The sequence below is a fragment of the Marinobacter sp. MBR-105 genome (genome assembly GCF_053628895.1).
The window spans coordinates 56,302-112,408 of the sequence record NZ_JBRJHG010000011.1 but is presented as its reverse complement, the minus strand read 5'-3'; the positions used below and the strand labels follow the sequence as shown (position 1 = coordinate 112,408).

53 protein-coding genes and 1 pseudogene (1 of these 54 cut by a window edge) are annotated in these 56,107 nt (G+C 58.3%); 28 read left to right on the top strand and 26 right to left on the bottom strand.

Going from position 1 to position 56,107, the window contains the following annotated elements; translation table 11 throughout:
* Both ACSSVV_RS13830 and ACSSVV_RS13825 read left to right on the top strand, forming a co-directional pair.
* Positions 1–1,574 carry the 3' portion of an FtsX-like permease family protein gene (locus ACSSVV_RS13830; RefSeq protein ID WP_454106413.1) on the top strand. The gene continues 688 nt to the left of window position 1, outside the view, so only the last 1,574 of its 2,262 coding nucleotides appear in the window; its start codon lies beyond the left edge, outside the window; the stop codon is at positions 1,572–1,574.
* On the top strand, positions 1,571–2,653 hold the full coding sequence (locus ACSSVV_RS13825) for a lipocalin-like domain-containing protein (protein WP_022993372.1): 1,083 nt from the start codon (positions 1,571–1,573) through the stop codon (positions 2,651–2,653). Before ACSSVV_RS13830 ends, ACSSVV_RS13825 begins: the two co-directional genes overlap by 4 nt.
* An 11-nt stretch (positions 2,654–2,664) precedes the next feature.
* Here ACSSVV_RS13825 and ACSSVV_RS13820 read toward each other — a convergent pair whose 3' ends face one another.
* From ACSSVV_RS13820 to ACSSVV_RS13785, 8 genes are all read right to left on the bottom strand, one after another.
* Positions 2,665–3,873, bottom strand: coding sequence for an ammonium transporter (locus ACSSVV_RS13820; RefSeq protein WP_011783865.1), 1,209 nt, complete (start codon positions 3,871–3,873; stop codon positions 2,665–2,667).
* Between the two features lie 229 nt (positions 3,874–4,102).
* Positions 4,103–5,020, bottom strand: a complete 918-nt coding sequence (locus ACSSVV_RS13815) for a flagellar motor protein MotB (protein WP_023007771.1) — start codon at positions 5,018–5,020, stop codon at positions 4,103–4,105.
* Positions 5,021–5,022: 2 nt separating this feature from the next.
* A complete protein-coding gene (gene pomA, locus ACSSVV_RS13810) occupies positions 5,023–5,799 on the bottom strand; it encodes a flagellar motor protein PomA (protein ID WP_014420230.1) in 777 nt (258 codons plus the stop codon).
* A gap of 90 nt (positions 5,800–5,889) precedes the next feature.
* The gene (locus ACSSVV_RS13805) at positions 5,890–6,285 is read right to left on the bottom strand and encodes a YkvA family protein (RefSeq protein ID WP_141066799.1); all 396 of its coding nucleotides are present in this window, start codon (positions 6,283–6,285) and stop codon (positions 5,890–5,892) included.
* Positions 6,286–6,360: 75 nt separating this feature from the next.
* Positions 6,361–6,996, bottom strand: a complete 636-nt coding sequence (locus tag ACSSVV_RS13800) for a tRNA-uridine aminocarboxypropyltransferase (protein WP_141066800.1) — start codon at positions 6,994–6,996, stop codon at positions 6,361–6,363.
* Between the two features lie 2 nt (positions 6,997–6,998).
* On the bottom strand, positions 6,999–8,642 hold the full coding sequence (locus ACSSVV_RS13795; RefSeq protein ID WP_454106412.1) for a phytoene desaturase family protein: 1,644 nt from the start codon (positions 8,640–8,642) through the stop codon (positions 6,999–7,001).
* The gene (locus ACSSVV_RS13790) at positions 8,633–9,124 is read right to left on the bottom strand and encodes a DUF6231 family protein (RefSeq protein WP_121208163.1); all 492 of its coding nucleotides are present in this window, start codon (positions 9,122–9,124) and stop codon (positions 8,633–8,635) included. The genes ACSSVV_RS13795 and ACSSVV_RS13790 overlap by 10 nt, the downstream gene beginning before the upstream one ends.
* Positions 9,121–10,443 (bottom strand): DASH family cryptochrome, encoded by a 1,323-nt coding sequence (locus ACSSVV_RS13785; RefSeq protein WP_454106411.1) that lies wholly within the window; start codon positions 10,441–10,443, stop codon positions 9,121–9,123. The genes ACSSVV_RS13790 and ACSSVV_RS13785 overlap by 4 nt, the downstream gene beginning before the upstream one ends.
* A 196-nt stretch (positions 10,444–10,639) precedes the next feature.
* On the opposite strand from ACSSVV_RS13785, the pseudogene ACSSVV_RS13780 reads away from it, so the two are divergent.
* The 3 genes and pseudogenes from ACSSVV_RS13780 to ACSSVV_RS13770 all read left to right on the top strand — a co-directional run.
* Positions 10,640–11,401: pseudogene (locus ACSSVV_RS13780) on the top strand (PAS domain-containing protein); the annotation flags it as partial.
* On the top strand, positions 11,375–11,941 hold the full coding sequence (locus ACSSVV_RS13775) for a methyl-accepting chemotaxis protein (protein WP_374730300.1): 567 nt from the start codon (positions 11,375–11,377) through the stop codon (positions 11,939–11,941). The pseudogene ACSSVV_RS13780 and the gene ACSSVV_RS13775, both read left to right, overlap by 27 nt.
* A gap of 87 nt (positions 11,942–12,028) precedes the next feature.
* On the top strand, positions 12,029–13,141 hold the full coding sequence (locus tag ACSSVV_RS13770; RefSeq protein WP_041654464.1) for an S-(hydroxymethyl)glutathione dehydrogenase/class III alcohol dehydrogenase: 1,113 nt from the start codon (positions 12,029–12,031) through the stop codon (positions 13,139–13,141).
* A 45-nt stretch (positions 13,142–13,186) separates the two neighbouring features.
* On the opposite strand, the gene ACSSVV_RS13765 is transcribed toward ACSSVV_RS13770, so the two are convergent.
* The 3 genes from ACSSVV_RS13765 to ACSSVV_RS13755 all read right to left on the bottom strand — a co-directional run bounded on the left by ACSSVV_RS13765 (position 13,187) and on the right by ACSSVV_RS13755 (position 15,841).
* Positions 13,187–14,233 (bottom strand): peptidoglycan -binding protein, encoded by a 1,047-nt coding sequence (locus ACSSVV_RS13765; protein ID WP_023010710.1) that lies wholly within the window; start codon positions 14,231–14,233, stop codon positions 13,187–13,189.
* Complete coding sequence (locus tag ACSSVV_RS13760; RefSeq protein ID WP_023010711.1) at positions 14,230–14,958, bottom strand: MotA/TolQ/ExbB proton channel family protein; 729 nt, start codon at positions 14,956–14,958, stop codon at positions 14,230–14,232. The genes ACSSVV_RS13765 and ACSSVV_RS13760 overlap by 4 nt, the downstream gene beginning before the upstream one ends.
* 199 nt (positions 14,959–15,157) lie before the next feature.
* Positions 15,158–15,841, bottom strand: coding sequence for a type 1 glutamine amidotransferase domain-containing protein (locus ACSSVV_RS13755; RefSeq protein ID WP_011783877.1), 684 nt, complete (start codon positions 15,839–15,841; stop codon positions 15,158–15,160).
* Positions 15,842–16,022: 181 nt separating this feature from the next.
* Here ACSSVV_RS13755 and ACSSVV_RS13750 point away from each other — a divergent pair, with 181 nt between their 5' ends.
* Positions 16,023–16,793, top strand: a complete 771-nt coding sequence (locus ACSSVV_RS13750) for a substrate-binding periplasmic protein (protein ID WP_022993362.1) — start codon at positions 16,023–16,025, stop codon at positions 16,791–16,793.
* A gap of 100 nt (positions 16,794–16,893) precedes the next feature.
* Positions 16,894–17,577, top strand: a complete 684-nt coding sequence (locus ACSSVV_RS13745) for a cytochrome b/b6 domain-containing protein (protein ID WP_022993361.1) — start codon at positions 16,894–16,896, stop codon at positions 17,575–17,577.
* Between the two features lie 10 nt (positions 17,578–17,587).
* Here ACSSVV_RS13745 and ACSSVV_RS13740 read toward each other — a convergent pair whose 3' ends face one another.
* A complete protein-coding gene (locus ACSSVV_RS13740; RefSeq protein WP_022993360.1) occupies positions 17,588–18,049 on the bottom strand; it encodes a c-type cytochrome in 462 nt (153 codons plus the stop codon).
* 134 nt (positions 18,050–18,183) lie between these two features.
* Between ACSSVV_RS13740 and ACSSVV_RS13735 the strand changes: the two genes are divergently transcribed.
* Positions 18,184–18,609, top strand: a complete 426-nt coding sequence (locus ACSSVV_RS13735) for a hotdog fold thioesterase (protein ID WP_014420257.1) — start codon at positions 18,184–18,186, stop codon at positions 18,607–18,609.
* 283 nt (positions 18,610–18,892) lie between these two features.
* Complete coding sequence (locus ACSSVV_RS13730; RefSeq protein ID WP_223268748.1) at positions 18,893–19,621, top strand: substrate-binding periplasmic protein; 729 nt, start codon at positions 18,893–18,895, stop codon at positions 19,619–19,621.
* Positions 19,622–19,637: 16 nt separating this feature from the next.
* On the opposite strand, the gene ACSSVV_RS13725 is transcribed toward ACSSVV_RS13730, so the two are convergent.
* A complete protein-coding gene (locus ACSSVV_RS13725; protein ID WP_022993358.1) occupies positions 19,638–20,594 on the bottom strand; it encodes a GGDEF domain-containing protein in 957 nt (318 codons plus the stop codon).
* 139 nt (positions 20,595–20,733) lie between these two features.
* Here ACSSVV_RS13725 and ACSSVV_RS13720 point away from each other — a divergent pair, with 139 nt between their 5' ends.
* On the top strand, positions 20,734–21,204 hold the full coding sequence (locus ACSSVV_RS13720; RefSeq protein ID WP_223268749.1) for a YchJ family protein: 471 nt from the start codon (positions 20,734–20,736) through the stop codon (positions 21,202–21,204).
* 5 nt (positions 21,205–21,209) lie between these two features.
* Here the strand turns inward: ACSSVV_RS13720 and ACSSVV_RS13715 are convergent, their stop codons facing one another.
* On the bottom strand, positions 21,210–21,590 hold the full coding sequence (locus ACSSVV_RS13715; RefSeq protein WP_014420261.1) for a rhodanese-like domain-containing protein: 381 nt from the start codon (positions 21,588–21,590) through the stop codon (positions 21,210–21,212).
* Positions 21,591–21,734: 144 nt separating this feature from the next.
* On the opposite strand from ACSSVV_RS13715, the gene rarD reads away from it, so the two are divergent.
* Together rarD and ACSSVV_RS13705 are read left to right on the top strand one after the other, a co-directional pair.
* Positions 21,735–22,631 carry an EamA family transporter RarD gene (gene rarD / locus ACSSVV_RS13710; protein ID WP_011783887.1) on the top strand — a complete coding sequence of 299 codons (897 nt, stop codon included), beginning with the start codon at positions 21,735–21,737 and terminating at the stop codon, positions 22,629–22,631.
* The gene (locus tag ACSSVV_RS13705) at positions 22,628–22,870 is read left to right on the top strand and encodes a DUF3565 domain-containing protein (protein ID WP_031211085.1); all 243 of its coding nucleotides are present in this window, start codon (positions 22,628–22,630) and stop codon (positions 22,868–22,870) included. The genes rarD and ACSSVV_RS13705 overlap by 4 nt, the downstream gene beginning before the upstream one ends.
* Here ACSSVV_RS13705 and ACSSVV_RS13700 read toward each other — a convergent pair.
* The gene (locus ACSSVV_RS13700; protein ID WP_022993354.1) at positions 22,849–23,730 is read right to left on the bottom strand and encodes a LysR family transcriptional regulator; all 882 of its coding nucleotides are present in this window, start codon (positions 23,728–23,730) and stop codon (positions 22,849–22,851) included. The two genes, ACSSVV_RS13705 and ACSSVV_RS13700, sit on opposite strands and share 22 nt — an antisense overlap.
* 92 nt (positions 23,731–23,822) lie before the next feature.
* On the opposite strand from ACSSVV_RS13700, the gene ACSSVV_RS13695 reads away from it, so the two are divergent.
* Positions 23,823–24,656 (top strand): cation diffusion facilitator family transporter, encoded by an 834-nt coding sequence (locus tag ACSSVV_RS13695; RefSeq protein ID WP_022993353.1) that lies wholly within the window; start codon positions 23,823–23,825, stop codon positions 24,654–24,656.
* On the opposite strand, the gene ACSSVV_RS13690 is transcribed toward ACSSVV_RS13695, so the two are convergent.
* On the bottom strand, positions 24,579–25,916 hold the full coding sequence (locus tag ACSSVV_RS13690) for a CHAD domain-containing protein (RefSeq protein WP_022993352.1): 1,338 nt from the start codon (positions 25,914–25,916) through the stop codon (positions 24,579–24,581). The genes ACSSVV_RS13695 and ACSSVV_RS13690 overlap by 78 nt on opposite strands.
* 232 nt (positions 25,917–26,148) lie before the next feature.
* On the opposite strand from ACSSVV_RS13690, the gene ACSSVV_RS13685 reads away from it, so the two are divergent.
* From ACSSVV_RS13685 to ACSSVV_RS13635, 11 genes are all read left to right on the top strand, one after another.
* Positions 26,149–27,825, top strand: coding sequence for a methyl-accepting chemotaxis protein (locus tag ACSSVV_RS13685; protein WP_022993351.1), 1,677 nt, complete (start codon positions 26,149–26,151; stop codon positions 27,823–27,825).
* 112 nt (positions 27,826–27,937) lie between these two features.
* Positions 27,938–29,008, top strand: a complete 1,071-nt coding sequence (locus ACSSVV_RS13680) for a TRAP transporter substrate-binding protein (protein WP_454106410.1) — start codon at positions 27,938–27,940, stop codon at positions 29,006–29,008.
* A 131-nt stretch (positions 29,009–29,139) separates the two neighbouring features.
* Positions 29,140–30,261: a spermidine/putrescine ABC transporter ATP-binding protein PotA gene (potA, locus tag ACSSVV_RS13675; RefSeq protein WP_454106409.1), complete on the top strand. Its 1,122-nt coding sequence runs from the start codon at positions 29,140–29,142 to the stop codon at positions 30,259–30,261.
* Entirely contained in the window at positions 30,254–31,111 is an 858-nt protein-coding gene (potB, locus tag ACSSVV_RS13670) for a spermidine/putrescine ABC transporter permease PotB (RefSeq protein WP_113879541.1), read from the top strand. Before potA ends, potB begins: the two co-directional genes overlap by 8 nt.
* Complete coding sequence (gene potC, locus ACSSVV_RS13665) at positions 31,108–31,878, top strand: spermidine/putrescine ABC transporter permease PotC (protein ID WP_011783896.1); 771 nt, start codon at positions 31,108–31,110, stop codon at positions 31,876–31,878. Before potB ends, potC begins: the two co-directional genes overlap by 4 nt.
* The gene (locus ACSSVV_RS13660) at positions 31,875–32,915 is read left to right on the top strand and encodes an extracellular solute-binding protein (RefSeq protein WP_011783897.1); all 1,041 of its coding nucleotides are present in this window, start codon (positions 31,875–31,877) and stop codon (positions 32,913–32,915) included. Before potC ends, ACSSVV_RS13660 begins: the two co-directional genes overlap by 4 nt.
* A gap of 151 nt (positions 32,916–33,066) precedes the next feature.
* Positions 33,067–34,140 (top strand): extracellular solute-binding protein, encoded by a 1,074-nt coding sequence (locus ACSSVV_RS13655; protein ID WP_454106408.1) that lies wholly within the window; start codon positions 33,067–33,069, stop codon positions 34,138–34,140.
* Positions 34,141–34,145: 5 nt separating this feature from the next.
* Positions 34,146–35,240 (top strand): ABC transporter ATP-binding protein, encoded by a 1,095-nt coding sequence (locus ACSSVV_RS13650; protein WP_454106407.1) that lies wholly within the window; start codon positions 34,146–34,148, stop codon positions 35,238–35,240.
* Complete coding sequence (locus ACSSVV_RS13645; protein WP_454106406.1) at positions 35,237–36,097, top strand: ABC transporter permease; 861 nt, start codon at positions 35,237–35,239, stop codon at positions 36,095–36,097. The genes ACSSVV_RS13650 and ACSSVV_RS13645 overlap by 4 nt, the downstream gene beginning before the upstream one ends.
* A gap of 4 nt (positions 36,098–36,101) precedes the next feature.
* The gene (locus ACSSVV_RS13640) at positions 36,102–36,950 is read left to right on the top strand and encodes an ABC transporter permease (RefSeq protein WP_153739834.1); all 849 of its coding nucleotides are present in this window, start codon (positions 36,102–36,104) and stop codon (positions 36,948–36,950) included.
* Between the two features lie 65 nt (positions 36,951–37,015).
* On the top strand, positions 37,016–39,253 hold the full coding sequence (locus ACSSVV_RS13635; protein WP_036149967.1) for a GGDEF domain-containing protein: 2,238 nt from the start codon (positions 37,016–37,018) through the stop codon (positions 39,251–39,253).
* A 2-nt stretch (positions 39,254–39,255) separates the two neighbouring features.
* Here ACSSVV_RS13635 and ACSSVV_RS13630 read toward each other — a convergent pair whose 3' ends face one another.
* The 9 genes from ACSSVV_RS13630 to ACSSVV_RS13590 all read right to left on the bottom strand — a co-directional run bounded on the left by ACSSVV_RS13630 (position 39,256) and on the right by ACSSVV_RS13590 (position 50,509).
* The gene (locus ACSSVV_RS13630; protein WP_011783903.1) at positions 39,256–40,668 is read right to left on the bottom strand and encodes an alanine/glycine:cation symporter family protein; all 1,413 of its coding nucleotides are present in this window, start codon (positions 40,666–40,668) and stop codon (positions 39,256–39,258) included.
* A gap of 149 nt (positions 40,669–40,817) precedes the next feature.
* Positions 40,818–41,261: a universal stress protein gene (locus tag ACSSVV_RS13625; RefSeq protein WP_011783904.1), complete on the bottom strand. Its 444-nt coding sequence runs from the start codon at positions 41,259–41,261 to the stop codon at positions 40,818–40,820.
* 30 nt (positions 41,262–41,291) lie between these two features.
* Positions 41,292–42,578, bottom strand: coding sequence for a TRAP transporter large permease (locus ACSSVV_RS13620; protein WP_011783905.1), 1,287 nt, complete (start codon positions 42,576–42,578; stop codon positions 41,292–41,294).
* Positions 42,579–42,614: 36 nt separating this feature from the next.
* The gene (locus ACSSVV_RS13615) at positions 42,615–43,208 is read right to left on the bottom strand and encodes a TRAP transporter small permease (RefSeq protein WP_011783906.1); all 594 of its coding nucleotides are present in this window, start codon (positions 43,206–43,208) and stop codon (positions 42,615–42,617) included.
* 106 nt (positions 43,209–43,314) lie between these two features.
* A complete protein-coding gene (locus ACSSVV_RS13610) occupies positions 43,315–44,343 on the bottom strand; it encodes a TRAP transporter substrate-binding protein (protein WP_011783907.1) in 1,029 nt (342 codons plus the stop codon).
* 141 nt (positions 44,344–44,484) lie between these two features.
* Positions 44,485–45,024 (bottom strand): YqiA/YcfP family alpha/beta fold hydrolase, encoded by a 540-nt coding sequence (locus ACSSVV_RS13605; protein ID WP_011783908.1) that lies wholly within the window; start codon positions 45,022–45,024, stop codon positions 44,485–44,487.
* Between the two features lie 13 nt (positions 45,025–45,037).
* Complete coding sequence (locus ACSSVV_RS13600; protein WP_022993348.1) at positions 45,038–46,057, bottom strand: LLM class flavin-dependent oxidoreductase; 1,020 nt, start codon at positions 46,055–46,057, stop codon at positions 45,038–45,040.
* A gap of 131 nt (positions 46,058–46,188) precedes the next feature.
* Positions 46,189–48,012 carry an NAD nucleotidase gene (nadN, locus tag ACSSVV_RS13595; protein WP_022993347.1) on the bottom strand — a complete coding sequence of 608 codons (1,824 nt, stop codon included), beginning with the start codon at positions 48,010–48,012 and terminating at the stop codon, positions 46,189–46,191.
* A 22-nt stretch (positions 48,013–48,034) separates the two neighbouring features.
* Positions 48,035–50,509 carry an ExeM/NucH family extracellular endonuclease gene (locus ACSSVV_RS13590; protein ID WP_454106428.1) on the bottom strand — a complete coding sequence of 825 codons (2,475 nt, stop codon included), beginning with the start codon at positions 50,507–50,509 and terminating at the stop codon, positions 48,035–48,037.
* Between the two features lie 185 nt (positions 50,510–50,694).
* Here ACSSVV_RS13590 and ACSSVV_RS13585 point away from each other — a divergent pair, with 185 nt between their 5' ends.
* From ACSSVV_RS13585 to ACSSVV_RS13575, 3 genes are all read left to right on the top strand, one after another.
* Positions 50,695–51,243: a glutathione peroxidase gene (locus ACSSVV_RS13585; protein WP_454106405.1), complete on the top strand. Its 549-nt coding sequence runs from the start codon at positions 50,695–50,697 to the stop codon at positions 51,241–51,243.
* A gap of 93 nt (positions 51,244–51,336) precedes the next feature.
* The gene (locus ACSSVV_RS13580) at positions 51,337–52,518 is read left to right on the top strand and encodes a mechanosensitive ion channel family protein (RefSeq protein WP_454106404.1); all 1,182 of its coding nucleotides are present in this window, start codon (positions 51,337–51,339) and stop codon (positions 52,516–52,518) included.
* Entirely contained in the window at positions 52,511–53,269 is a 759-nt protein-coding gene (locus ACSSVV_RS13575) for a putative 4-mercaptohistidine N1-methyltransferase (RefSeq protein WP_022993343.1), read from the top strand. Before ACSSVV_RS13580 ends, ACSSVV_RS13575 begins: the two co-directional genes overlap by 8 nt.
* 115 nt (positions 53,270–53,384) lie before the next feature.
* On the opposite strand, the gene ACSSVV_RS13570 is transcribed toward ACSSVV_RS13575, so the two are convergent.
* On the bottom strand, positions 53,385–54,170 hold the full coding sequence (locus ACSSVV_RS13570; RefSeq protein WP_454106403.1) for an FCD domain-containing protein: 786 nt from the start codon (positions 54,168–54,170) through the stop codon (positions 53,385–53,387).
* Between the two features lie 221 nt (positions 54,171–54,391).
* Here ACSSVV_RS13570 and ACSSVV_RS13565 point away from each other — a divergent pair, with 221 nt between their 5' ends.
* Positions 54,392–56,083: an L-lactate permease gene (locus ACSSVV_RS13565; protein ID WP_041654479.1), complete on the top strand. Its 1,692-nt coding sequence runs from the start codon at positions 54,392–54,394 to the stop codon at positions 56,081–56,083.
* Positions 56,084–56,107 lie beyond the last annotated feature (24 nt).

Genomic DNA, 56,107 nt, shown 5'->3' with positions numbered 1-56,107 from the left:
TGGTGGAAAACCTGCTGCTGGCGTTGGTGTGCATACTGCCCGGGGTTTGGTTGGGGCGGGCGCTGTCACTGGTTTTGGCAGATGGCTTTGGGCAGGCCCTGGAAGGCCTGTTCGACCGTCCGCTCTATGCCGGTGGAGGGGAGGACTGGTGGCTGCCAACCCTGACCATGGTGGCGGTGATCGTGGCCGCTTGCCTGGCGGGCGTTCGGGACTCGTCGGGGTCGCTCCTGACTCGGGTGCAACCGGCATTTTTTGCGGTGCTACTGGCCCTGGGGCTGGCAGTATCTCTGTGGGCACCAACTCTGATCTGGCTGTTCCTGGCGGTGGCACTGGTTTTTCTCGCTGCCGGTTGGCTGGCCCCGCTGGCGATTGCCGGGGTTGTCCGCTGGCTGGCCCGTAACACCGGGGATCCGCTGATTCGCTGGCGTCTACAGGAAGTCGCAGTCCTGGTGCGTCGGCTGGCGTTACCGCTAGTGGCCCTGCAGTTTGCCTTGGCACTGGTGCTGGCGGTTCATGCCCTGGTAACCACGTTCGAGGACACCTTTGACCAGTGGCTGGGGCAACGGCTGGAAGCGGATTACTACATTGAAGTACCGCAAGGGGCGGATATCACCGCTGCCGTAAGCTGGCTGGCGGCAAAGCCGGAGCTGGTGAGCCCGGAATTGTGGCATCAGGTGATTCGTGGGCGGGCCAGCGTGCAGGCAGCATCAGGCAGGGAGCCGGTGCCTATCGATGTGTTTGCGCTCGGGCCGGTCAGTCACGTGGTGCAAAACTGGCGCCTGCTGGCGCAAACAGAAACGCCCTGGCAGGCGTTGGCGCGGGGTGAGGGGCTAATGGTCAATGAGCAGTTGGCCAGAAGGCAACAGCTTGCAGTAGGCGACCGTCTCATTGTCAGGCTTGGCGCCCGTCGGTTACAGGCTCCGGTGCTGGCCGTTTATCCGGATTACGGGCGGCCCTCCGGTGAGGTGCTGGTGCCGGCGAGTCTCTTGCCCGAGGACTTTGAAGCCCGCTTTCGAAGCCTGTCGATAAGCGCGGGCATCGAAGAGATCAAAGTGGTTGAGGCGCAACTGGCCCGGCTTTGGCATACCCCTCAGCTGACCGTGAGGGATAACCAGGCCATCCGGACCCTGGCCACTGATGTTTTTGATCAGACCTTCTTGCTGACCCGGGCCATGACTACCCTCACGCTGATTCTGGCCGCCGCCGCGTTGTTGCTGATGGTGTGGGTCTTTCTCTCTACCCGCGCCTGGTATTTTCGCCTGCTGATCGTCTGGGGTATGCCCCAACGCCAGGCCGCGACTCAGCTCACCCGGGTCTCCCTGGCTCTGATTTTTGCGGTATTGGTTTGTGCACTGCCACTTGGCGTGTGGCTCACCTGGATTCTGGTCCAGCGCATCAATCCGCTGGCTTTTGGCTGGTCACTGCCGATGGCGGTGTACCCGGGGTTCTGGATCGAGCTGGCCGTGTTGGCTCTGATCATCGGCCTCAGCATTGCCTTGCTGATGCGCCTGCAGCTGCGTCGCCCGGCCTCGGCGCCGGAGTCCGCACACGGGCTGCAGGGAGGGGAACGATGAATCGTTTCGTTATCGTACTTCTGGCGCTGCTACTCACCGCCTGTGATCGAGCAGAAGAGCCGAGCGGATTCGCAGGCCTTGCCGGTGTGGCGGAATCTGAGCATGAGATTCAGTTCCTGCAGCCCGGGCCCGGAGACCGGCTGTCCTTCCCCGCCGATTTCGGCCCTCATCCCCAGCACCGCATTGAATGGTGGTATCTCACCGCGAATCTGGAAACCGAAAACGGCGGGCCGCTGGGTCTGCAATGGACGCAGTTCCGGCAGGCCTTGACCCCGAGGTCCGTTGAATCCGAACCGCCGAAGCCGGCACTTTGGCCTCTGGAGGCTGCCTGGATGGCTCACGCAGCGGTGAGCTACAGCGGTCAGCACCGCTTTGCCGAAAAGCTGGCCAGGGGTGACGTCGGGCATGCCGGGGCCACCGCCCAACCCTTTTCAGTCTGGCTGGATCACTGGCGCCTGAGGCCAGCGAGCGGACACGTTGGCTGGCGGCTGTCGGTCGCTACAGAACACTGGTCCTACGATCTGTTGTTGCAGCCGCAAGGTGATCCTGTGGCTCATGGTGACGACGGTTTCAGCGCCAAATCCGCCAGTGGCGAAGGCTCCATGTACTTCAGCCTGGTAGATCTGAAAATTGAGGGAACGGTTACCCTTGAGGGTGACACGTTGAGGGTGGCGGGCACTGGGTGGTTCGACCGGGAGTGGAGCAGCCAGTTTCTCAAAGCCGGACAGCAGGGCTGGGACTGGTTTGCCCTGCATCTGGATTCGGGGGACAAGCTGATGCTGTTCCAGTTGCGGGAAACACAACAGGCATTCCGCTCGGGTACCTGGATTCCAGCCACGGGCGAGCCGGTGGCGCTGGGGCCGGAACAGATCGGGCTGACCTCTGTGGGCCAGCCAGCCGGTTATCCGCGCCGTTGGCAGATAACCCTTCCGGCTTTCGACGTGAACCTTGAGGTCTCCGCGCCGGCAGGGGATTACCGGAATTCCGGGCTCTATCCGTATTGGGAGAGCCCGGTTTCCGTCACCGGAAGCCATTCCGGCGTGGGTTACATGGAGCTTACCGGTTACCAGGCACAATAAGGCCCGGAAACTCACTCAACGGCATTGGCACCGATACGGTGAATGCTGAGGTCGGCACCGTTGAACTCTTCTTCCTCTGTCAGTCTCAGGCCGCTAATGGTTTTGATGGCACCGTAAACGATGAGCCCGCCGGCAAAGGCCACGATCACACCGGCCACCGAGCCAATAATCTGCGACATCAGGCTGACGCCACCCAGGCCCCCGAGCGCTTCCTGGCCGAAGATACCGCAGGCAATGGCGCCCCAGACACCGCATACGCCATGCAAGGGCCAAACACCCAGAACATCATCCAGCCGCTCGATTTTCGCCTGTGCCCACTCGAACAGGTAGACAAAGATGGCGCCGGCCACGCCCCCGGTAATCAGGGCGCCAACGGGGTGCATCAGGTCTGAGCCGGCGCACACCGCCACCAGTCCGGCCAGCGGACCGTTGTGAATGAAGCCAGGGTCTTTGCGGCCGAGCAGCATGGAAACCAGAATACCCCCCACCATGGCCATCAGGCTGTTGACCGCGACCAGGCCACTGATGCCGTCCAGAGTCTGGGCCGACATGACGTTAAAGCCGAACCAGCCCACGGTCAGAATCCAGGCGCCGAGGGCGAGAAACGGAATGTTGGAAGGGGCAAAGGCCACGACCCGACCGTTGCGATAGCGACCGGTGCGGGCGCCGAGCAGCAGCACCGCAGCGAGAGCAATCCAGCCACCGACAGCATGCACCACAACGGAGCCGGCGAAATCATGGAAGGACGCACCAAACTGGTTCTCCAGCCAGGCCTGGAAACCAAAGTTCCCGTTCCAGATCAGGCCCTCAAAGAAAGGATAGACGAAGGCCACGATCAGGCCCGAGGCAATCAGCATGGGGTAGAAGCGGGCACGCTCTGCGATACCGCCGGAAACGATCGCCGGAATGGCCGCGGCGAAGGTCATCAGGAAGAAAAATTTGACCAGTTCATAGCCGTTGGCGGAGGTGAGTTCGGCGGCGCCATTGAGAAAGTGCCCGCCATAGGCGATGTAGTAGCCGATGAAAAAATAGGCGACTGCGGATATGCCGAAGTCGGTCATGATTTTAACCAGGGCATTGACCTGATTTTTATGGCGAACAGTGCCCACTTCCAGGAACGCAAAGCCGGCGTGCATGGCCAGCACCATAATGGCGCCAATCAGAATGAAGAGCGTGTTGGCGCTCTCGGTCAGGGTGTGTACGGCACTCGTGATATCCACGGGTTTTTCTCCTGAGTGTTTTGATTACGCGGCTTCTGATGAGCCGTTGTGCATTGTTGGGGTGCGACTTAAGCAAGTGCTGTTCCAAAACAATGCATATCAAGTACTGCAGGGGGGTTGGAGAACCTGAGGGCGCCGAGGGAGGTATTTATCTGCGTCAAAGTGCACCAGAGGCGTGCGCATCAAGGGCTTGTGCACCAATCTGGATAGGGCGCGAGGCAAGGTTTTACTACCAGGTAATCTCGCTGGGCGTATCCCGACCGGGCTCAATGCCAATAATGGCTTCTTGCGACTCGCTTTCGGAACGAATCAGCTCGCGAAGGCGCAGTTCCTGCTCTTCCATGGGCTCTGACAGATCGATAACGATTTCAACCCGCCGGTTCTTGGCTCGGTTTTCCGGCGAGGTGTTGGGTACCCGTGGTTCGGTGTCGGCCAGACCGGTCACCCGGATGCGGTCCGGAGTCACCTGCTCCCGAGCCAGCAGAACATTAGCCACCGCGGCGGCACGGGCTGCGGACAGGTCCCAGTTACTGTAGAAACGTTCGGTGCGGATGGGCACGTTATCGGTATGGCCTTCAATGGCGAGGTCGCCGGGCATGTCGGCCAGAACCTCCGCCATATCCAGAAGCAGGCCTTCGAATTCCCAGGTCAGTTGGGCTGAACCTGAGGCAAACGAGCCCTTCTCCTCAATGCGAATGATGATGCGGCGCTGATCTTCCGAGACGTTGATCCGGCCATCCAGAATCGCCGGTTCCAGCACTTCAAGAATCCGGGCCATGTTGGCGTCCATCTGTTCCTGGATGGATTCCTCAATGGCTTTCTCTTCGGGGCTTTTCAGAGTCTGGATTTCGGGCTGTACGTCGGTGGTGGTCTGTTTGACTTCATTGACCACCGTGGGCTCTGGCGGCGCCGGCGAAAACTTGTCGAAGATCGGGCTGGTGCCCTGAGGGATCTCAAGCGCAGGCACTTCCCGCTGCACTCCGAAGGCCTTGGAGAGTTCACCGGCGATCTGTTTGAACTTCTGGGCGTCGATTTCCGAAAACGACAGGAGCAATACGAAAAAGCACATCAGCAGCGACATCAGGTCGGCAAATGTGACAACCCACGCAGGAATCCCGGGCTTTTCCTCTTCTGGCAAATCATCCATGTTTAACCGCCTGCCGTTTCCGCATCGCCGTTTCTGGCCCGCTCTTTGGGCGAAAGATAGCTGGACAGCATCTGCTCGATAATGCGCGGGTTGGTGCCTTCCTGGATGGCGACGAGGGCGTCAATATAGAGCGATTGCATGCGGGCCTCCTCCGTCATGCGCAGGGACAGCTTGTCGGCAATGGGGGTAGCGATCATGGTGGCGATCATGGCGCCGTAGAGCGTGGTCAGCAGGGCTACGGCCATGGCCGGCCCGATGGACTTGGGATCTTCCATATTGGACAGCATCTGCACCAGGCCAATCAGCGTGCCAATCATACCCATGGCCGGAGCCACATCTGCCATGGCGGTGAACACTTTTGCGCCCGACCGGTTGTGTTCCAGTGTCATCAGGCGTTCCTTGTTGAGGAGCTGCTTGATGGTGTTGCCGTCCTGTCCGTCCACCAGCATCTGAATACCCTGGCCCAGGAATGGACTACTGACCTCCCTCCCTTCGATACCAAGAACGCCCTCTTTTCGAGCGATGCTGGCAATCTCCACCAGTTCTTCGATGCTGGCCTGAGTTTCGGGCAGTTTGAATTTGAACGCTCGGGCTGCCACCTTGAAGGCATCAAAAAACTGGGCAAGACTGAACTTGGCCAGTACTACCAGCAAGGTACCGCCAATCACAATCAGCAGGGATGGCGGATTGATGAACATGCCTGGCGATGCGCCCAGGATAATGGCCGAAGAAATCAGAAGAATGGCGCCGACGAGGCCGATAAGGGTGGCGAAATCCACAGTAACTCCAGAACTGTGCAGGTGACGATTAAGGGGGCGGGAGAATACTCCCTGGTTGATTATTAATCAATGCCCGGTTGGTCCCTCATCCTATGATGAGTGAAGCTCCTTCCATGCAGCGTAGCGGTGCAGATCGGATTCGACCAGTTTAAGGCACAAGGCAACCACACCGGCATCATCAACCAGGCCGAAGCCGAAGATCAGATCCGGAATCAGGTCCAGCGGATTCAGCACGTACAGCAACGCTCCGGCTACCGCAGCGATGGACTTCCAGGGTATGGCCCGGTAGTGGCCGTACCAGTAATCGCGAATCAGCGAGAACATCAGCTTGATATCGGTAGAGAAACGATTCAGCCTGCCGCTGTTTTTGACTTTCTCTTCAACGGCTTTTTGTCGTTCAAGCAGGGCCTCAAGGTCGCCTCTGTGAACCTTGGCACTTTGCTCTCTCAACTCGTTTGCCGCTGTTTTATCTGAGATCCATGCCATACATTGTCACCACTTTGCTCAGCGATTGCCTCAACATAACGAAATCGTGCAGGTTCGTCACCTTCCCAGGCCATTTCAATAATTCGTGAGACTTCCTGGGAGTTCAGGATCGGGCGCTTCATGGTCTTTGGTTTTGTGGTGGTCCGGAACGAAGGCCAGCCGTTTTCGAATCAGTACGTCCTGAGCTCTGAGTAATGGCTCGGTATCTGTGGCCGGTTCGGTCAATGTAAAAAGGTAGGCGACGGCTTCTGCGGTTGAGAGTTGCCCGGCCTTTGGTGCCTTTCGGATACGGTAATGTGAAGCTGGTGGCTCAGCGAAATGAAAGCAGGGCAACTGCCGGAGCTGCTGGTTCAGGTGCAGGATTTTCGCGGCTTTACGCCAGGTGCCATCCAGAACCAGCCACTGGTCGATCTGGCCTGCCGCGTTGCTCTCCACGGGCTGACTGTCAGCACATGGAAACAACAGTCCGGTGCGGGTTCCGGTTAACAGGCGCTCCAAGCCTTGTTGGGAAAAGGAGGCAGGGCTCTCGCCAACCAGTACTTCCACCCGGGTCAGGCACTGCTGAAGTACTCGCACCGTACCCTTGCTGTGACCGACTTCTGACGGGTGTTGCAAAATGATGACGCGATGGCGGTTGTCGACCTGCTCGCAAACCTCGCATACGCAGGTGTTCGGGTGCAAGCCACAGCGGGTACACAGTGCTCTGGCCACGCTTAACCTACGAAAATGCGCTTGGCCAACCCCGCGCCTTTCAGGCCGCGAACGGCCAGGGTTGTGACCAGCCCGCCGATCATTGCCCCGACTACGCCACAGGTAAGAATATCCTGCCCGGTCAGGTACAGTCCGGGGATGTCGGTTTTCGGCCTCAGCCAGCGTTGCTCGAAACGTTCTGGCGTGTGGTCCAGGCCGTACAGCTCACCCTGCTCATAGCGGCAGAACCAGGCGGTCGACAGTGGTGTGGAGGTTTCCACATAGTCTACTTTGCCTCGAAGCTGGGGCAGTTTTTCGTACATGACTTCCAGAAGCTGATCGGTGATCCGAGCCTTCAGAGCCTCATAATCCTCGCCCCGTTTGGCCCAGGTGGAGCCCTGCCACGGCTCGAACATTTCCCAGGTGGTGGGCGCCACAATCTCGATGGTGGAGGTTCCGGGCCAGCGGTTCTGGTAGTCCGGGTCTTTGGCTGCCGGGAACGAGATGTAGACTACCGGGAAAGAGGTGTTCCGGGGATCTTTCAGGAATTGCTCCACGTTGCCATCGTGGTCGGCGCTCGGATAAATCCAGAAGTTGGTGCGCGGCAAGCCGAGCTGGTCGGGCGTGCCTTTCAGGCCTATATACAGGCCGATATGGGGCATTGAGGGTTTGATGTGTTCCCGGCTGCCAGGATAGCCAATGCTGTCTGCGACAGACTCGGGTAAAAGCCGTTCGAAAGTATTGATCACACCGGCGTTGCTGATCACCAGCGGCGACCGGATATCATGGCCATCGGCCATGCGCACACCCACGGCTTTGCCCTTTTCGACCAGGACCTCTCTCACGTCGGCGTAGGTGAGCACGTCACCACCGCCGGACTGAATCACCGGGATGATGGTTTTGGCAATTTCCGAGGCACCGCCCACCGGGTAGAAACCACCGTACAGGTAATGTTTGGCAATGAGCGCGTGCACCATGAAGCTCGACTGTTTCGGGGTCACCCCGCAATCGCCCCACTGACCGGTAATGGCGCCAATCAGCTCTTCGTTGGCGGTGAGTTCCCGCAATACGTCATAGGTGGCGCGGTTGAAACAGTCCGGCAGTACCGTTTTCAACCCTCTGGAAACCAGTGGCGCAGCCAGCGCGGGCGAGAGTTTGGACAGGGTATACCATTGCATGCCATCGGCCACTTTTCCGAGCAGAGCCAGGTAACGGTCGATGGCCTCTTCTTCGTCCGGGAAGGACGCCAGTAGCGAGTGCCTCAGGCCTTCCTTGCCGGCCCTGAGGTTGACCACTTTGTCGCCCAGAAAGAACCGGTCGTAGTTCTCATCCATCGGCGCCCACTCGAGCTTGCCGTCGGTGATGTAATCGAACAGCCGGCGGCCGAGGGTGTGGCGCGCGCCCATGTCGCCGATGTAGTGCACGCCCACATCCCACTCGTAGCCATTACGGGCGTAGCTGTGGGTGTAGCCACCGGCGGTGTAATGCTGTTCCAACACCAGTACTTTGTAGCCGGCTTTGGACAGGCAGGCGGCAGTGGTCAGACCGCCGATACCGGAGCCGATCACTATCGCATCATAGGGCCCATCGAGCCGGCTCGCGCGGTAACGGGTACCGATTCGGATTGTACTGGGCTTCAAGGATTTCGAATTTGTATCTACCACCACGCTTTTCCCCACATTTCCGGATTGGCCCAGTTATCGGGATTGTTCCAGGCCCGTTTATGATTGTAAGTATCCAGATTGTAGGTATAGAGCGTGAGTGCGCCGTTCTCGCTTTCGATATCGGCGTGACGCTGAAAGCCCAGGGCGATGAAGTCGGTAAAACCCCAGTCTGTGGTTTGGGGCACCAGTACCGCAATCTGGTGGGTGCCATAGTTGCGTAACTGGCCCAGTAAAAGCGCCCCTTCTTCGTAGGGGAGGTGTTCCAGAGTGTCTGTGATGATGGCCAGGTCGGGCACGGAATCCAGTGGCAGTCGGGCGTTCGGGTCCGCGGTGTCCAGCGCCAGCAAGCGAACGGCTTTCCGTTGCCCGTGCCACACCTCGCTGACCCGGCTGGCGGTGTCGCCGCAATACAGAAGGGTGTCTGGCTGGCTGGTATCCAGAATCCGGGCCAGTACTCTCTCTGGTTGGCTAACAGGTATTGTCATGATATTGGCCAGTCTGCTGCGTCTACGGTATGCAGGCCCACTGGTTGTTGAGCCTCTCCCTGCCAACGATGTACGAAGGCTCCCTCAGGATCGTACTGTTGCGCCTGCTTGTCCAGATTGAACTGCCGAAGCCCGCGGGGATCGGCGCCGACGCCGGCCAGATACTGCCAGTTTCCGTAGTTACTGGCCACGTCGTAATCCACCAGTTGCTGTTCGAACCAGGCAGCACCGTAACGCCAGTCCAGTTCCAGTTCATTGATCAGGCAGCTGGCCACCAGTTGGCGTGCGCGATTACTGATGTAGCCGGTTTCCCGTAACTGATTCATGGCCGCGTTGACTATCGAATACTGGGTATTGCCCTCGCACCAGGCCTTGAATCGATGGCCATAGAAGGTCACCGGGCGGCGTTTACGTTGCACGCCATCGCGGCTAAACAACCGCCCCCCGTGTTTAAGGGCATACCAGAAGAAATACTCGCGCCAGAGCAGCTCAAACCAGAGCCAGTAGGTCGAATCGTTACGGGTGTGCTGACGTTCGTATTGTTCGATGGCGGCAACCACCTCCCGCACTGACAGGCAGCCGTTCGCCAGCCAGGGGGAGAACTTGGAGGATGAGCCCCAGTCGTCCAGCGCATTGCGGGTTTCCTTGTAGTTGGCAATGCGATGTTGTCCGAATACGAAGGCTTGCAGCTGTGCCAGGCCGGCTTCCTCACCGCCGGTGAATGGTGACCGATGTATCGGTTCCGGTATCGGCGGGCACTGGCCCCGGTTATCTTCGGGGAATCCCGGGGGTGGTGGCAGTGCGCTGACGGTTCGAATCCTGAGGGTGTGGTCCGGTTGCTCAGCTTTCTCCACCTGCTTGCGGAATTGCGAGAAGGTATCGGGCAGCTCTGCCAGTTCCATGGGAAGCTGGCCTTCCGCAAACATGCCCAGGGTTTCGAACTGCTGAAACGTCACTTCCGGCAGGCGGGTTTTGAGGGCCTGCCACTGCGCGGCTTCTTCGGTGCCGGGTAGGCGTGAACGGATCAAACGCTGCACGCCGTGCTCCCGGGCCAGCTCTGGCAGAACGATTTCCGGTTCGCCCCAGGAGATATGAAGTCGTTGCCCCAGGGGCCGCAGGCTCCGTTCCAGTGCCATCAGACTTTGCCACAGGAAGCGCCAACGATGATCACCCAGTGCACGGCACTGAAACCGGTCACCGGTAAACCAGCGCGGGTCTACGACAAAGACACACAACAGCATGTCTGAACGGGCCGCGGCCAGCAAGGCCGGGTTGTCGTGCAAACGAAGGTCGCGGGTAAACCAGTAAAGTGTATGCAACGTAAATGCCCCTCTGAATACGACTGACTGTACGGATTTTTACGTCTGCGTGCGGATTTGGTTTCCCTGAATAATGCACGCATTCATATGCGTGTCGGTGCGAGAACGATTCTCCGGAACGTGCCGCCCAAAACGAGCTTCTAACCCACAGAACAGGATGTCCGTGGCTTTTTGACCTGTGCAAGAGTAAACGACGATGTTCCTGACCCGAAAGAAAAAGCAAGACATGGCCGATTGCCAGGCCCGTGCCAGCCAATGCCAGGCTGTGTACAGCGCTATCCGCCACGCGGTGGCGACGATTGAATTTACCACGGACGGGTTGATCGTCGATGTAAACGACCGTTTCCTTGAGGTGGTGGGCTACCGCCGGGATGAGGTGGTGGGAAAACACCACAGCCTGTTCTGTGATCGTGAAGTGGCAAACTCGGCGGAATACCGGAAGTTCTGGGATTCGCTCCGGGCCGGCCAGGCGCAGACGGATACCTTCCTGCGCCGGCGAAAGGATGGCCGTCAACTCTGGCTGGAGGCAACCTATTTTCCGGTGCACGGGGATGATGGCCGGGTTCAGCGGGTAATGAAAATTGCCTCGGATGTCACTGAGAAACAGGAGCACTTGCGGGACCAGCAGGCGGTCTTTGAGTCCGTCGACCGCTCAATGGCGATCATCGAGTTCGAGCCGGACGGTACCATCATCACCGCCAATGCCAATTTCCTTGCCGCGACCGGTTACCGTCTGAGCCAGGTTGAGGGCAAGCACCACCGGATGTTCTGTGATCCCGGTTTTTACCGGGACAATCCCGATTTCTGGAAGGGGCTTGCCGGTGGCCAGTTCCGCAGTGGTCGTTTTCACCGCCTGTGCTCAGATGGCAGTGATCTGTGGCTGGAAGCCAGCTACAACCCGATACTGGATGAGCGTGGACGTGTCATCAAAGTGATCAAGTTTGCCAGTGACATCACCGAGCGGGTGGAAAAGGCACTACAGACCCAGGATGCGGCAGCGGTGGCGTCATCCACTGCCACCCAGACCGCCAACATCATCGGCAGGGCGGATGAGGCGCTTCGACAGTCGAAAACCACCGCCGAACGCATTGAAGCGGGCGTGGATAAAGCCCGGGCCCTGATTGCCGACCTGAATGAGCGGTCGCAATGCATCGAGAAAATGGTCGATACCATTGCCGGCGTCGCGGATCAGACCAACCTGTTGGCCTTGAATGCGGCCATTGAGGCCGCCCGGGCCGGAGAGCATGGCCGCGGCTTTGCCGTGGTGGCCGACGAAGTGCGAAAGCTGGCGGCCAGAACAGGCACCGCCACCGATGAAATTGCCGATGTGATTCATACCATTCTGGAGCTGTCTGGTGGCGTGGAAACCCAGATTGCAGAGGTTCTGGATGTGGCGGTGGAAGGTCGCCGGCAATCCGGGGATGCCGAGGCGGTGATCGCCGAAATCCGCGATGGCGCCAGAGCGGTACTGGCCGCTATTGATGACATAGGACACTAAAGCCCGGACGGCTCTGAGCCGTGCTAGAGTTGTGAACAGTATCAATGTCGGCGCTGGCCGACCGAACCGGACAACAGGAGAGTGAACGTGATCAAGTCCCGCGCAGCTGTGGCGTTTGAGGCCAACAAACCGCTGGAAATTGTGGAAGTGGATGTGGCGCCGCCCAAAGAAGGCGAAGTACTGGTGAAGATCGTGGCCACAGGCGTGTGCCATACCGATGCCTACACTCTGTCCGGCGCCGACCCCGAAGGCCTGTTTCCGACCATTCTCGGCCACGAGGGCGGCGGCATTGTTGAAGCCGTAGGGCCGGGTGTGACCGGCCTGGAAGTGGGTGACCACGTGATCCCGCTGTACACCGCAGAATGCGGTAAATGCAAGTTCTGCACCTCCGGCAAGACCAACCTGTGTGGCGCGGTGCGCGAAACCCAGGGCAAGGGTGTGATGCCAGACGGCACCTCCCGGTTCTCCTACAAGGGCCAGCCGCTGTATCACTACATGGGCTGTTCCACGTTTTCAGAGTACACCGTACTGCCGGAAATCTCCCTGGCCAAAATCCCTAAGGAAGCCCCGCTCGACAAGGTGTGCCTGCTGGGCTGTGGTGTAACCACCGGGATTGGCGCGGTGCTTAACACTGCCAAGGTTGAAGAAGGCGCCACGGTCGCCATCTTTGGCCTGGGCGGCATCGGCCTGGCGGCCATCATCGGCGCGACCATGGCCAAGGCCGGGCGCATCATTGCGATCGATATCAACCCCGGCAAGTTCGACATTGCCAAGCAGTTGGGTGCTACCGATGTGGTTAACCCCAATGACTACGACAAACCGCTCCAGGAAGTCATCATCGAGATGACCGACGGCGGTGCCGACTATACCTTCGAGTGTGTGGGCAACGTGAAGCTGATGCGTGCGGCGCTGGAAGCCTGTCACAAGGGATGGGGTGAAAGCACCATCATCGGTGTGGCCGGTGCTGGTGAAGAAATCAGTACCCGCCCGTTCCAGTTGGTAACCGGCCGGGTCTGGCGCGGTTCCGCCTTTGGTGGCGTGAAAGGCCGTACCGAGCTGCCATCCTATGTGGAAAAAGCCGAGAAAGGTGAGATCCCGCTGGATGTGTTTATCACCCACGAAATGAAGCTGGAAGACATCAACAAGGCGTTTGACCTGATGCACGAGGGCAAGAGCATCCGGTCGGTGATTCATTTTTGACCGTAATTCTCTTAAGGGGTGGCAGGCCGGCTGCTACCCCTCCTATCAGCGATCTGTGAGCTTTAATTCAATGCGCCGGTTTCTCTGCAACGCTTTCGGTGAGGTGCCATCTGCTACCGGGAAGAACTCGCCAAATCCGGCAGCCGCCATGCGACGTTCCGGCACTCCCTGGGTGGCAAGATAGCGAACCACGGCCACGGCACGGGCGGTTGAAAGCTCCCAGTTGGAGGGGAACCGTTGGGTATTGATGGGCAGCATGTCGGTGTGGCCATCAATCCTCAGGATCCAGTCCACGTCGTCCGGAATCCTGGATGAGATATCCAGGAGCAAATCCGCAAGTTTGTCCAGCTCCTGCCGGCCTTCTTCGCCCAGCTCCGCTGAGGCCGAAGCAAAAAGGAGTTCCGAGGGCAGCAGAAAGCGGTCGCCGACAATCCGGACGTTCTCATTACCTGCGAGAATATCCCGCAGCCGAGCAAAAAACTCAGACTGATACTGCTGCAATTGGTTGACCCTTTCCGCCAGCAGGGTGTTCAGCCGCCGGCTGACTTGTTCCAGTTCCTGTTCCTTTTCATCGGTCATCTGCTGCTGTAGCTCAAGGGCGGAGGCAATCTGACGGAGCTGCTCCCGCAGTGAAACAATCTGGTTGGACAGCTGCAGGATCATTGCCTGCTGACTGGCTGATATCTGGTCCTTTTCCCCCACGGCTTCTTCCATGCGGGCAAGTTGCTCGGCCTGGGCTTCGACGCTTGCTGTTTGGCGCATCAATTGTTCGCGGTTGGATTCAAGCTGTTCAATCAATTGATCATTCCGTTTCAGGCTGGTGCTGTAATCATCCTGAAGACGAACTATCTGGTTTTCCAGGGCCTCGGTTTTACTTTGTTCCAGCCCCAGCAACTCCGATAGTTCGTTAAGCTGGGCGCTAAGGCGCGCCAACTGGTTATCACGGTCAGATAATGTTTGGGACAGGTAAAGCTGACTGACCACGTACACCAGCAACATGAAAATCACCAGCATCAACAGGGCGGACAGTGCATCTACATACCCGGGCCAGACGTTGGTGGTGCTCCGGCTGCGGCGCCTGGATCCGATCATGACAGGTCTTTCTCGGCATCGACACGGTCAACCAGGTTGGTGACCCCGGTCAGCCATTCCTCCAGGCCGTCGTAGAAGCGGTTCTGGGCATGCCCCGCCTGGATATCAAGGAATCCCAGAATCAGTGAACCCCCGAGCCCCAGCAAAGATGAACTGAATGCGGTTCCCATACCCTCGAGTGGCGCAAGGAGCCCTTGCTGTAGTTCCGCAAAGACCTTACCAAAATCCTCCTGTCCCATGTCCAGGCCGGTGATTACCTGGCCTACGGAATTGATGGTACCGAGCAAGCCCCAGAAAGTGCCCAGAAGGCCGAGGAATACAAGCAGGCTAATGAAATACCGGGTAATTTCCCTTTGCTCGTCCATTCGGGTGTGAATGCCGTCCAGCACGGTGCGCAGGGACAGTGTAGAAAGCGTGAAGCGGTCCCGTTTGGCGTCTTCGCCCAACTGTCTGGCCAGTGGTTTGAGCAGGCGGGGTTCCCGTACCACGGAAAGGCCGGCATGGCCAGTGCGGAATTGGGCAATCCATTTTAGCTCGGGGAACAGGACAAATACCTGCCGGTAGGTGAGTGCAATGCCGACGATGAGAACCCCGACAATCAGGAGATTAAACACCCAGTTGGCCATGAACGCCGACATCAAGGGCTTGTGGATCAGGGCGCCGACGATGACGACAACGCCCAGGAACAGTGTCATCCAGAAGAGGGTATGCTTGGGATTGCTCATAGCGATGGCCAGCTTTTGAGAGAGTTCTCAAAGCGTTAGCACAGATATGAGAAGCTGTTGGCGACGGTAACTGAACTTTAATCGAAGCCCTTGGTGGCTGGTCAGTTGGTCGGTTTGGGCAGGGGAGCCTTCAAAGAGTGGGAGTGAGGTCAGATGATAATTCATCTGACCTCAGATTCATGGTCCGGTCTCTGCCTGATCAGCCTTGCTGAAGGGCCTGCAGCACAGCCTTGGCAGCGCCTTCGGAAGACGCCGGGTTCTGGCCGGTAATCAGCTTGCCGTCCACCACAATGTGCGGTGCCCAGTCATCGCCCCGGCTGTAACGGGCGTTGTTCTGCTTGAGCATGTCTTCCAGCAGGAAGGGCACAATATTGGTGAGCTGCACAGCGTCTTCTTCGGTATTGCTGAAACCGGTGACTTCACGGCCGCCCACGATGTTCTGGTCCGGTTTTATGAACACATTCTTGAACACGGCAGGAGCATGGCATACGGCGCCGATCACCTTGTCTTGCTCGTAAGCGGTTTTGATCAGGGCTATCGACTTGTCGTCCTCGGCCAGATCCCACAGCGGGCCATGGCCACCGGGGTAGAAGATGGCGTCGTACTGATTCATGTCCACGTCGGCCAGTTTTCTGGTGCTGGCCAGCATTTCCCGGGCATGGGTGTCTTCACTGAACCGCCGGGTGGACTCGGTCAGTGCATCTTCAGCCTCGCTGTTCGGGTCAACCGGTGGCTGGCCGCCTTTAGGGGATGCGAGGGTGATGTCGGCGCCTGCGTCTTTGAATACGTAGAACGGCGCAGTGAATTCTTCCAGCCAGAAACCGGTTTTGTGGCCGGTGTCGCCCATCTGGTCGTGGGAGGTTAGTACCATCAGAATCTTCATGCCAGTCGACCCTCCTGTCGGGAGTCCGGGTGTATTTCGTTCGTCTCACTACATCAAATTGTGATGATCGCTCGGTTTTCAACCGTCAGTACGTTAGCACTGGCATATTGGATGCTCATTAACGGCTATACTGCGAGGGTAGTTATCGCACATGTAACGTCATGGACCAGGACGGATTTATATGAGGTGGATTGCCTTGAAAGGCGTGCTTGCCGGCATTCTGATGCTGCTTTGGGCGCCTGGTGTTCTTTCACAACAGGGCACTGAAACAGTAGAGCCACTGACGGTGACCGTTGGCGTTGACCACTCGCCGCCCTACCGTATTCTCGAGCCGTCGCAAAAATCCGGTCTTTATCTTGAGCTATTCGAGGAAATTGCCGACCGGCTAGGCTGGCGTGTGCAGTACCGGGAGGCGCCATTCCGGCGCATCCTGCTGCTGATGCGCAGGGGTGAGGTGGATGTCATGCTGGGGCCGCTGCGTACCGAAGAACGGGAAGAATTCATGACCTTCGTGGCTCCGGCTTTTCCGCCGGAGCGGCGTCTGTTTTTCTACGTGAGCGAGAGTAACCGTATTGAGCGATACAGCGATCTGCCGGGAAAAGTCATCGGTATTCTGGAGGGCGCCCGTTACTTTACCCGGTTTGACAACGATCAGGCTCTGCATAAAGAGTCTGCGGCCCACTACGAAAACCTGATGATGATGCTTCAAAGAGGGCGGGTTGATGTCGTGGTGGCCCCCGAGCTGGTTGGTTTGTATACGCTGAGAGCCCAGGGGATAGACGCGAACATTTCACCGTTATTCGTGCCGGGTGACCGCTCCTGGATTGCGGTTTCGAACCAGTCTCCTGCCCGCCGGTATGCAGAAGATATAAGGGCAGCCCTGAAATTGATTGAACGCGAGGGGATTCGAGAAGACCTGGTGCTTAAGTACCAGGAACAAAAAGCCTATTGATCGATTTCCATGTTCTATACCGATACGCGCCTGCTAAAAGGAACTTAGGGTGCTTACCTTTGTCTGTGATCGTTTGACAAGTTTTGGCAAAGGGACTGGTATGAAGACGATTCGATTGTGGGATCTCCCCACCCGGCTGTTCCACTGGTTACTGGTAATTGCTGTGGTTGGCGCAGTGGCGACGGTCAAACTGGGCGCTGGCTGGATGGCCTGGCATGAGCGTTTTGGACTGGCGGTTGTAGGCTTGCTGGCGTTCCGGGTGGTCTGGGGGCTGGTGGGCTCCACATACGCGCGCTTTAGTCAGTTTATATCGGGGCCAGGGGCGATGATCCGTTATCTTAGGGGTCAGTGGCAGGGCGCAGGCCACAATCCCCTTGGTGCCTGGTCGGTGCTGTTGTTACTGGGACTGTTCGGTTTTCAGGCGGTTACCGGTTTATTTGCCAATGATGAAATTGCCTTTAACGGCCCACTCTATCGGCTGGTGTCGTCGGGCTGGAGCGATACCCTGAGCAGCTGGCACCGTCTCATGGAATGGGGGCTGTACGCCGTGGTTGCCCTTCATGTCCTGGCGGTGCTGTTTTACACCCACGTGCGTAAGGATAATCTGATAAAGCCGATGGTGACTGGCCGAAAGCAGGTTAAGAGCTCAGAGCTGAAAGACGCCAGCGGCGGTGGCTGGCTGGCAATGATCATTGCACTGGCGATTGCCGTTGCTGTGGTCTGGGCGGCGAGTGGCGGACTGATTCCGCCACCGCCGCCACCGCCCCAGAATCTGGGTTGGTAAGCCCCTTGGCCTACTTGGCGCGGAAGTTGTCGTGGCAAGCCTTGCAGGTTTCACCGACTTTGGCGAACTGGCGTGCAATCGCGGCCTGGTCGCCGGCTGAAGCCAGTTCCTGCAGTGCGTTGGCTTCACGGACGAAGCTGACCGCAATTTCCTGAACCTTCATCGGCTCCTCAAAGAAGTTGGGCTTGAGGCGGGTGTTCTCGGCCCGGTCATTGGCGCTGTCACGGCTGTAAAGCACGCTCATGCCGGAGTTGGCCACGGCTGCAATGGCTTTGGCGGCTGCGGCAACCTGGTTCTGGTCAAACGCTACGGAGCCATCCACGGTCTGGGCCTTGATTTTGCCCATGTTCCAGGACGCAAACTGGTAGGCGGCCTGGCGGGTTTCGATCTGGTCTTCCACGCTCATCTGGGCCACGGTCGGGGTTGAGATCGCGGCCGCAAGCACCGCAACGGAAACAAAACGTTTATTCATTCCAGGTCCCTCTCTTGGTGTGATTGGTGATAATGCAAAAATGCTCTATAAAGGCGTGGTTATAAGCATGCTACCTGTATAGACTCATTCCTGACAGCTATAAGAAACGAAAGTTCAATCTGAGGAGTTGCACGATGTCGATCTGGACGGTTACCCCTAATCTTGAGCAAATGACAGAGGCCAGCAAAAACACCGCGGTCAGTCATATGGGCATTGAATACCTCGAAATCGGTGACGATTATGTGAAAGGCCGGATGCCGGTGGATGAGCGCACCGTCCAGCCATTCGGGATCCTGCATGGTGGTTCCTCCGTTGTGTTGGCGGAAACGCTGGGCAGCATGGCTGCCAACTGTTGCCTGAAAGATAAAAATACGGTCGCTGTGGGGCTGGATATTAATGCCAATCATATTCGGCCTGTTACCGGGGGATGGGTCTATGGCACGGCGAAGGCCATACACATCGGCAGTGCAACGCAAGTATGGGAAATCCGCCTGGAAAACGATCAAGGCAAGGTGACCTGCATTTCCAGGTTGACCATGGCGGTAACCCGCCGCTCGTAAGAAAACAGGGAGCGATGGCTCCCTGATTCCGACCTTGCGCGTCGATTTGCGAAATAAGCTCGCCATCCTTGATTAATATCAAAAGAAAATCGTTTGCCGGGACTGTCGCCCTGCTATACTTAAAATAGTTGAGGATGTTAACTAAATGCCATGAGGTTATTCCTCACGGGAAGGTTTCACTGTGCTGAAAATTCGTTGTAACAGGGTGTCTTCGAAAGCGCACAAGTCCTGGTATGCGTTGCTCTTTTTGCTATGCGCATCCTTTGGTCTGCGAGCTGCCCCTTTGTCTGAGTGCTCAACGCTGAGAGTGAGTGGTAATCCGGAGTATCCGCCTCTCCTATGGCCGAGCGTGGCGTCGCCGGATCTTTTAGATGGCGCGGTTCCTCAGTTCCTGCGGGAATTGGCTGAGCCCCTGGGTATCAAGGTCAGTGTCCGCAACATTGGGTCCTGGGCGCGGGTGCAGCGGTTGGCAGAGTTGGGGGAGATCGATCTGGTGGCCGGGGCCTTTATCACGGCAGAAAGATTGGGCTACCTGGATTATATTCTGCCGCCCATGATGCACCTCGATACCAATGTCTGGGTGCCGCGGCGAAGGATGTTTGAGTATCGGCACTGGCCGGACCTGGAGGGGAAACAAGGCAGCACCCTGATCGACAACAGTTTCGGTGAGCGGTTCGACAGCTTTGCCGCCGATCACCTGGATATCCTCGGCGTCCGCTCCATTCACCAGTCCTACCTGATGGCCGATATCGGTCGTATCGATTATGTACTGTACGAGTTGTTGCAGGGGCGGGCGAAGCTGGCCCGGTATGGCATGTCGAATGACTTTGTGGCGCTGGAGCCCCCTGTGAGTAGAGAAGGCCTGTTCTTCGCGTTTCCGAAACTTTCCCGCTGCAATAGCAAAGCCTTGCGAGAGGCTTTTGCAGCCAGGTTGCTGGAGTTGACGGAGCAGGGCAGGCTGGAAGAGTTGATTGAAGAGTATCTCATCCGGTATACCGAGGAGGGCCGTTAGCGAGGCCTTCTTGGGTTTAGGTGGCCAGTGTCACTCTGCTTCTTCCTTTGGCCTTGGACTGGTACATGGCCTCGTCTGCGCGACACATCAGATCTTCCAGTCTGCGGTCGCCGTTTCCCAGGCTACTGATTCCGATACTTGCCGACGGCGAGATTCTGCTTTTCTCGTACGACACCACCAGATTACAAAGCAAGGCCAGCAAGCGGCTCGCCAACACGTGTGCCATCGTCATGTCGGTGTCCGGTAGCAGAATGGCGAATTCCTCTCCGCCCATTCTGGCCACAATATCGCAATCCCGAATCCGGGCTTTCAGTAGCCCGCTGACCTGCTTCAACACTTCATCGCCCGCCTGGTGACCGTAGGTATCGTTGATGATCTTGAAGTGATCCAGATCCATCATGACCAGAGTCAGTGGTGTCTGATGCCTGGCAGACTGGTTCAGCAGTTGCTCTCCGAACTCGAAGAACGCGCGTCGGTTATGCAGCCCGGTAAGTTCATCCTCCAGCGCTGCTGCCCTGGCTTTTTCGTGGGCTGCCCGCAGCTCCAGCTCCATCTGTTTACGTTCGGTAATATCAGTGGCAATCTCCAACCTTACCAGGCGGCCATCGGTCCAGCGGATCGCCTGGTCACGGCACTGGTACCATCGTTGGTCCAGTTGATTCTGGAACTCCCAGACATGGGGTTTGTTGGGCTCGCCCTGATCATTGATCAGCAGGTGATTGGTGCAGAAGCTGCATGGGCCGTCACCGTTCTGAAGCACCTGCCAGCATTTTCGGTTGCCAACGTCACCCCAGATCTGCCGGCCGTAAGCGTTCATGTACAGCAGATCGTGTGTTGTAAAATCGGAGACGTACACCAGGGCATCCAGATTATCGAGTACGGCCTGAAGACCTTCCGGGGGTGTTTCCTCGGTGGCTGGCGGTGTCTGATCCCGGTGAACGGGCAGATTCAGTGACGGAATGCCGGATTTCATGGGGTGTGCGCTGTCTGTTTTTTATTCAGTTTAATTTCCAGTATGGCTTTTGTCATACGACGCTGTCTGCAAAAGCGTGTAAGGTTTGCGGACATTACCTACGTTGGCCGGACAGCCGGGCCAACGAAATTCTGGCTTCATGAGGGTTTGGAAAGGGATGAAGGTGTCCGGGGAAAACTGCCCCTGCGGTAGCGGGAAAGCCTACCTGCTGTGTTGTCAGCCCTGCCATGCAGGCGCGCCTGCCACCACACCGGAGGCGTTGATGCGTTCCCGGTTCAGTGCCTTTGTGGTGAAGGATGCCGATTATCTGCTCGAGACCTGGCATCCGGAGACCCGGCCGGCGGAACTGGACCTTTCCGGCTCACCGGAATGGGTTTCGCTGCAGATACTCTCCTCCAGTGCCGGTGTCGACACGGGCCGGGTTCACTTCCGGGCGGTCTATCGTGCCGGTGGTGGTTGGGGTTATCTGGAAGAGCGATCAGACTTCAGCAAAGAGAATGGCCGCTGGTTCTACCGGGAGGGCGAAACCCGCGAGGGAATGCTGAAGCCCGGTCGAAACGACCCCTGCCCCTGTGGCAGTGGTCGCAAGTTCAAGGCCTGTTGTCTTTAAACGTTCTATTCGAATTTCGGCAGATCCGGCTGAGCGACCTCTTTACCCGCTTCCAGCCAGGCGTCAAAGCCGCCTTCAATGGATTGTACGTTCATATAGCCCATCTCTTTCAGCGCTTTGGCGCTGAGTGCTGCACGGCCGGAGGTTTTGCAGTAGAGCACAATTTTCATCTGCCGGTTCTCCAGCGCGGGGTCGTTGGTGAACTTGAATTCGAGCATGCCCCGGGAAATATTCACGGCGCCCGGAATATGGCTGGAGCGGTATTCATCGGCGTCCCGCACATCCAGCAGCAAATCGGCATTTTTAATGGCCGCCTCGGCGTTGGCCAGCGGCACCTCCTGAATCTCTTTTTTGGCTTCGGCAACAAGGTCGTGGGCAGTCTTCATGGCAGTTCCCTTTGAGCGTGGGTGTGTCTTTTCAGGTTACGGCATTTACCACGGGCGAGTCACCTATAGGTTGTCTGTGACTAAGGCATGAGCCTTTGCCCAGCGGGTTTGTGCTAGATTGACGGGCCTGACAATGAGGAAGCTATGAAACCGCTGAATGACACCACCAAAGGCGTGGTTTACGGGTTAGGCGCCTACACCCTTTGGGGAAGCTTTCCCCTGTATTTTGCCCTGTTCAAGGGGATCCCTTCCTGGGAGGTGCTGATCCATCGGGTGATCTGGTCCTGCCTGTTTCTGGCCGTGGTCATCTCGATACTCAAGCGCTGGCCGCCGGTGGTGGCGGCACTGCGACAGCCGCGCCGGCTGGGGTATGTGCTGGGTTGTGCCGTGTTTATTGCCCTGAACTGGGGTATCTATATTTATGCCGTGGAAACACGCCATGTGTTGCAGGCCAGTCTGGGCTATTTCCTGACGCCGTTGGTAAATGTGGCCATGGGGCTGCTGATCCTGGGTGAGCGTATTTCCCGGCTGCAGGCCGCGGCGGTGGGGCTGGCGGCGGTTGCGATTCTCTATCAGCTGTTGCTGCTGGGCGAGTTGCCGTGGATTACGCTGGTACTGGCGTTCAGCTTCGGCACCTATGGCCTGATGCGCAAGAAAGTCGAACTTGATGGCCTTTCCGGTCTGTTTGTTGAAACGCTGTTATTGCTGCCGTTGGGCTTGCTGACCCTGGCCTGGCTGTCGTCGCAGGGGCTGTCGCACTTTTCGGACAGCACCTACAGCGCATTGTTACTGGCCTCCAGTGGCGCGGTGACCGCCATCCCGCTGCTGGCTTTTGCCGGGGCTGCGCGCCGTTTGAAGCTGTCTACCGTGGGCTTTCTTATGTACATCAACCCCACGATCCAGTTTCTGATCGCGCTGTATATCTTCCATGAGCCGCTTAGCACCGCCAAACTGGTGAGCTTTGTGATGATCTGGGTGGCGTTGGCAATATACTCGTGGTCGGCCTGGGTGGGCCGATCGAACAGAGAGGCTTCGGCATGAAACAACCCATCAGCGGCTATCACAAAGACGGGGAAAACCACTGGGTAGCGCAGCTGGCGTGTGGCCATAACCAGCACGTGCGCCATGATCCGCCCTGGGTTGTCACGGTGGAAGGCCGGCAATCCATGTTGGGGGTTAAGCTGGATTGCCGGAAATGTGATGACCATGCGCCTGCGGATGTCCGTCCGGAGAGTCCGGAAGGACCTCAGTCTCCCGGTCAGGCCAGGGTTTCCAGATAGGCTTCCAGTTCGTTGGCGAGCCAGCCCACCACGGCGCCTCCTTGCGCCTGCTCTGACTCCAGCGCACTGAACACTTTCCACCAGCGGGCGCTGCGGTGGTGGATGGTTTTCAGCTGTTCCTTGCGCAATGCCTCAGCAATCAGGGGTAAGGGTAAATCCGCCCAGCCAGCGCCATCGATCACCGCATCCCGCATCAGTTCGTATTGGGTAAAGGCGAGGTAGTTGGCGGTTTCCGGGGATTCGGCCACCAGTTGGGCGTCGAGCATGTAGGCCAGGGTGATTTCCGTGTGGCTGACCAGGTCGTCCTGAGTGACCCGTTTCAGCTGACTCAGGGGGTGATCCGGCGCTGCCACGGTGAGCATGCGCACATCAGCCAGTTCCCGAAACCATTGATAACCTTCGTTCAGCAATTCCGGCATCAGGCCATAGGCCACATCCACGGACTGGTTGCGAACCAGCGGCGCCAGTTCCCGGGGCGAGGCAAGGTAAACCGACAGGCTGGTCTGGGGGAAGCGTTGTTTCAGCCGGCGCAGAATGTCCCGCCAGATATCTTCCGGAATGGCATCGTCCCGGGCAATGCGCAGGACCGATTCGGCACCACTCAGGTGGTGCTGGCAGCGAGCCCTGATCTGGCTGGCAACCTGGTCGAATCGCCGGCAGTCGGTCAGGATGGACTGGCCGATGGCCGTCAGGTGCAGTTGATTGCCGCTGCGTTCAAACAGCTCCACCCCCAGTTCATCCTCCAGGGACGCCAGCACGGTACTGACGGTGGTGCGGCTGCGGTTCAGTTCCCGGGCCGCCGCGGCCACGCTGCCGTTGCGCACAACCGAGAGGAAGGTCTTGATCTGTGACGTTTTCATGGTTTGCTCTTTGCGACGGATTTTCCGTCGCTCAGCGACTCACACCTGTTGAATGATGCCGCTAATATGGCAGCAATTCTCAGGAGGTCAAAATGTTTACTTCTCTGGCGCGGGAAAACCTGGCGCTGACATTATCAGCGGTGGGCGCGGGCCTGTTTGCGCTCGCCGGTATTACCTGGGGTCTTTGGGTCGATTCCCTGGTTATTATCTTCGATGGTGCCTATTCCCTGATCAGCCTCGGGTTGTCGCTCCTGTCACTCTATGCCGCCCGCCTGGTTCGCCGGCCGGCCAATGACGATTACCCATTCGGGATGGGGGCCGTGGAGCCGCTAGTGATCGCCGTGAAAGGTCTGGTGATTGCAGTGGTGTGTATCTTGTCGCTGGTATCGGCGGTGGTGTCGCTGCTTCAGGGCGGCCGTGCCGTGGCGGCGGACATGGCAATGATCTTTGGTGCGGTGAACGTGGTGGGGTGTCTGGCGGTCTGGGCGTATCTACGGTGGTCAAGTCTGCGCAATGGTTCGGGGCTGGTGCAGGCGGAACAGCGCCAGTGGCTGATGGACAGTGCCCTAAGCGCTGCCGTAATGATTGGTTTTGGCGCGGCCTGGCTGCTGGAACGCAGTCATTGGGCGGAGCTGGCCGTGTATGCCGACCCGGTAATGATGCTGGTGATTTCGGTCTACTTTATGACGGTGCCGGTGAAGATGGTTCTGGAGTCAGTTCGGGAGCTGTTGCTGGCGGCACCGAAAGACGATGCACTGGACGACATCCATGAGACCCTGGAAGACCTGGGCCTGAATCCGGAACAGGTCCGGGTGGCCAAGCTCGGCCCGAACCTTCTTCTTGAGGCCTCAGACGTTCAGTCCACCCATAGCCAGTATTTGCCTGCGGGTATTGGCTTTCTCTTGCTCAAGTTTGCCAGTCAGTGACACCCCGTCGCACTCCGGATGGTCGGCGAGGAATCGTCGGGTCAGCTCGATCTGGACATGCAGATCCTGGAAACGGCCGTACAGATCCTGTCGCTGGCGTAGCTCTTTCCGGAATGGCTTGCTGTACCGGGCATCCAGTTCCAGAAGATAGCGGATACGCTTGAGGTTCTTGCGCAGCTGGTGCAGGGCTTCATCCGGAGCGGTGTGCAGCAGTTCTGCGGTTTTTCGGTTGAACTGCTTCAGGCGGCGGTTTGTCGCGGCCTGGATGTCTTTTTTCCGCAGGTTTGCAGCCAGCTTATGAAAAGATTTGGACTCAATATAGTCTTGCCAGCGCGACAGGCTTTGCTGGTAGCGTTTCTGGCCAAGGCGTTTGGCCAGTTTGCGCTGTGCTTTAGATGCCCTGAGCCGCGCCCAGTCGGTCAGCGTGGTGCAGAGTTGTGGGTTGTCGTGGCACAGCTCGGGGATATCCTGAAGAAATACGTGCAGATCCCGCAGGGCGCTGGTGGCCCGGGCATGTCGCTTCAGTTCTCGGATATGCTCCTGTAGTTGGCGATCGCCGGTAATCTCGGCCAGGGGTTCGGCAATGGCCCGACTGCGGCGAAGGGCAATGCGGTATTGGTGCAGGAATTCGTCATCCAGCCCCAGCATCACCCCAGGGGTCAGAAGTTCCAACTGGTTGTTCAGCTGCTGTAAAACCTCCGGGAGCGTGTTCTGGTCCAGATCAGTGGCGTCGGGACTGGCTTTTCGGTTCTTGCGCCGGAATTCGTTGTAACTGAAATCACGAGGCGTCAGGAAGGTTTCCAGTGCACCCTTGTTTTTGTCCACTTTCTTCCAGTGCCTTACCGGCAGCCGGATCTCCAGGATACTGGCGGTTGGCAATTCGAACGGAGCCTGGGGTACCAGAAAGGCGGCCAGTTCGAGTAATGCCGGGTTGTGGCCGATGAGGGTGATGCGGTTCTGAGCGTTATCCAGATTCTGCAGCCAGCGTAATAGACGCCGGAAGTCGAAGGTGTAAAGCTCGTTTTCGGTGCGGACATGGGCCGGCTGGTCGTTGACGCTGAGTGCACCTGCCAGCGTTTGCTGGGCTCGCACAGCGGGGCTTGCATAAATGGCACCGGACAGCGCGCCCAGGCATTTCATTGCCCGCGCGAGCGGCGCAAGCTGGCTTTGGCCTCTGTCATTCAGTGGGCGTTCCTGGTCGCAGAGGCTGTCGTCGTTCCAGCTCGATTTGGCGTGGCGGATAAGAAAAAGCCGTTTCATGCATGCTTGCTCATGAGCTGAATGTTCAGACCTTAGTCTGACACAGCCTCAAGTCGTTTACATGACGGCCGATACGTATTTAGACGTATGACACTGATATGACGGGCTTGTTTACATAAAAACCTGTTCCTGACCTGCGTTTGGTATACAGCTTTTAACAAACTGCAACGGAGTGCGGGTTGCGTTTGTGCATAATCAAAGGATTACAAGAAATGACCCCGGAGCGAAGACCATGACCTTCATGAGCAACCTGACCATCAGAACACGGCTTCTGATTGGTGTATTGGTGCCTGTACTGATTACGGCTGGAACAGTTGCATGGATTACGGCGAACCAGATCCGGGCCAATGGAGAGGCAGAGTTGCAACGCCTCGAGCAGGAACTGTTGGAAGCGCGCAAGGAAGGTTTGAAAAATCTGGTTGAAACCGCGAAATCCGTGGTGCTTGAGGCCAAGTCCACTCCCGGTTTTTCGGAGCAGGAGGCGCAGGAAGAGGCGCGAGAGCGGTTGCGGTCAATCAAGTTCGGTCAGAACAACTATGTCTTCGCCTACGATCGCAGTCTGTTCAATCTCGCCTATGCACCGGACCCCTCCAAGGAAGGCCCGACTACCAATCCGAACACCCAAAAGCTGGTTCGCGGGTTGTTTGACGCGACAGGTGACGATGGCTTCATGCCTTATGAGTGGACCAACCCTGCTACCGGCCAGGTGGAACCGAAAGTCTCCTACTCCACTATCATTCCGGGCTGGGACTGGATGATAGGTTCCGGCGTGTATGTAACCGATGTTCAGAGAGCGGTGGCCGCTGCCCGGCAAGAAATCGATGCAACCATGACGTCTGCTATGGGCTTCATTTTACTGCTGACCATTGTGGTGGTGGTGATTTCGTTGGTAATCGGGTTGGTCATTGGCCGCACCGTGACTGCGCCGCTGAACAAGGTCAGCGACATGATGCGGGAGATTGCCGACGGTGAGGGCGACCTGCGCCAGCGCCTGCCGGAAGATGGTAAAGATGAGCTGGCCGTTCTGGGCCGCCGCTTCAACCACTTCGTCATCAAGATTCAGGACACCATCCGTGAGGTCGGCTCTACCACCGACCAGGTGGCTTCGGCGGCTGAAGAACTCAGCCGGGTGGCGAATGAAACCCGCCAGTCGGTTCAGGAGCAGGGTTCGGAAACCGACCAGATTGCTTCGGCCATCAACGAAATGGCGGCAACGATTCAGCAAATCTCCGGCAATGCCAATGAGGTGGAAGGCGCAGCTTCCGATGCGGACCGCATGGCCAAAGAGGGTGGCGAGACCATTAATAGCGCTCAGGGGGCGGTCAATCAGCTGTCCCAGGAAATGGAAGACACCGCTCGCAGCATCAATGCCCTGGCCGAGAAGTCGAACGATATTCAGCAGGTGCTGGATGTGATTCACGCGGTTACTGAGCAGACCAACCTGCTGGCCCTGAACGCTGCCATTGAGGCAGCCCGGGCCGGCGAGCACGGTCGCGGTTTCTCGGTGGTTGCCGACGAAGTGCGCCAGCTGGCCAAGCGGTCAGCGGAATCGGCTGATCAGATCCGGGAAATGATTGATGGCTTTGTGGCGGAGTCCAAGGCTTCGGTGGAACGTATGAACAACTCCCGCAAGAGCTCGGAGGCGACGGTTGAACGCATCAATCATGCCACCAGTGCACTGAACACCATCGTGACGTCAGTGACCCAGATCCACGATCAGGTGACTCAGATTGCGACGGCCGCTGAACAGCAGAGCCAGGTGGCAGAAGAGATCAATCAGAACGTGGTGCGGATTGTCGACGCGGCCCAGCGCAGTGACACCGGCGTGACCCAGACTAATGAGGCCAGCCACGAACTGGCCCGGCTGGGGGAGAATCTGCGCGAGCTGGTTGGCCAGTTCAAGGTCTGATTACCCTCATAAGAAAGCCGGCCCGCCACATTGGCGCGGTCGGCTTTCGTCGTTATGATGGTTCATTCCGGCATGTTTGAATCAAAAATCGATAACAATGGAAGCCAACACTATGTCCCTGCGTAAAACCCTGCTGGCGGCGGTCAGCACTCTTGGCCTGCTGGCCAGTCCTTTCGCGGTCTCTGAAGAAACCTATACCCTGCGTCTCGCGGAAACCTGGGGTCCCAATTCTGGCCTGCTGGGAGATGCGCCCCGCAACATGGCGGCCATGGCCGAGGAAATGTCGGGCGGCCGCCTGAAGATCCGGATTGATTCCTCCAACAAGCACAAGGCCCCTTTCGGTATTTTCGATCTGGTCCGTAACGGCCAGTACGACATGGGCCACACCGCCTCTTATTACTACAAGGGCACCATTCCCAACGCCATGTACTTCACCACCATACCCTTCGGCATGATTGCACCGGAGATGTATGCCTGGTTCTACCACGATGACGGCATGGAGCTGATGCAGAAGGTATATGAACCCTTCGGGCTGCTGTCCTTCCCGGGTGGCAACACGGCCAATCAGATGGGCGGCTGGTTCCGGAAAGAGATCAAGTCTCTGGAGGACCTGAAAGGCCTGAAAATGCGCACCCCCGGTTTTGCCGGCGAGGTTATGTCGGAAGTGGGCGTGGCGGTCACCAACCTGCCGCCGGGCGAGCTGTATACCGCGCTGGAGCGCAACACCATCGATGCCGTTGAATGGGTTGGCCCGGCGCTGGATCTGCAGATGGGCTTTCACCAGATTGCCAAGTATTACTACTCCGGCTGGCAGGAGCCCAATGCCGAAGTGCAGTTCCTGATCAACAAGAAAACCTGGGACAAGCTGCCGGCTGATCTGCAGGCCATCCTGCGGGTCTCCATGCGTACCGCAGCGTATGACATGTATATCCAGAGCACCCACGAAAGCGGTGTGGCCTGGGAGAAGATGAAGCAGGAATACCCGGATGTGACCCACAAGGTGTTTCCACCGGAAGTTATTACTGCCCTGCGAGAAACCACTAATCGCCTGTTGGATGAATTTGCCGAGAAAGACGGACTGGCGAACGAAATCATCACCTCACAGCGTGAATACCTTAAGCAGGTGCGCCCCTGGACCAATATTTCGGACAAGGCGTATCTGAACAGTGTCGCGGAGCAGTAAAAACGCTGCGTGACAATCGGGCCTGATAAGGCTGGAAAACAGGAGGGGCGTGGTCAGGGAATATCCGCACGCCCCTTTTTGTTTGCGTCTGTTTCTGGAAAAATACGCCGCTCAAACTTTGGGCAGGGCCGATGAAACAGACACTGCTATCTCTGAGCAATCTCACCAAACAGTTCGACGGCAAAAAAGTGCTGGATTCACTGGATCTGGACATTTTTGACGGCGAGTTCATTACCCTCCTGGGCCCCTCCGGTTGCGGCAAGACCACCTTGTTGCGGATGATGGCGGGTTTCGAGCATCCGGATGACGGCACCATCGCGCTGGGCGATCAGGACCTGACTCACACCCCGCCGGAACACCGTCCGCTGAACACGGTATTCCAGAACTACGCCCTGTTTCCTCATATGTCGGTCTTCGACAACGTGGCCTATGGCCTGAAAATGGAGAAGCGGCCGAAGCAGGAAATCCGGGAGCGGGTCGAGGATGCCCTGGCCATGGTCCAGCTCGAGGATTTCGCCCAGCGCAAGCCGCATCAGTTGTCCGGCGGTCAGCAGCAACGGGTGGCCATTGCCCGTGCGGTGGTCAAGCGCCCGAAGGTACTGTTGCTGGATGAGCCGTTGTCGGCGCTGGATTATAAATTGCGCCGCACCATGCAGGTTGAGCTCAAGCGCCTGCAACGGGAGCTGGGCATCACCTTTGTGTTTGTCACTCACGATCAGGAAGAAGCCCTGTCCATGTCTGACCGGGTGGTGGTGCTGAAAGATGGCCTGATCCAGCAACTGGGGACGCCGCGGGAAGTCTACGAGCGACCGGCTAATCTGTTTACTGCCCGCTTTGTCGGTGAAACCAACTTCTTCCCGGGCCGGGTGGACAAAGCCAACGGCGACGACACGATCACCGTGGATGTGTTCGGCCTGAAGCGTACCTTCCGCAAGCCGGATTTCCCGGTCTCCGGTGGCCAGTCCCTGCATGTGCTGTTGCGCCCCGAGGATATCCGGGTACTGGCGCCGGACGATGAGGATGGTGTGGCTGGCAAGATTGTAGAGCGTAACTACAAGGGCAGTACCCTGGATTCGGTGATTCATCTTGAGGATGGCACCGAGGTGCTGGCGTCGGAATTCTTCGACGAAGACGACCCTACCTTCGACTATCGCCTTGGCGAGCCGGTCAAAGTGAGCTGGGTTGATGGCTGGGAATGGCTGTTACCCACAGAGCCGGAAGCTCTGCCAGAGGAAGAAGGCACCGATGCGTAGCCTGACACAGCAGCCGTTCCGTACGGCGGTGCTGGTGCTGGTCTGGGGCTGGTTGCTGTTTCTGGTGCTGACCCCCAACCTGCTGGTGGTCGGTGCCAGTGTAATGACCCGGGACCCGGGCTCCTTCATTTCGCTGCCGCTGACCCTGGATGCCTACCGGCAACTGCTCAATCCGCTGTACCTGGAAGTGTTCCTGCACTCCCTGTATATGGCGGCCATGACGACGCTGGTGTGTCTGCTGATCGGCTACCCGTTTGCGTGGGCGTTGTCCAAGGTCGGCAAACGCAATCAGGTGCTGCTGATCTTCCTGCTTATCGTGCCGTTCTGGACCAATTCCCTGGTGCGAACCTACGCCCTGAAGTTGATCCTGGCCACCAATGGCCTGCTCAACAACGCGCTGATGTCGCTCGGGGTGATCGAGGAGCCCATGCAGCTGCTGTATACCGAAGGAGCCGTGATTATCGGGCTGGTGTATCTGTTGTTGCCGTTCATGATCCTGCCGCTCTACTCCGTGTTTGAAGACCTGCGGGAAGACTACCTGAGGGCGTCGCACGACCTGGGCGCGGGGCGCCTGTCCACGTTTATCCATGTGATCGTGCCGCTGACCCTGCCGGGGGTGCTGGCGGGCATCATGCTGGTGCTGTTGCCGGCCATGGGGTTGTTCTTTGTGCCTGATATTCTGGGCGGTTCCCGCAACCTGCTGGTGGGTAACGTCATCAAGAACCAGTTTCTGGATGCCCGCAACTGGCCCTTTGGTGCCGCTGCCAGCATCCTGCTGACCCTGGCCATGGCGTTCCTGATGTTCGCCCACCGCCTGAGTAAACGGCGGATCGGGGAGGACGGTGTATGAATCGCTGGCTGCCCCGCACCTACCTGACGCTGGTGTATCTGCTGCTGTACGTGCCTATCGTGGTACTGGTGGTATTCTCCTTCAACGATTCCCGCACCGGTTACGAATGGGGTGGCCTGAGCCTGCGCTGGTACGAAGCCCTGTTGAACAACCGGGCCATGGTGCAGGCCATGTGGAATTCCCTTTGGCTGGCGCTCTCCGCGGCCACTGTGTCCACGTTGATCGGCGCGCTCACCGCACTGGCACTGCACCGATACCGGTTCCGGGGCAAGAAAGTGCTCAATGGCATGCTGTTTGTGGTGATGATGTCGCCGGAAATTGTCCTGGCGATTTCGCTGCTGGCGCTGTTTCTGCTGGTGGGGCTGCAGCTGGGGTATGTATCCCTGTTGCTGGCTCACGTTACCTTCTGCCTGCCGTTTGTGGTCATCACCGTGATGGCTCGGCTCAGCGGGTTTGACGAACGCCTGCCGGAGGCGGCCCGGGATCTGGGCGCCAACGATTTCACCATGACCCGCACGGTCCTGATTCCGGTGATCATGCCGGCCCTGCTGGCGGGCTGGCTGCTGGGGTTTACACTGTCACTGGACGACGTGGTGGTCAGTACGTTTGTCAGTGGCCCGAGTTATGAAATTCTGCCACTGCGCATCTATTCCATGGTGCGGGTGGGCCTGAAGCCCGAAGTGAATGCCCTTGGCACCCTGCTACTGGTATTCTCACTGGTCATGTTGATCTTGTCTCAATGGATACTGTTAAGGAGCAAACGATGAAGAAACTGGCACTGGCCGGCCTGCTGGCGGTGGGCCTGACTGGCTGCAGTGGTTCTGAGGAGCCCAAGGTTCTGAACCTGTACAACTGGTCTGAGTACATGCCCCAGGAAGTTCTGGATCGCTTTACTGAGGAAACCGGTATCCAGGTGGTCTACACCACCTACGACAGCAACGAAGCCATGTATGCCCGGCTGAAACTGCTGGATGAGAGCGCCGCCTACGACCTGGCCGTGCCCTCCACCTACTACGTGAGCAAGATGCGGCAGGAAGACCTGCTGATGCCCATCGATCGCAGCAAGATTGAAGGTTTCGATAACCTGGATCCGGAACTGGTGAACCTGGATATCGATCCGGAAAACCAGTACAGCGTGCCCTACCTGTGGGGCACCACCGGCCTGGCCGTGGATACCGCGGATGTGGAAGGCGAGGTTACCGCCTGGGCCGATCTGTGGGATGAGCGTTTCGAAGGCCGGGTCATGCTGACCAACGACATGCGTGAAGTCTTCCACGTGGGCCTGCGGGTACTGGGTTACTCCGGTAACAGTACTGACCCTCAGGAAATCGAGGAAGCCTACGAGAAGCTGACCGAGCTGATGCCGTCGGTGCGTACCTTTAACTCGGATGCCCCTCGCATGCCGTACCTGGAAGGTGAAACCGACGTGGGTATGATCTGGAACGGCGAAGCCGTCATGGGCCGCGATACCCTGGATTCCCTGGAATACGTGTATCCGGAAGAAGGCATCATCGCCTGGCTGGACAGCTTCGTGATTCCCAAGAACGCCAAGAACCCGGAAGCCGCTCACCAGTTCATCAGCTTTGTGCTGCAGCCGGAAATCTCGGCCCTGATCAGCGAAGAGATCGGCTACGCCACGCCCAACCTGGCGGCCCGGGATCTGCTGGATGACGCCGTTGCGAACGACCGGGCCAGCTACCCCAACGCCACCGACATGATCAATGCCGAGTTCCAGACCGACATTGGCGACGAGGCGCTGCAGGTGTATGCCAAATACTGGGAAATGTTGAAGTCCGGTCAGTAACCGGAAGAGCATCATGAACCTGGAAAACGGAGGCTTCGGCCTCCGTTTTTTATTGTCCAGGTTTCACAAAACTGAAATACATGGTCTATAACTTCCTGATAACAAAACCTTAGCGAGTTCGCATAACACCGTTTCAGGGGAATGAACGACCATGGCACTGCGCAAGACACGGATATCAGCACTGGCCACCCTGCTGGCCGCAACCACAGCTTCCGGCAACCTGCTGGCGGAAGAACTTCGCCTGATTACCTGGGGAGGCTACGCCCCGGATGAGGTGGTCGCCCAGTTCGAGGAAGAAACCGGAATTGATGTAAAGATCACCTTGTCCAACAACGAGGACATGATCTCCAAGCTTCGGGCCACCGGCGGCGCCGGTTTTGATCTGGCCCAGCCGAGCCAGGATCGTATCGTGGGCGTACAGCGCCAGTTCAACATCTACAAGCCCATTGATTATAGCCGCATCAATACCGACCAGTTGCAGGCGTCGATGGTGAAGGCGACCCGGGAGTCGACGGCTCTGGATGGTCAATCTTACGGTGTGCCCTCGGTCTGGGGGACCAGTGGCCTGATTGTGCACAGTTCCGTCGCGGACACCGTTACCGATTACACCGACCTGTGTGACCCGGCAGTGGCTGGCAAAGTGAGTTACCGCCTGAAGCGGCCGACGCTGATCGGCTTTGCTTTCGCCATGGGCATGGATCCATTTGCGGCCTATGAAGACCGGGACGAATACCAGTCTATTATGGCGAAAGTGGAAGACAAACTGATCGACTGCAAAGCCAACGTGAAAACCTACTGGACGGGCGGCGACCAGTTGTTGTCGCTGCTGCGCACCGGTGAAGTGACGGCGGCCATGGCCTGGGATGCCGGCGGATGGAAACTGAATGCGGAGAACCCGGACATCCGCTTTGTGGCGCCGGAATCCGGAGCCCTGGGCTGGATTGATACCTTTGCTATCCCGCGCCGCAGCGAAAACGAAGAAGCCGCTTACAAGTGGATCAACTTCGTGATGCAGCCGGAAATTGCGGCCAAAATCACCAATGCCTCCGGCAACTTCACGGCCTCCAAAGGCGCCGATGAGTTTGTGAACGCTGAGCTGCGGGACGCCTATCGCCTGAGCTTCGATGAAGAAGCCATCAACAACATCAAATGGTATCCGCCGGTACCACCGGGGCTGGAAGCCATGGAAGGACAGGTGCTGGATCGCGTCCAGGCGGCGAACTGATCCTTATGGCAACAGAGTCTGACCTGTCCTGCAGCGGGCTGGTCCGCCGCTTTGGAAACAACACGGCGGTGGACCATGTGTCGCTGGATGTTCCTGCGGGTACCTTCTTCTCCATTCTGGGGCCGTCGGGGTGTGGCAAGACCACCCTGCTGCGGCTGCTGGCAGGCTTCGACAAGCCGGATGAAGGGGATATCTTCATTCGCGGCCAGCGCATGAATGAGGTGCCGCCTAACAAGCGCCCGGTGAATATGGTGTTTCAGCACCTGGCGCTGTTCCCCACCATGTCCGTCGGTGACAACATTGGCTATGGCCTGAAACGCAAGAAGGTGCCGGCGGCCGAGCGCCGCAAGCGGATTGCACGGGTGCTGGAACAGGTGGGGCTGCCGGAACTGGAGAATCGCAATCCCCAGGAATTGTCGGGTGGCCAGCGCCAGCGCGTGGCCCTGGCCCGCTGCCTGGTGCTCGAACCCACCTTGTTGTTGCTGGATGAGCCTCTCGGTGCCCTGGATCTGAAACTTCGGGAGCAGATGAAGATCGAGCTCAAGCACCTGCAAAAGCAATTTGGTACCACCTTCGTGTACATCACCCATGACCAGTCCGAAGCCATGGTGATGTCAGATCAGGTGGCGGTGATGAAAAATGGCCGCTTCGAGCAGGTGGCGCCGCCGGAGGAGCTTTACCGACATCCGGCAACGCCGTTCGTCGCGGGGTTTGTCGGCGACAACAATCGCCTGGTGGGGACGGTGGTGTCCGTGGCCGATGATGTGGCGGCTGTTCGTCTGAGCGATGGGGCGGTGGTACGCGGGCGGGTTGCGTCGGCGGGCCTGGCGCCCGGTGCCCAGGCAGAACTGTATATTCGGCCGGAATCACTGTCGTTTTCGCAAACGGCTGCGGGCGCGGGTTCCTCCTCACTGCAGACCCGAGTCCGGACCACGCTGTTTGATGGTGCCAACAGCCGGGTAGAAGCCGAAAGCAATGGCCAGGCACTATTCGCACGACTCCCCCAGGACGGCACGGCGCCGGCGCTGACGCCGGACGGCCATCTTGAGCTGTCGTGGGATCCGGGCCTGGCCCGGGTATTTGGAGCTTCGTCCCAGTGAATAGCTCGATTAGCCGTTTCTCGCTGTGGCTGTTGCTGGCGCCTTTCCTGCTTTGGATAGTGCTATTGGTGCTGGTGCCCCATCTGCAGATGTTGCTGGTGTCGTTCCAGGTGCGGGAGAGCTGGGATACCCTGGCCTGGGGGCTGGAGCAGTACCAGAATTTCTTCAATGAATCCTACTACTGGCGTACCTTCGTGCGTACCGGGGTCATGTCCCTGTTCACCACCTTCCTTACCCTGCTGATTGCCTTTCCCATTGCCTGGTACATTGCCCGCCTGGCCCATGGGAGGAGCAAGGGTATTCTGTTCCTGGCTTGCCTGATCCCGTTCTGGGCCAGCGAGTTGGTGCGTACCTACGGCTGGATGATCCTGTTGCGGGAGAGCGGCCTGTTCAGTTCCTGGCTGCAGGCGCTGGGCTGGGTGGATGGCCCGGTGGAGATGCTCTACAACGATGTCGCGGTGATCATCGGCCTGGTCTACAACGGACTGCTGTTTATGGTGGTTCCGCTGGTGACCACGCTCGACGGCATGGACGAGAATCTGGTCGAGGCTGGCTACGATCTGGGCGGTGGCCACGGTACCGTGCTGCGGGAGGTGGTGATTCCCTGGGCCATGCCCGGCATTGTCTCCGGCTGTATTGTGGTGTTCATGCTCACCCTGGGCAGTTACCTCACGCCGATTCTGATGGGGGGCAAAGACAGTGCCTGGTTTACCCAGCAGATTTTCACCCAGTTTATCACCCGGTTTAACTGGGAGCAGGGGGCGGCTTTGGGGGTCTTGCTACTGGTATTGTCGTCGCTGCTGGTCTGGCTGGGCCTGAAGCTGACCGGGCAATCCCTGCGCAAGGTTATGGGGTGATGTCATGATCCGCTCTGTACCCCGGTCCCGGTTGTTTGATGCCCTCTACCTGAGCTATCTGTTGGCCTTTTTCCTGTACCTGGCGTTGCCTTTGCTGGTGACGGCCGTGTTCGCATTCAACGACTCGCCGTTCCCGTCATTACCCTGGCAGGGTTTTACCCTGGACTGGTATCTGGCCGATGGCACCGACGGGCGTACCGGGCTGTTTCACGACGATGGCTTGCTCAGTGCGCTCTGGGTCAGTACCAAGATTGCGTTCTGGGTGACGCTGGTCAGTGTGGGGCTTGGCTGTGTGAATGCGGTATTGTTCGAGCGCGTGGAGTTTCGCGGCAAGGAGCTGCTGTATCTGTTGATGCTGCTGCCGCTGGTGATTCCGGGCGTGATTCTCGGGGTGTCCATTCTGGTGTTCTACAGTGGCATGGCCAACGATGTCTCCCGCTTGTGGGGTATCGAGCTGGACTTGTTCCGGCCGGGGCTGACATTGGTGGTGATGGGGCAGGTCACCTTCATTACCACCCTGGCTACTCTGGTGATTGCGGCCAGGCTGCGCAAATTCGACCGACAGCTGGAAGAGGCTGCCCTCAATCTGGGTGCCACGCCGGTTGTGGCGTGGTTCACGGTTACCCTGCCGTGGCTGCTTCCCTCCATCCTCGGGGCCGCGGCAATGGCGTTTTTGATGTCCTTCGAAAACTTCAATACCACGGTCATGCTCACCGGTAGTGATACCCCGCTCACCGTGGCCCTGTTCAATCGTCTGCGGGAAGGCTCAACGCCGGTGTTGAACGCGGTGGCGCTGTTTCTGATGCTGGTGTCTGCGTTGCTTGCGCTGTTTACCCTCCGACAAAAAAGTTGAGAAAGTTCTGTATCTGGCGTTTACGGTTTATACTGGAACGATCACTCCTGAAAGCGGGTTCTGCTTTGCACGCGTCCACTTGTCGCATCAGATTTCTGCTGGTGATCATCGCCCTCGGGGTCTGTCTGTCCCAGCCTGGATTTGCCGCTATCCAGCCGGTGGATGAGGGATGGCAGTATCGCTGGGGTGATTCCCCGTTTTTGACTGATGGCACGCCATTGTGGATCCTTGAAGACTCTCCACAACACTGGCACGACATTGGTTTTCCATCGAACCCTCCTGGCCGCGATGGTCGTGAGCATGCCTGGTTCAGGGTGCAATTGCCGGAAGGTAGCTGGTACCAGCCTGTCCTTTATGTTTATAGCGTCGACATCATTGTGCAGGCCTGGTTTCGGGGTGAATTGCTCTATCAATATGGCACCTTTGACCAAGAGGGAAGGGGCCGTTTTGAGGGATGGCCCTGGCATGAAATACGGCTACCCGAGGATTATCAGGGAGAGACGCTCTATTTCCGGATATTCTCGAATTACACCGACATAGGGTTATGGGGGGAGGTCGGGATTACCGATCATGCCGATCTGACGGTATACCTCCTCGGGGGAGCTGCTGAGGAACTGGTAGTCTCGGCATTGTCGGCTCTGATAGCTTTTCTGGCTCTGGTGTTCGCCGTAATCCAAAGGGGCCAGCGCAGTTTCGCCAGCATTGCTCTGTTTTCATTCCTGACCTCGGTGATGCTGTTGGCTGAGAGCCAGGCGAGCTTGTTGATTGCTTACAAACCTTTGTTGTGGGACTACCTCGCGGCCGGCTCTTACTACCTGATTCCTATGGCGTTGGCCTTGTTGTTGCGGCAATGGCTAGGCGCTGCACGTCCGGTGCTGATCAGCTGGCTGGTGTGGATTCATCTTGGATTGGCGGTGAGCGCCCTGGCCCTGGCGTTGGTCGGCGCGGTCGACCTTTCTTCGACCTTCCCGGTGTTTGATGTGTTGCTTCTGGTCTCGCTGGTGGTGATGGCTGGCGCTGTGTTGCCACGCTTTCGTGTGCTGTTCGGGGAGCAGCAGGTGCTGGTGGTGGCTTGTGGTGGGCTGGCGGTGCTGCTGATTGTTGATATGGCCGTTGCTCACGGGTTCCTGCCCTGGGGCCGGGTGCCGGTGAGCTGGGGAGCGCTGGGTTTCTCGCTGGCGGTGGTCAGTATTTCGGTCTGGCACTACGGCAAGACCCAGAAAGAGCTCCAGCAACTGAACGTCCGGCTGGAACAGAAGGTTCGGGAGCGCACCGCCCGCGCTGAGTCGCTGGCAGAAAGAGAAGTCGCCAGGGCCCGCTTGTTGGCACTGGAAAGCAAGAAAAGCCAGAAACTGGCGGATGTGATTGCGGCTCTGCAGGATTGCGCCGGCATTGAGGAAGCGTTCGAGCCCCTGTTAAGAGCCATGCCGGAGCTCTACCTGCCCATGACCGGTTGTTTCTATCGAAGAGGCATCGATGGGCAGTACGACCGAGTGGTTCACTGGGGCGGTACCCCGGAGGATGTGTTCCCGGCGTCACTGGGGGCGAACCTGTCCGTCCTGACCGAAACCGTACTCCCGGTACGCAGTTACGATTTACCGGCTCAGATGTGCTTTTTCCTGCGGATAGAGTCTGCCCGCTCCGGCAATCGGCCTGAAGGGGTGTTGATGCTGGAGCGCCCGGACCTGCCGCCAGTGGTGAAAGACTATGGCATCGCAAGGGTGATTTCCTGGGTATACCAGTCGGTTGAGAAAATTGGCATTACCCTGTCTGGGCTGGCCTTGAGGGCTGAATTGCAACGATTCTCCTATGAGGACAGCCTGACCGGACTGAAAAATCGTCGCTACTTTGATGAGCTCTTTCGCCATGAGCGGGAAGTCTCGGCTCGTTCTGATCGGCCGCTATGCCTGCTGATTTTCGATATTGATCACTTCAAACTTTTCAACGACTGTCATGGCCACGAGGCCGGTGATCAGGCGCTGAGAATGGTCGGTGACGTGCTCGCTACCTGTTTTCGCGGCAGTGATACCGTTTGCCGTTATGGTGGTGAGGAGTTTTCGGTGCTGATGCCCGGGGCGTCCCTTGATGAGGCCCGGCAAAGGGCCGAGCAACTGCGGGCGGCCATCTCAGCCGAGCCAGTGGAACATCGGGGTGAAAACCTGGGGAGCCTGACCATTTCAGCAGGCATTGCTTGCTGGCGGGAGAATTGTCCGGAGTTCGACGAGCTGTTCCGGGCCGCCGACCAGGCTCTGTACCAGGCCAAGGAAACGGGCCGCAACCGAGTAGTTGCGGCCTCGCTCTGACATCAATGCCAGATATTGCTGTCGATTTTTTCGTGCAGCTCAGGATAGTCCTTGGACTTGAAGTGCGGCACCAGGCCTTCCTTGCGCTGAGCCAGGTAATCTTTGGTCAGCTTCACAACCGTGCCGGACAACAGAACGATAGCAATCAGGTTGATGGTGGCCATCAGCCCCATGGATGCGTCCGCCGCATTGAATACCGTGACCACCGCTTCGTAGCCACCCCAGATCACCATGCCCAGCGCAGCGAGCCGCAACAGGGTCAAGCCCAGAGTGTTGCCGCCGCGCAGGTAGATCAAAGCGTTCTCGGCGTAGGTGTAATTGGCGACAATGGAGGTGAAGGCGAAGAACAGAATCGCGATGGCGATAAAGTAGCCCCCGAACTCACCCAGGTGTACTTCCATGGCCTGTTGGGTCAACTGGGTGCCGGTCACGCCGGAACCCGGCTCCAGAACGCCAGCCAACAGGATCATCACGGCCGTCGCCGTACAGACAATGATGGTATCGATAAAGACACCGAATGCCTGAACCAGACCCTGTGAAGAGGGATGATGCGGAGCCGGGGTTGCGGTCGCGGCAATGTTGGGTGCCGAGCCCATACCGGCTTCGTTGGAGAACAGGCCGCGTTTGATGCCATTCAGCATGGCAGCGGTAATGGAGCCTGCCGCGCCGCCGGCGGCCTCTTCCAGGCCAAAGGCACTTTTTACGATCAGCGCCAGAATGCCCGGGACTTCGGTAATGTTCATGGCCATCACGCCCAGCGCCAGGAGTACGTAGGCGCCGGCCATGAACGGCACGACAAACTCAGCGAAGCGAACGATCTTGCGCAGACCGCCAAAGATGACAATGCCGGCAAAAGCCGCGATGACCACGCCGACACCCAGCTTGGGCACACCAAAGGCGCCCTGCATGGCATCGGCAATGGAGTTGGCCTGTACGGCGTTGAAAACCAGGCCGAAGGAGATAATCAGGCAGACCGCGAAAATGGCCGCAGCCCAGGGCGCTTTCAGGCCTTTGGCAATGTACACCGCCGGGCCTCCCCGGTACTGGCCCTTGCCGTCGCGAACCTTGTACAGCTGGGCCAGAGTGCTTTCAGCGTAACCGGTGGCCATACCGACGAGGGCTACCATCCACATCCAGAAAATGGCACCGGCACCGCCCAGGTACAGGGCAACCGCAACCCCGGCAAGGTTACCGGTACCCACCCGGGAAGCCAGGCTGGTGCACAGGGCCTGGAACGGAGAAATCCCGTGTACGTCGCTTTCCCGGGAACCACGGATGGCGCGGACCATTTCGCCGAAATTGACGAACTGAAGGAAGCCCAGACGGATGGTAAAGAAGACACCTACGGCAAGCAGGCCATAGACGAGGACATAGCCCCAGAGGATCGAGTTGAGAAAATCAACAATTGCAGTCATGGCTAGACGCCTTGTGATTTGTGAATGAGAAGTAATCCGAGGCGAGGCAGTCTAGCACGGTGAAAAATCAAGCAGACTGCGGAAATCCGTGATTGCCGGACAGCAAGGAATATGCTGTCCGGCGGCACTGCGTGGAGGGGTTCGCCGGTTCAGACCACCAGCACCGGGCACTTGGCCTGGGAGGCAACCCGGTGCGAGACGCTGCCCAGAAAGGTGCCGTCCTTGTCGCTGTTGGTGCCCTTGGTGCCCACTACAATCAGGTCGGCCTCCTTGTCCTGGGCAAATTTCACAATCACCTTCGAGGGCCGGCCGGCCTTGACGAAACCGCGTACCTTGGTGGCGCCATGCTCCTTGGCCAGCTCCTTGGCGTGATTCACTACGCCTTTGGCATACTCAGACAGCACCTTGTCCGGGATGTCCATGTCGTCGGGCCGTCCGATAGACAACGACGCCTCAAACAGGCTGTGATGCTTGTAAACACAGAGGATGTAGATCTCGGCGTCCGGGATCAGTTTCTGCAGTTCAATGGCTTTATCCAGAGCCTTGAGTGAGGTTTTGGAACCATCCACAGCGGCCAGAATCCGTTTAAACATGTTGTTCTCCTTTCATCAGTGGCTGTGGATCTAGTCCCTGAACGCGATGTCACGCAGGAACAGGGCAATATCCGGGAAGGCGATGATCAGGCCGGCAGCCGCCACCAGCATGAAAATGAACGGAGGCGTACCCCGGATAACTTCCATGTAGGGCCGTTTGAAGATGGCAATGGCGGTGAAAATGTCGCAGCCAAAGGGTGGCGTGGCAGAACCGATGGCCACCTGCAGGGTAATCAGCACACCGACAAGCACCGGATCCAGCCCGGTGGCCTGAATGGCCGGCGCAAAGATCGGTGTCAGCACCAGGATAACCACGATGGGATCGACGAACATACAGGCGATGAAGAAAGCCACACAGATGGCAATCAGCACGCCCACAGGCCCGGCCTCGTTGACGCCCACCGCTTCCAGGATGGCCTGGGGAATCTGGGCAAAGGAAATGATCCAGGAGAAGCCATTACCCACGGCCACCAGAATGAACACCACAGCCGTGATCAGCCCGGTGGATTTGGCAATCTTGTAAATGTCGTTCAGTTTCAGTGACCGGAAGACCACAAACTCCAGCAGGAAGGCGTAGAGCACGCAGACTGCTGCTGCTTCTGTGGGGCTGAAAATGCCGCCGTAGATACCGCCGACAATGATCACCGGGAACATCAGGGGCCAGGAGGCATCCCTGACTGACATCGCCCGTTCTTTCCAGCTGGCCTTGGCTTCCGTCGGAACATCGTTCTTGTAGGCGTAGATCAGGCAGTAGATCGAGAACATGAACAAAATCAGGATGCCCGGGCCGATACCCGCAATGAACAGCTCGGCAATGGAGGTTTCCGAGATGACCCCGTAGATGATCATGCCGATGCTGGGAGGGATCAGGAAGGCGATATCACTGGCGTTGATAATCAGAGCCAGCGTGAACGGATCGGAGTAGCCAGCTTTGAGCATTTTCGGGCGCAGCGGTGAGCCTACGGCAACCACGGTGGCCTGGGTTGAGCCAGACACCGCCCCGAACAGGGTGCACGAGGTGGCGGTACTGATGGCGAGGCCACCTTTGATGTGGCCGATAAAGGCCATGACCATATTGATCAGGCGGTCCGCAGACTGGCCCCGGGTCATGATATCGGCCGCCAGAATGAACATGGGTACCGCAATCAACGACGCTGGCCGGATGCCACCCATCATCTGCTGGATGAATGTGCCCATCTGCCCGAAGCCATCGAACATCATAACGAAGCCGATGACGGCAGCAGTGGTTAGCGGAATCATCATCGGGAAGCCCAGAAGCAGCAGCCCGATCATGACGATCATCATAATAGTTGCCATGGTGTGTCTTTCCTTAACCTATGGGTTCACGCTGCTTCAGACTTCGGTTTCAGTATCGGCGTAGCCATCCACCACACCCGTCGACAGGTACACGTCTTTGGTGGTGAAGTTCTTGATGGCGGTCAGCAGGTACTGGATGCCGGTAATGGCGAAACCGACAGGGGCCCAGATGTAAATCCACCAGATCTCAAAACCAAGCGCTGGCAAAATCCGACCTCGGCTGTACAGGGTCTGGATATACTCGAAGGAGTGATAGCACAGGAAAAACATGACCACGGAGGTAAACAGGGCGATGATGATCATCAGTACCTTGCGGCCCTTGGTCGGGAAGGCATCGTACATGGCGGACATGCGGATGTGGCGGCCGTGCCGGGCGGCGTAGCCAATGCCCGCAAAGGTAATCAGAATGATCAGAATCCGGTTGATTTCACCGGAGAAAAACAGGCCCTCGCTGAACACGAAACGGGCAATAACATTGGCGCAGGTGTTTACCGCCATCAGAATCACGCCAGCGGCGAGCATGACGGCTTCAATTTTTGAAATCCAGACGTCAATCGTGCCCAGAAAGCCGGGCAAGCCGGACTCATAGTGACCGGTATCGTCTTCGATCTCCGGGGAATTCTCGGACATGGATTCTGCTCCAGAACATGTCGCTCCCGGCGGGAAGAATCCCCGGCGGGGCGGGGTTAAAGCTGGGTTGCCACCCGCCGGAGCGGGGGCAACCGTTTGGCGAGGTTCAGTCGCTCTGAACTTCTTTCAGATCTTCCTTGAACTGCTCCAGCAGCTCTTTACCACGCTCACCGGTCATTTCGATGAACTTCTCTTCCACCTGTGGTGCGCGGGCCTTGAAGGCTTCGATCTGTTCGTCAGTCAGACGGGTCACGGTAACTTCGTCGCTGTTGGACTGGATCTTTTCCAGGGCCTCGTCCGCCAGACCATCAATGTGCACGATGATTTCCTCGAAGGCGTAATCGGCGGCATCCTGAACCAGCTTCTTGTCCTCATCAGACAGGCCTTCGTAGAAGTTCTGGTTCGCCATCATGGCGGTGGTGAACCAGCCGTGGCCGGTGAATACCAGGTTCGGGGAAACCTCATACAGACCACCTGACTCAATCCAGAAAATCGGGTTCTCCTGACCCTGGATCATGTTGGTCTGCAACGCACCGTATACTTCACCCCATGGCAGCGGGGTTGGGGTAGCACCAAACGCAGAGTAGGTCTCGGACAGAAGCGGGTTGGTCATTACCCGGATCTTCTTGTTGTTGAAGTCTTCCGGAGAGGTCACCGGCTCATCAACGGTCACTACCATTTCCCCTTCCGGGTACATCTTCAGCAGCTCAAGACCTTTTTCAGAATACAGCTCCGGGAAGTCCTCATTGATGGCCTCACTCTCGCGGAAGAACTCGATCACGGTATCCATTTCGGTGGGCATGAGGTACGGGATAAAGAAGATCTGCGCTTCCGGGATCAGAGAGCCGGTAAAGCCAGGAGACTGGTTTACAAAGTTCAGGATACCGGCCTGGGTTTGTTCCATGATGTCGTCAGACTCACCCAGCTCACCGAAACGGTAAATCTGCAGGGTGTGGTCGGAATTCTCTTCAATGTATTCCTTGAACTTGTACGCGAATACGTCCTGAACGTCGCCTTCGTATTCTTCATGGGCGTAGCGCCAATTGGCGGCATTCACGGCATTTGCCGCGGTCAGGCCGGCAAATGCCAGCGCTGAAATACCAGCCAGTTTCCTGAATTTACTTGTGCTGCTCATCGGGTTGTCTCCGCTCGTTATTTTACGTTAATCCATTGTTACATTATTAAAGACTGGCAAATCAAAGCGGTTTTCGCAAGGAAACGGGGGAAATAAGCTGCACGCAAATAGCCGATTAAGCCAAATTGCAAGTGCATGAATTCAGGATGGATTCGGGTTTTCAACACACAGGAACAGGAACCTTCTGAACTCCTCTGCCACCCGCTGGACACTGTTTTCGAGCCGATGTCCGTCGGGTAGGACCAGGGCTTCAATCTGCTGCCTCCGGGCCAGCTCCAGAACCGGCATTACCGGTACCACATCGTCGTTCCAGCCGTGGATAATGCGAGCGTGGCGGGCGCCGATCACCGGGTTGGACTCCGGATAATCCGGTAGCGCCAGTGCCGGTGCCAGCATAAAACAGCCCCTGACCGGAGCCTGTTCGCTGGTCCGGGCGCAGACCCAGCCGCCCATGCTCGAGCCTGCCAGGATGGTCTGTTCGGGCCTTGCACCGGCAGCTGCCATGGCGTGGCGCATCTGCTCCAGGCGTTCGGCAGGGTCTTTAGTGCTGCGATGATCCACCGCCTCGGCATAAACGCCTGAAAACGTTTCAGCCACCGTTTTCAGGGCCTGGATCTTGGTACTGCCGGGGCCACTTTCCAGACCGTGGGAGAGAAAAACATGGAATGCCGGTTGAGCCATGATCAGGTTCTGCCTAGTTGATGGTTGCGTCGGAGTCGGTTTGCGGGGAACGGGTTTCGGCCAGGATATCCAGGGCCTGCCGGCGTTTGTCCGGGTCGTGGATATCAATGGTGAACATCAGTTCGTCCACCTGAATGTCGGTCAGCAGGTCGTCGAGTTGCCGGCGCAGGTCTTCACTGTTACCCATGATCTGCAGTTTCAGGAAGTCCCGCACGCCGGCCTCCTCGGCCGGATTCCAGAGTCCGTCCATGGATTCGACCGGCGGTCGCATCCACAGCGGCTGTCCGCGGAACAGGGCCAGAATGCGCTGGTAGCTGGTGGTGGCCAGATGCCGCGCTTCGTCCTTTGAGGTCGCGGGGATAGCGGGAATCGCCAGCATGGCGTAGGGCTGTCGCAGCTGCTCTGAGGGCTCGAAGTTCTCTCGATAGACCTTCAGGGCTTCCCGGTAGAGCCGCGGTGCGAAGTGGCCGGCGAAGGCATAAGGGAGGCCCCGCATCGCCGCCAGTTGTGCGCTGTACAGGCTTGAGCCCAGCAGCCAGATAGGAACATTGGTGCCAGCACCGGGAATGGCTTTCACCGGCTGACCCGGTTGCAGCGGCCCCAGCAGGTTCTGCAGACGGGCTACGTCTTCCGGGAATTGCTCGGCGCCCAGGCCATCCCGTCGCAGTGCCCGGGCAGTGACCGGATCGGTACCCGGCGCGCGGCCAAGGCCGAGATCGATTCGGCCCGGATAGAGACATTCCAGGGTACCGAATTGCTCGGCAATCACCAGCGGTGGATGGTTCGGCAACATGACACCGCCGGAGCCCACCCGGATCCTCCCGGTTTTACCAGCGATGTGCCCCACCAATACCGAGGTGGCGGAACTGGAAATCCCTTCCATGTTGTGGTGCTCGGCCAGCCAGAAACGTTTGAAGCCAAGAGACTCCGCATGCTGGGCGTAGCGCACGCTGTTAGCCAGTGTGGTCGCCACGGAGTCGCCCTCGCGCACGGAGGCCAGTTCGAGCAGGGAGTAATCGGGTGTTCTGGACATGGGGTTCCCGTACCTGTGAAGAAACAACGGTATTCAGCGTTTCACAATGACGCCAGCGGACGGTTTCTTCAAGGGTTATGACGGGAGGGGCAGGAGCATCCGCTGGTGCCGGATGCTCCTGCCACCGCTCATTACGGCGCGGGCGTGTACATCTGAGTGGAGTACTCGCCTTGGGCAGGTTTGCTGAGGGTGACCTCTTCCTTGACGTAATCGACGAAGGATTGAGCATAGTCCAGGAAGGTATCCCTGGCACGGCCATCCTCGCTGACGGTTCCGAAGGTGAGGTACCCGTCACGGCCAGCCGCGGTGAAGCTGTTGGTGACGACGTTGAGGGTTTCGGCGTCGGTCAGAGCGCGCCAGGTGGTTTCACCCCGCGGGCGAACTTCGATGTCGTAGAGGCGTTCGCCAGCAGGCCTGGCCATGTCGACGGTCCAGCGCAGACCGGCCGCATAAGGATAGGCACCCGTGGAACCGCCTTCAACATGGGCATAGTCTACGGCTTCGTTCAGCACCTGTCGGATTTCCTCACCAGTCATGGTCAGATCGGTGAGGGTATTGGCAAACGGCAGCAGGTTGTAGGCATCACCAATGGTGATATCGCCGGCCAGAATGTCAGTGCGAACGCCGCCGGCGTTCTGGATCGACACATCCGCATTCTTGCTCTGGAACAGGAAGGCCTGAGCCACCAGGTTCGGAATGTCACCACCCCGGTTCGGGTCTTCATTGGCGCAGGTGTTATCACCGTAAGGCCGGCCGGGGATACGCGCCAGGCACAGGTCTTCGGATGCGGTACCGATGACCTGATTGCGGAAGCTGTCCAGCTGGTTGGTGTACGTGGCCAGGGTTTGAGCGCCGGTTGGGTCGTCCACGACAAGGCTGAGCTGAGGGTCCTCCTCGATGGCTGCCTGAATGGCTGCCAGTTCCTCGCCTTCCGGTTGGTAGCCATCCTCGGTACCGTCATCACGAATGATGGGGGTACCCAGCAGCAGGTGCGGGGTGCCGGAGCAGGATGAAACCGTGCCATTTTCGTCCCAGGTCACGCTCAGTTCACCCAACACACGTGAGTACTGCCAGGCCTGGGCCACGCACACTTTGTCACCGTCGGCATTGGTCACTTCGGTGGGGTAGGGGCCGGAGGCACTCAGGCCGTAGGCGTCAAAGTCACCCAGCAGGGTGTGGGAATCTCCGCCGATAATGACATCCACTCCGGACAGGCGCTCGGCCAGTGCCAGATCGTTGGCATACTGGTAGTGGGTCAGCAGGATGATCTTGTCGATGCCTTGGTCGTTCAACTCATCAATCATGGCCTGGGCGGTTTCGGTTTCGTCCAGAAACTCAGTGCTTGCCAGCGGGCTTGAGCTGTTGCGGGTTTTGGTGGCGATGTCGATGCCGATGATGGCCACCTGCTGGCCATCAATGTTCTTGATGGTGTATGGCTGGATGTAATCGTCCTGGGCCACCGGGGCCAATGGGGTGCCGATGGCCGGTTTGACGTTGGCCGCGAGAACCGCCGTGTTACAGCTGCCTGCCGCCAGGTAGTCGAGGAACTTCACCAGCCCTTCGTCACCGCGATCAAACTCGTGATTGCCCAGGGCAAAGGCATCAAAACACACCAGGTTCATCAGCTCGGCATCGGCCTCACCCTCGAAGGAGGTGAAGTACAGGGTGCCGGTCATGGCATCTCCGGCATGCAGTTTCAGCACGTTGTCCAGTTCGGCGGTTCGTTCGTTGATCTTGGCGATCACCCGGGGGAAGCCGCCAGCGCTGAATTCGGTTTCTTCACCGGCAACGTCCAGCGATTGTGAGCCCGCCTCAAGGTGGGAGTGGTGGTCGTTGATATGCAGAATGTTAACGGTAAGGCGCTCGGTTTCCGGTGCGGGCGCGTCGTCGTTATCACTGTTACAGCCGGTCAGGGCAATCAGCGGGATTGCCAGCCAGAGTCCTTGTCGAATCATTACTCTATCTCCGTTGTGGGGGTTAGCGGCTGGTCAGCACGCGAATCAGGGCGATCAGGTCGCGATGGCTAATGCGCCCGTCACCGTCAATGTCGTAAGCCGGAGCCGTGGCTTTGCCGAACAGTATCGCCAGCACCAGGCGCGACAGGTCCCGGCCGTTAACGCGGCCATCGCCGTTCAGGTCGGCGCGGTTTACCGGGGTTCTGGTATCGAGATTCAGGGCAACGATCACAGGGTCATGGTCAGAGGCCCGGTAAGCGTCCGGTGCGTAGAAGCTGGCCTGCTGCTCCGGGGTCTTGAACTCGGTGTTGTAGTCCAGGGCTCTGGGCTCGTCGGCATTGATCGGCCAGACGGTGGTGTCGGCAATTTTGCCGGCCAGGGCGGTATTGGCCAGAGCGTGGTCCAGATAGCCGGCCTGGCCATAGAACACGTAGGAATACGCCTGCTCGCCAACGTAGGTCGCCAGCAGATCGGTATAGCCGGCACTGGCCAGGGCGCGAATGGGGTCTTCTTTCGCGTAGGCGTTGAGGTCGCCGATGATTAACACATCCGGTTCGCCGGTTCCGGTGGCATCGTCTGCCAGCCAGGATGCCAGCGCCTGGGCGGCCTGGGTCCGTACTGGATTCCAGCAGCCCTGACCATCGTTCTGGTCAGCGTTGCTGCCTTCGGCACTGCCGCAGCCTTTGGACTTGAAGTGGTTGACGGCAATGGTGACGCCATCGTCTGAATCCTTCAGCCGAAAGGTTTGTGCCAGGGGCTGGCGGTTCAACTGGTCAAAAGGAGCCGCGCTCAGAGTGGCGGCGGTGCCAACGATCTCGACACGGTCGGAGCGGTACAGCAGGCCAACGGCAATGTCATCATTGCCCAGTTGTGCCAGGCCGGGATCGACCCACTGCCATTCGGAACCCAGGGCCCTGGCAAGTTCGGCAATGGCACTGGTCTGGCCGTAGCCGTCATTCTCGATTTCCATCAGGCCGATGATGTCGGCATCAAGGGCGACCAGGGCACTGACCAGCTTCTCGGTCTGGCGGGCCAGTTCTTCCGGGTTGTCTGCGCCCCGCGCCGTCGGGAATCCGCCGCCCATGCCGTCACCGTTGAAGAAGTTCAGCACGTTGAAAGAAGCCACCACCAGGTTACCGCGATCCTCAAGGCCGGGTTCGGTTACACGTGCATTTGCCTGGCTGAAGGACGGGCTCGCGGTCGGCTGCAGACGCCATTCCGAAAAGCGGTAGTCGAGAACGCCGGCAAGATCCTGAACGGTGTCGCCAGCGCGCACGGTCTGGCTGGCGCTCAGTTGCGGTGTCGGGTAGGGCACGATGGCCGGGTTCTGGCGGTTACTGGCGTCGTCCAGGATAATCCGGTCCAGCGCATTCAGATCAGCCACCAGTGCGGCATCTGCTCCGGGCTCAGCGATACTGGTGGGGATAAAGTGGCGACCGCTCCCGAGGGTCAGGCTGCCGTAACGGCCCAGATCGTAGTTGTCGTTCACCACAAGAGGCGCGCTGAATTGTACCCGCATGGCTTCAAAGGCTTCCGGAGCAGTGGCATCGGCCCAGGGCAGGGAGATCTGCGCCGCCGGTGGAAGCTCCGCATTACCACAGTTTTCGGTACCGCTCAGGTTGGTCAATTCGGTCAGGCCGTCGTATTCGGTCACTTCACCGGCAAGCCGCAGGCGCTGGCCGGGCTCGGCGTTCAGAGTTGGCGCATAGACAAACAGGCCTTCGGAGGTGGCGAGGTTGTCGTCGCGGTCTGAGGCTTCTTCCTCCACAAAGACGCCGCCAAGGCCATCGTTGGTGTTGAAGGCGGCCGTAACTACGGCTTCGATCACCACGTGCTGGCCGGCAACCGGGCTGATATCGCCTTCGCCCTGAATGTCCGAAATGCGGGTGGCGGGAGCACCACAGGTCAGATCCGGCGCAGTCGGTGGCAGGTCCGGGTTATCGTCATCGTTGCCGGCGACGCCGAGATCGTCGAAGCTGTTCTGGGGAAAGCCGTCAAAGACTGTGGCCGGGTCGTAATCATCGTAGGCATCGGTATCGGCCAGGGTGCCTGCACGGCGGCGCAGAGTGCGATCCTGAGTGCGGGTATCCCCGGAGCCCCAGTAGCTGCCGGGGTCTGTGCCGACCTGGCCGATACTGTCAGCAACCGTGCCGCCATTCAGGAGCAGGACAGCGTCATCACCGTTGAACAGCCCGGCTCCGGTGGTTTGATCCGCCACAGCGAGAATGGCCGGGTCAGCAGCGCTATGCGCGAAAACGAAGTTGCTGCCCGGAGCAATCGAACCCTCCAGGTTGAAGGTTTGCCCGGGGGTGGCGCTGCCGTTGAAGAAAACCTGCAGCTCCCAGGGGGCAAGATCCACCGCCGCGTTGCCGGTGTTGAGCAGTTCAATGGCTTTGTTGTTGCTGGAGCCTTCGACATACTCGCTGATGACCAGCGATGCCTGTGTTGTCGATGCCAGAAGGCCGCCGATGGCGGCTGCCAGCAGCGTTGGTTTCATCGTCATGGTACTGTCCTTGTTTCGGTTATGTTGTGTGTTTTGACACCACAATCTGACCGTGCTGTGTGACGATGACATGAGAGTTTTGTGAAGGATGCTTTGCCGGTTTGTGTCAATGTGGACAACGCGCCTGAGCAGTTTGGTAATCCAGTGCGTATACAGGGGATGTGTCGACAGGAGGGCCGATGATGCGTTGGACAGTCTTGAAGTGTGTGAGTGTGCTTTTACTGTTAGGGTTGACGGTGCCTGCCGTTGCCCGGGATTGCCCGGATTTCCTGGACCACGAGCAGCGCAAGCTGCACTCCCGGGATTCGGTGAATCTGTGCGAGGTGGCTGCTGGCAAGCCGATGCTGGTGGTGAACACAGCCAGCCGTTGTGGTTATACCGGTCAGTTTGAAGGCCTGGAGGCCCTGCACCAGCGGTACAAGGATCGGGGGCTGACGGTCGTGGGATTTGCCAGTGATGACTTCCGGCAAGAGGCGGATTCCGAAGAAGAAGCCGCGAAGGTCTGTTTTGTGAACTTTGGCGTGAGTTTTACCATGATCGCGCCGAGCGCAGTGACCGGTGAGCAGGCCAATCCGGTGTTTCAGGAAATCAATCGCCAGAGCCAGCCGCCAAGCTGGAACTTCACCAAGTATGTGATCGATGGTGACGGTAAGGTGACGGCCCGTTTCCCGAGCCAGGTGCGTCCCGAAGATGCCCGGTTGATTCAGGCCCTGGAATCGGTTCTGTAATCCCCGGCCGGTTTGCGGATAGCAGTCTATTCTGAAGGCAAAGGTTGTTCACCGCTCCGGGTGTAGTATGCAGTGTTTGGAAAAGGATGCCCTATGGCAGAAGCCCTGTTTGAATCCGTACGAAGCCAGATAGCACAGAATCTCTCGGCTACCCTGGACGCTCTCGCGGGCGGACAGACCGATTGGGTGGCCCTGGCCGGGCATGTTCTCAGTCAACTGCTGATTTCGGTGATCTACCTCGGCATTCTGTTGCTGGTCTATGCCATTCTGATCAGCCTGATACGCCTTGTCGTCGGCAGCCGACGCAGCTCGAAGCCCTGGTTTAGTCAGTTGCGCACTGGCATCCGTTATCTGTTCGGGCTGGGCGGATTGCTGGTGATTATGGCGCAATTCGAGGCCTCGCCGGAGCTGTTGAAGGGCATGGCCAGGGCGGGCCTGATGGCGTTGGGCTTTTTTGTGGGCTGGCTGGCGATTGGTCGTCTGCTGCGGGAGACGATGAATCGCTACCGTCTGGAACCCTCTATCCGCCAATTGGTCGAGAATCTGTTCTCGGTGCTCACCGTTACCTTCGCGGCCGTTACGGTGCTGTCCCAGTTCGGTTTCGATGTGGTCTCCATCGTCGCGGGTCTGGGGATCGTAGGGATTGCCGTCGGGTTTGCGGCCCAGTCCACGCTGTCGAACTTTATTGCGGGTATTACGTTGCTGATTGAGCGCCCCTTCCGGATTGGCGATTGGGTCACCATCAACGGCCAGGATGGTAAGGTGGTGAAGATCGCCCTGCGGACCACCTGGCTGCGTACCCGGGACAATATCTTTACCATGATCCCGAACGATAACGTGGCGTCCTCGGAGATCATCAATTACAGCGCCGAAGGGGCGACGCGCCTGAACATTCCGGTTGGCATTGCCTATAAGGAGTCTGCCAAGGCAGCCCGGGACGTGATTATGCCGGTTCTGCTGGCGCACTCTGAAGTCTTGCAGGGGCCGGGTATGGAGCCGCGAGTGGTGGTCAAGACTCTGGGCAACTCTTCAGTCGATCTGGAGGTCAAGATCTGGATTACGCCGGACAATCTGGAGGTTCAGCCCAGAATTATGGCTGATGTGCTTGAGAAGATTAAGGAAGCCCTGGACGACGCGGACATTGAAATACCTTTCCCGCACCTGCAACTGTTCATAGATGATGCCAAAGGGCTTGCCCCGTTGGTGCAACCGTTTTACCCAAGGCCGACGGAACAAGGGAAAGGCCTGTCGTCGCCAGGAGACAATCATGAATGAGCCGTCCGGCTACTACGAGAGCAACACCACCCTGGCCCAGTATCTGGAGTTTCACTTCGGTGAAAGCTGGCATGGTGAAGCCAACTTTCCGAAAGAACTGGCCGATGCCGCGCTTGGAGCGCTGGATGGCCGCGCCAGCTGCCGGGCGTTGGATATCGGTTGTGCGGTAGGACGTACCTCGCTGGAGCTGGCCCGCCAGTTTGACCATGTCGATGGGGTCGATTATTCCGAAACCTTTATCGGCAAATGCCGTGAGGTGGTGCGGGAGGGGGTTGCGCGGTATGCGCGGCCCGAAGAGGGCGAGCTGGTCAGCTATCAGGAGCGGTCACTGGCCGCCCTGGGTCTGACCGAGGCTGCCCGCCGCGTGGCGTTCCATCAGGGCGATGCCTGCAAGCTCGGCGCTGATTACCGGGACTACGATCTGGTGCTGGCCGGCAACCTGATTGACCGTCTCTACAACCCATCCCTCTTTCTGGAACAGATCCATGAGCGTATCAATGCGCTGGGGCTGCTGGTGATTGCTTCACCCTATACCTGGCTGGAGGAGTACACACCCAGGCAGGACTGGCTCGGTGGTTTCCTGAAAGACGGTGAGCCATTCACCACCCTGGATGGTCTCAAGGCGGCGTTGTCCCCCCGTTTCCGCTTGCTGGCAGAGCCCCGGAGCCTGCCTTTCGTGATCCGAGAGACCCGCAACAAGTTCCAGCACAGTTTTTCGGAGCTCACAATCTGGGAGAAGTTGCCGGATTAGCGTGCCCTGTCACACAAGCGTCATCTCTTCCGGTTAGTGTGAAGGCTCATCAGGACGACATGCATTGTGTTGATGCATCGTGTGATTGCTTATGCCGGGGCTTGCCCCGGCTTTTTTATGGAGCCCGGCGTTCGCCGCTCCCTTCCCTTCTCAACGCCCGTTCACGCCGTCGCGCGGTTTCGCTGCGTTCCGATATGGTTTGCTGCACAAACTGTATGTGCTCCCCTGCGATGGCCCTGGCGTCTTCTTCCCGGCCTTCAACGATGGCGTTATACAGCTTCTGGTGCTGGTCCATCAGGCCCTGGCGGGTCTGAACTTCGCGGGAGTACATGCCACCGATGTTGGTGACAATGTTGTTCTTGAGCATGCTGAACAGGTTGCGCATGGTGTGCAGCAGCACCACGTTGTGGCTGGCTTCAGCAATAGCCATGTGGAAGCGGGCATCGGCAGCCCCTTCTTCTTCCAGATTGTGGGCAGTGGAATTCTGGTAGCAGGCGTGGAGCTCTTCCCAGGCTTTGCCCAGCCGTGTCAGATCCACTTCCGTGGCGCGCAGGGCCGCGTAATAGGCACAGTCGCCCTCCAGTGTGCGACGGAACTCGAGCAAATCCCGGTGTGCTTCCGGGTGCTTTTCCAGCAGCGGGATGAGTGGGTCGCTGAAGCTGCTTCCCAGATTCTCCGCCACATAATTGCCCCCGCCCTGGCGGCTTTTCAGCAGGCCTTTGGCCGCCAGGCGTTGCACTGCCTCTCTGAGAGACGGGCGGGATACGCCGAATTGCTCCGCCAGCACCCGTTCCGGCGGCAGGCGCTGTCCCGGTTCCAGGGTTCCTTCCAGAATCATGGTCTCCAGTTGCTCGACAATGGTGTCGGCCAGCCGTCTGGGAGCAATCTGATTGATGGGCATGATGTCTCGCTTGTATGTCTAAAAAATTGGTCTTACCAATAAATCTTACCTCTGTCCACGCTTGTTTTTACAACAAAACCTCAACGCAATACGACTAATGTATGAGTGGGCAGTTTTGACACCACAAGGTCTGCTCAAATAACGTACTCGGCACAGGTTTGTAAATTGGTAATACCAATTATCCAAGAATAGAATCCAACAACAAGACCCTGGAGAATATGATGTCGTCCGGATTGCTCGCCCTGTTGGCGTTTACGCCCATTCTTCTTGCCGGAGTGCTGCTGATTGGCATGCGTTGGCCCGCCCGTCGTGCCATGCCCGTGGTATTTCTGGTTACCGCGCTGATTGGCTATAGCGCCTGGGATATGACCCTGAACCGTATCCTCGCCTCAACCCTGCAAGGGCTGGTAATCACCATCGGCCTGCTGTGGATTATCTTTGGCGCGATATTGCTGCTGAACACGCTGAAGCACTCCGGAGCCATCACCACGATTCGGGCCGGCTTTACCAACATCACCCCGGATCGCCGCATTCAGGCCATCATCATTGTCTGGCTGTTCGGCAGCTTTATCGAAGGTGCCTCTGGCTTTGGTACACCGGCCGCCATCGCCGCGCCCCTGCTGGTTGCGGTCGGTTTTCCGGCCATGGCTGCCGTCATGCTGGGCATGATGGTACAGAGCACGCCGGTATCCTTTGGTGCTGTAGGTACGCCGATTGTGGTGGGAGTGACAACGGGTCTGGATCGGGCCAGCATTACCGAGCGACTGGAAGCCCTGGGCTCCAACTGGGATACCTACCTGCAGCTGATCACCTCGGAAGTGGCCATCACCCACGCCATTGTCGGTGTCGTTATGCCGGTACTGATGGTGACGATGATGACCCGCTTCTTCGGCAAGAACAAAAGCTGGAAAGAGGGGCTGGAGGTCCTGCCATTTGCGTTGTTTGCCGGCATCGCGTTTGTCGTGCCCTACGCCCTGACCGGGGTGATTCTGGGGCCGGAGTTCCCGTCTCTGCTGGGTGGCCTGATTGGTCTGGCGATTGTGACCACTGCCGCCAAAAAAGGCTTCCTGATTCCGAAGCGGACCTGGGATTTTGCCGACAGCAAAGACTGGCCCAGTGAGTGGCTGGGCAGCATTGAGATGAAACTGGAAGACATCGCCGCCAAACCGATGAGCGGTTTCCGGGCGTGGGTACCCTACGTGCTGGTCGGCGTGGTACTGGTGCTCAGCCGCACCGTTGAGCCGATCAAGCAAGCCTTCACCAGCGTTGGCGTGTCGTTCTCCAACATCCTGGGAGAAGCAGGTATTAATGCCGGGATCCAGCCACTTTACCTGCCGGGCGGTATTCTGGTGATGGTAGTGCTGGCAACTTTCTTCATCCACCGGATGAACCTGAAAGCGCTGAATTCGGCGGTGAAAGAATCCGGTGGCGTGCTGCTGAGTGCCGGTTTCGTGCTGCTGTTCACCGTGCCTATGGTGCGGATACTGATCAACTCCGGCGTTAACCTGTCGGACCTGCCGAGCATGCCGCTGGCCATGGCCACCTGGGCTGCCGATGCGGTTGGCGGCATTTACCCGTTGCTGGCCCCCACGGTGGGTGCGCTCGGTGCGTTCCTGGCCGGTTCCAATACGGTCTCCAACATGATGTTCAGCCAGTTCCAGTTTGGCGTTGCCGAGAGCCTTGGTTTGTCCACCGCACTGATGGTGGCGGTGCAGGCCGTGGGTGCTGCGGCAGGCAATATGGTGGCCATCCATAACGTGGTGGCAGCATCTGCTACGGTCGGGTTGCTGGGCCGTGAAGGTCAGACACTGCGCAAGACGGTGTGGCCGACCCTATACTACCTGGTGATGACCGGTTCGATTGCGCTGCTGGCCGCCTACGGCCTGGGGCTGACGGACCCGTTACTGAACTGAAAACACTGGGATAACCACAACGGG

What these genes read in the sequence shown, in the direction of transcription:
- potA (WP_454106409.1), top strand. Translation starts at nt 29,140, where the DNA reads ATGAAACAGACACTGCTATCTCTGAGCAATCTCACCAAACAGTTCGAC.
- ACSSVV_RS13570 (WP_454106403.1), bottom strand. Translation starts at nt 54,170, where the DNA reads ATGCCCATCAATCAGATTGCTCCCAGACGGCTGGCCGACACCATTGTC.
- ACSSVV_RS13745 (WP_022993361.1), top strand. Translation starts at nt 16,894, where the DNA reads ATGAAGACGATTCGATTGTGGGATCTCCCCACCCGGCTGTTCCACTGG.
- ACSSVV_RS13715 (WP_014420261.1), bottom strand. Translation starts at nt 21,590, where the DNA reads ATGAAGACTGCCCACGACCTTGTTGCCGAAGCCAAAAAAGAGATTCAG.
- ACSSVV_RS13755 (WP_011783877.1), bottom strand. Translation starts at nt 15,841, where the DNA reads ATGAAGATTCTGATGGTACTAACCTCCCACGACCAGATGGGCGACACC.
- ACSSVV_RS13680 (WP_454106410.1), top strand. Translation starts at nt 27,938, where the DNA reads ATGTCCCTGCGTAAAACCCTGCTGGCGGCGGTCAGCACTCTTGGCCTG.
- ACSSVV_RS13815 (WP_023007771.1), bottom strand. Translation starts at nt 5,020, where the DNA reads ATGGATGATTTGCCAGAAGAGGAAAAGCCCGGGATTCCTGCGTGGGTT.
- ACSSVV_RS13660 (WP_011783897.1), top strand. Translation starts at nt 31,875, where the DNA reads ATGAAGAAACTGGCACTGGCCGGCCTGCTGGCGGTGGGCCTGACTGGC.
- ACSSVV_RS13695 (WP_022993353.1), top strand. Translation starts at nt 23,823, where the DNA reads ATGTTTACTTCTCTGGCGCGGGAAAACCTGGCGCTGACATTATCAGCG.
- ACSSVV_RS13630 (WP_011783903.1), bottom strand. Translation starts at nt 40,668, where the DNA reads ATGACTGCAATTGTTGATTTTCTCAACTCGATCCTCTGGGGCTATGTC.
- nadN (WP_022993347.1), bottom strand. Translation starts at nt 48,012, where the DNA reads ATGATTCGACAAGGACTCTGGCTGGCAATCCCGCTGATTGCCCTGACC.
- ACSSVV_RS13655 (WP_454106408.1), top strand. Translation starts at nt 33,067, where the DNA reads ATGGCACTGCGCAAGACACGGATATCAGCACTGGCCACCCTGCTGGCC.
- ACSSVV_RS13590 (WP_454106428.1), bottom strand. Translation starts at nt 50,509, where the DNA reads ATGAAACCAACGCTGCTGGCAGCCGCCATCGGCGGCCTTCTGGCATCG.
- ACSSVV_RS13765 (WP_023010710.1), bottom strand. Translation starts at nt 14,233, where the DNA reads ATGATCGGATCCAGGCGCCGCAGCCGGAGCACCACCAACGTCTGGCCC.
- potC (WP_011783896.1), top strand. Translation starts at nt 31,108, where the DNA reads ATGAATCGCTGGCTGCCCCGCACCTACCTGACGCTGGTGTATCTGCTG.
- ACSSVV_RS13575 (WP_022993343.1), top strand. Translation starts at nt 52,511, where the DNA reads ATGAATGAGCCGTCCGGCTACTACGAGAGCAACACCACCCTGGCCCAG.
- rarD (WP_011783887.1), top strand. Translation starts at nt 21,735, where the DNA reads ATGAAACCGCTGAATGACACCACCAAAGGCGTGGTTTACGGGTTAGGC.
- ACSSVV_RS13685 (WP_022993351.1), top strand. Translation starts at nt 26,149, where the DNA reads ATGACCTTCATGAGCAACCTGACCATCAGAACACGGCTTCTGATTGGT.
- ACSSVV_RS13625 (WP_011783904.1), bottom strand. Translation starts at nt 41,261, where the DNA reads ATGTTTAAACGGATTCTGGCCGCTGTGGATGGTTCCAAAACCTCACTC.
- ACSSVV_RS13615 (WP_011783906.1), bottom strand. Translation starts at nt 43,208, where the DNA reads ATGTCCGAGAATTCCCCGGAGATCGAAGACGATACCGGTCACTATGAG.
- ACSSVV_RS13580 (WP_454106404.1), top strand. Translation starts at nt 51,337, where the DNA reads ATGGCAGAAGCCCTGTTTGAATCCGTACGAAGCCAGATAGCACAGAAT.
- ACSSVV_RS13760 (WP_023010711.1), bottom strand. Translation starts at nt 14,958, where the DNA reads ATGAGCAATCCCAAGCATACCCTCTTCTGGATGACACTGTTCCTGGGC.
- ACSSVV_RS13740 (WP_022993360.1), bottom strand. Translation starts at nt 18,049, where the DNA reads ATGAATAAACGTTTTGTTTCCGTTGCGGTGCTTGCGGCCGCGATCTCA.
- ACSSVV_RS13790 (WP_121208163.1), bottom strand. Translation starts at nt 9,124, where the DNA reads ATGACAATACCTGTTAGCCAACCAGAGAGAGTACTGGCCCGGATTCTG.
- ACSSVV_RS13825 (WP_022993372.1), top strand. Translation starts at nt 1,571, where the DNA reads ATGAATCGTTTCGTTATCGTACTTCTGGCGCTGCTACTCACCGCCTGT.
- ACSSVV_RS13700 (WP_022993354.1), bottom strand. Translation starts at nt 23,730, where the DNA reads ATGAAAACGTCACAGATCAAGACCTTCCTCTCGGTTGTGCGCAACGGC.
- ACSSVV_RS13610 (WP_011783907.1), bottom strand. Translation starts at nt 44,343, where the DNA reads ATGAGCAGCACAAGTAAATTCAGGAAACTGGCTGGTATTTCAGCGCTG.
- ACSSVV_RS13720 (WP_223268749.1), top strand. Translation starts at nt 20,734, where the DNA reads ATGAGGGTTTGGAAAGGGATGAAGGTGTCCGGGGAAAACTGCCCCTGC.
- ACSSVV_RS13735 (WP_014420257.1), top strand. Translation starts at nt 18,184, where the DNA reads ATGTCGATCTGGACGGTTACCCCTAATCTTGAGCAAATGACAGAGGCC.
- potB (WP_113879541.1), top strand. Translation starts at nt 30,254, where the DNA reads ATGCGTAGCCTGACACAGCAGCCGTTCCGTACGGCGGTGCTGGTGCTG.
- ACSSVV_RS13640 (WP_153739834.1), top strand. Translation starts at nt 36,102, where the DNA reads ATGATCCGCTCTGTACCCCGGTCCCGGTTGTTTGATGCCCTCTACCTG.
- ACSSVV_RS13705 (WP_031211085.1), top strand. Translation starts at nt 22,628, where the DNA reads ATGAAACAACCCATCAGCGGCTATCACAAAGACGGGGAAAACCACTGG.
- ACSSVV_RS13725 (WP_022993358.1), bottom strand. Translation starts at nt 20,594, where the DNA reads ATGAAATCCGGCATTCCGTCACTGAATCTGCCCGTTCACCGGGATCAG.
- ACSSVV_RS13565 (WP_041654479.1), top strand. Translation starts at nt 54,392, where the DNA reads ATGTCGTCCGGATTGCTCGCCCTGTTGGCGTTTACGCCCATTCTTCTT.
- ACSSVV_RS13600 (WP_022993348.1), bottom strand. Translation starts at nt 46,057, where the DNA reads ATGTCCAGAACACCCGATTACTCCCTGCTCGAACTGGCCTCCGTGCGC.
- ACSSVV_RS13750 (WP_022993362.1), top strand. Translation starts at nt 16,023, where the DNA reads ATGAGGTGGATTGCCTTGAAAGGCGTGCTTGCCGGCATTCTGATGCTG.
- ACSSVV_RS13650 (WP_454106407.1), top strand. Translation starts at nt 34,146, where the DNA reads ATGGCAACAGAGTCTGACCTGTCCTGCAGCGGGCTGGTCCGCCGCTTT.
- ACSSVV_RS13690 (WP_022993352.1), bottom strand. Translation starts at nt 25,916, where the DNA reads ATGAAACGGCTTTTTCTTATCCGCCACGCCAAATCGAGCTGGAACGAC.
- ACSSVV_RS13605 (WP_011783908.1), bottom strand. Translation starts at nt 45,024, where the DNA reads ATGGCTCAACCGGCATTCCATGTTTTTCTCTCCCACGGTCTGGAAAGT.
- ACSSVV_RS13620 (WP_011783905.1), bottom strand. Translation starts at nt 42,578, where the DNA reads ATGGCAACTATTATGATGATCGTCATGATCGGGCTGCTGCTTCTGGGC.
- ACSSVV_RS13805 (WP_141066799.1), bottom strand. Translation starts at nt 6,285, where the DNA reads ATGGCATGGATCTCAGATAAAACAGCGGCAAACGAGTTGAGAGAGCAA.
- ACSSVV_RS13585 (WP_454106405.1), top strand. Translation starts at nt 50,695, where the DNA reads ATGATGCGTTGGACAGTCTTGAAGTGTGTGAGTGTGCTTTTACTGTTA.